Origin of the sequence: Providencia vermicola (genome assembly GCF_010748935.1) — a bacterium.
Classification (GTDB): Bacteria; Pseudomonadota; Gammaproteobacteria; order Enterobacterales; family Enterobacteriaceae; genus Providencia; species Providencia zhejiangensis.
Genome location: NZ_CP048796.1, coordinates 930,072 through 987,742, shown reverse-complemented (window position 1 = coordinate 987,742; position 57,671 = coordinate 930,072). Strand labels below are relative to the sequence as shown.

General features: G+C 35.1%; 39 protein-coding genes, 1 tRNA gene and 1 pseudogene (2 of these 41 cut by a window edge). 17 read left to right on the top strand and 24 right to left on the bottom strand.

What is annotated here, in order from left to right:
• The 9 genes from rsmE to hemW form a co-directional block, all read left to right on the top strand.
• Positions 1–573: the 3' portion of a 16S rRNA (uracil(1498)-N(3))-methyltransferase gene (gene rsmE / locus G3341_RS04195; protein ID WP_154624088.1), read on the top strand. 159 nt of this gene lie to the left of the window's left edge; the window shows 573 of its 732 coding nt (coding positions 160–732); its start codon lies off the left edge, out of view; its stop codon occupies positions 571–573.
• 9 nt (positions 574–582) lie between these two features.
• Positions 583–1,530, top strand: a complete 948-nt coding sequence (gene gshB, locus G3341_RS04190) for a glutathione synthase (RefSeq protein WP_154624087.1) — start codon at positions 583–585, stop codon at positions 1,528–1,530.
• 79 nt (positions 1,531–1,609) lie between these two features.
• Positions 1,610–2,173 (top strand): YqgE/AlgH family protein, encoded by a 564-nt coding sequence (locus G3341_RS04185; RefSeq protein WP_154624086.1) that lies wholly within the window; start codon positions 1,610–1,612, stop codon positions 2,171–2,173.
• Positions 2,173–2,592, top strand: a complete 420-nt coding sequence (gene ruvX, locus G3341_RS04180; protein ID WP_154624085.1) for a Holliday junction resolvase RuvX — start codon at positions 2,173–2,175, stop codon at positions 2,590–2,592. Before G3341_RS04185 ends, ruvX begins: the two co-directional genes overlap by 1 nt.
• Positions 2,593–2,758: 166 nt before the next feature.
• On the top strand, positions 2,759–3,454 hold the full coding sequence (locus G3341_RS04175) for a YggS family pyridoxal phosphate-dependent enzyme (protein WP_154624084.1): 696 nt from the start codon (positions 2,759–2,761) through the stop codon (positions 3,452–3,454).
• A gap of 10 nt (positions 3,455–3,464) precedes the next feature.
• Positions 3,465–4,286, top strand: a complete 822-nt coding sequence (gene proC, locus G3341_RS04170; protein ID WP_154624083.1) for a pyrroline-5-carboxylate reductase — start codon at positions 3,465–3,467, stop codon at positions 4,284–4,286.
• Between the two features lie 18 nt (positions 4,287–4,304).
• On the top strand, positions 4,305–4,889 hold the full coding sequence (locus G3341_RS04165) for a YggT family protein (protein WP_154624082.1): 585 nt from the start codon (positions 4,305–4,307) through the stop codon (positions 4,887–4,889).
• A 16-nt stretch (positions 4,890–4,905) separates the two neighbouring features.
• Positions 4,906–5,499 carry an XTP/dITP diphosphatase gene (locus G3341_RS04160; RefSeq protein WP_154624081.1) on the top strand — a complete coding sequence of 198 codons (594 nt, stop codon included), beginning with the start codon at positions 4,906–4,908 and terminating at the stop codon, positions 5,497–5,499.
• Positions 5,492–6,631, top strand: a complete 1,140-nt coding sequence (gene hemW, locus G3341_RS04155; RefSeq protein ID WP_154624080.1) for a radical SAM family heme chaperone HemW — start codon at positions 5,492–5,494, stop codon at positions 6,629–6,631. Before G3341_RS04160 ends, hemW begins: the two co-directional genes overlap by 8 nt.
• 50 nt (positions 6,632–6,681) lie before the next feature.
• On the opposite strand, the gene G3341_RS04150 is transcribed toward hemW, so the two are convergent.
• The 5 genes from G3341_RS04150 to trmB all read right to left on the bottom strand — a co-directional run bounded on the left by G3341_RS04150 (position 6,682) and on the right by trmB (position 10,691).
• Positions 6,682–7,632: a siderophore ABC transporter substrate-binding protein gene (locus G3341_RS04150; protein ID WP_154624079.1), complete on the bottom strand. Its 951-nt coding sequence runs from the start codon at positions 7,630–7,632 to the stop codon at positions 6,682–6,684.
• A 209-nt stretch (positions 7,633–7,841) separates the two neighbouring features.
• Complete coding sequence (locus G3341_RS04145) at positions 7,842–8,567, bottom strand: DUF2884 family protein (RefSeq protein ID WP_154624078.1); 726 nt, start codon at positions 8,565–8,567, stop codon at positions 7,842–7,844.
• Between the two features lie 37 nt (positions 8,568–8,604).
• Positions 8,605–9,531: a glutaminase B gene (gene glsB, locus G3341_RS04140; protein WP_163860760.1), complete on the bottom strand. Its 927-nt coding sequence runs from the start codon at positions 9,529–9,531 to the stop codon at positions 8,605–8,607.
• Between the two features lie 111 nt (positions 9,532–9,642).
• Positions 9,643–9,972, bottom strand: coding sequence for a YggL family protein (locus G3341_RS04135; protein ID WP_163860759.1), 330 nt, complete (start codon positions 9,970–9,972; stop codon positions 9,643–9,645).
• Positions 9,972–10,691 carry a tRNA (guanosine(46)-N7)-methyltransferase TrmB gene (trmB, locus tag G3341_RS04130; protein ID WP_154624076.1) on the bottom strand — a complete coding sequence of 240 codons (720 nt, stop codon included), beginning with the start codon at positions 10,689–10,691 and terminating at the stop codon, positions 9,972–9,974. The genes G3341_RS04135 and trmB overlap by 1 nt, the downstream gene beginning before the upstream one ends.
• 406 nt (positions 10,692–11,097) lie before the next feature.
• On the opposite strand from trmB, the gene mutY reads away from it, so the two are divergent.
• The 4 genes from mutY to G3341_RS04110 all read left to right on the top strand — a co-directional run bounded on the left by mutY (position 11,098) and on the right by G3341_RS04110 (position 13,824).
• A complete protein-coding gene (mutY, locus tag G3341_RS04125) occupies positions 11,098–12,162 on the top strand; it encodes an A/G-specific adenine glycosylase (RefSeq protein WP_163860758.1) in 1,065 nt (354 codons plus the stop codon).
• Positions 12,162–12,431 carry an oxidative damage protection protein gene (locus G3341_RS04120; RefSeq protein WP_154624074.1) on the top strand — a complete coding sequence of 90 codons (270 nt, stop codon included), beginning with the start codon at positions 12,162–12,164 and terminating at the stop codon, positions 12,429–12,431. The genes mutY and G3341_RS04120 overlap by 1 nt, the downstream gene beginning before the upstream one ends.
• A gap of 54 nt (positions 12,432–12,485) precedes the next feature.
• Positions 12,486–13,559 carry a membrane-bound lytic murein transglycosylase MltC gene (mltC, locus tag G3341_RS04115; protein WP_163860757.1) on the top strand — a complete coding sequence of 358 codons (1,074 nt, stop codon included), beginning with the start codon at positions 12,486–12,488 and terminating at the stop codon, positions 13,557–13,559.
• A gap of 189 nt (positions 13,560–13,748) precedes the next feature.
• Positions 13,749–13,824: transfer RNA gene (locus tag G3341_RS04110), tRNA-Phe, on the top strand.
• Positions 13,825–13,928: 104 nt separating this feature from the next.
• On the opposite strand, the gene G3341_RS04105 is transcribed toward G3341_RS04110, so the two are convergent.
• On the bottom strand, positions 13,929–14,288 hold the full coding sequence (locus tag G3341_RS04105) for a hypothetical protein (RefSeq protein ID WP_163860756.1): 360 nt from the start codon (positions 14,286–14,288) through the stop codon (positions 13,929–13,931).
• Between the two features lie 519 nt (positions 14,289–14,807).
• On the opposite strand from G3341_RS04105, the gene G3341_RS04100 reads away from it, so the two are divergent.
• From G3341_RS04100 to dhbA, 3 genes and pseudogenes are all read left to right on the top strand, one after another.
• Complete coding sequence (locus tag G3341_RS04100) at positions 14,808–15,971, top strand: isochorismate synthase (protein ID WP_244316475.1); 1,164 nt, start codon at positions 14,808–14,810, stop codon at positions 15,969–15,971.
• A gap of 131 nt (positions 15,972–16,102) precedes the next feature.
• A pseudogene (locus tag G3341_RS04095) lies at positions 16,103–16,723 on the top strand (isochorismatase family protein); the annotation flags it as partial.
• A 149-nt stretch (positions 16,724–16,872) separates the two neighbouring features.
• Positions 16,873–17,616, top strand: a complete 744-nt coding sequence (dhbA, locus tag G3341_RS04090) for a 2,3-dihydro-2,3-dihydroxybenzoate dehydrogenase (protein WP_163860755.1) — start codon at positions 16,873–16,875, stop codon at positions 17,614–17,616.
• Positions 17,617–17,822: 206 nt separating this feature from the next.
• Here the strand turns inward: dhbA and G3341_RS04085 are convergent, their stop codons facing one another.
• The 16 genes from G3341_RS04085 to G3341_RS04010 form a co-directional block, all read right to left on the bottom strand.
• Positions 17,823–19,172, bottom strand: coding sequence for an MFS transporter (locus G3341_RS04085; protein WP_163860754.1), 1,350 nt, complete (start codon positions 19,170–19,172; stop codon positions 17,823–17,825).
• Positions 19,173–19,248: 76 nt separating this feature from the next.
• Complete coding sequence (locus tag G3341_RS04080; protein ID WP_163860753.1) at positions 19,249–20,742, bottom strand: aminotransferase class V-fold PLP-dependent enzyme; 1,494 nt, start codon at positions 20,740–20,742, stop codon at positions 19,249–19,251.
• 54 nt (positions 20,743–20,796) lie between these two features.
• Entirely contained in the window at positions 20,797–22,008 is a 1,212-nt protein-coding gene (locus G3341_RS04075) for an MFS transporter (protein ID WP_163860752.1), read from the bottom strand.
• Positions 22,005–23,252, bottom strand: a complete 1,248-nt coding sequence (locus tag G3341_RS04070; protein ID WP_163860751.1) for an MFS transporter — start codon at positions 23,250–23,252, stop codon at positions 22,005–22,007. Before G3341_RS04070 ends, G3341_RS04075 begins: the two co-directional genes overlap by 4 nt.
• Positions 23,253–23,348: 96 nt before the next feature.
• Positions 23,349–25,106 carry an ABC transporter ATP-binding protein gene (locus tag G3341_RS04065; protein WP_163860750.1) on the bottom strand — a complete coding sequence of 586 codons (1,758 nt, stop codon included), beginning with the start codon at positions 25,104–25,106 and terminating at the stop codon, positions 23,349–23,351.
• Positions 25,090–26,850 carry an ABC transporter ATP-binding protein gene (locus G3341_RS04060; protein ID WP_208852757.1) on the bottom strand — a complete coding sequence of 587 codons (1,761 nt, stop codon included), beginning with the start codon at positions 26,848–26,850 and terminating at the stop codon, positions 25,090–25,092. Before G3341_RS04060 ends, G3341_RS04065 begins: the two co-directional genes overlap by 17 nt.
• 64 nt (positions 26,851–26,914) lie before the next feature.
• Positions 26,915–27,688, bottom strand: coding sequence for a thioesterase II family protein (locus G3341_RS04055; RefSeq protein ID WP_154635764.1), 774 nt, complete (start codon positions 27,686–27,688; stop codon positions 26,915–26,917).
• 16 nt (positions 27,689–27,704) lie between these two features.
• Positions 27,705–32,021 (bottom strand): thioester reductase domain-containing protein, encoded by a 4,317-nt coding sequence (locus G3341_RS04050; protein ID WP_163860749.1) that lies wholly within the window; start codon positions 32,019–32,021, stop codon positions 27,705–27,707.
• A 56-nt stretch (positions 32,022–32,077) separates the two neighbouring features.
• Positions 32,078–33,322 (bottom strand): condensation domain-containing protein, encoded by a 1,245-nt coding sequence (locus tag G3341_RS04045; RefSeq protein WP_163860748.1) that lies wholly within the window; start codon positions 33,320–33,322, stop codon positions 32,078–32,080.
• A gap of 55 nt (positions 33,323–33,377) precedes the next feature.
• Positions 33,378–34,970, bottom strand: a complete 1,593-nt coding sequence (locus G3341_RS04040) for a (2,3-dihydroxybenzoyl)adenylate synthase (RefSeq protein WP_163860747.1) — start codon at positions 34,968–34,970, stop codon at positions 33,378–33,380.
• 34 nt (positions 34,971–35,004) lie between these two features.
• Entirely contained in the window at positions 35,005–35,226 is a 222-nt protein-coding gene (locus tag G3341_RS04035) for a phosphopantetheine-binding protein (protein ID WP_154635567.1), read from the bottom strand.
• 44 nt (positions 35,227–35,270) lie between these two features.
• Positions 35,271–38,297, bottom strand: a complete 3,027-nt coding sequence (locus G3341_RS04030) for a type I polyketide synthase (protein WP_163860746.1) — start codon at positions 38,295–38,297, stop codon at positions 35,271–35,273.
• Between the two features lie 85 nt (positions 38,298–38,382).
• Positions 38,383–46,269, bottom strand: coding sequence for a condensation domain-containing protein (locus G3341_RS04025; protein ID WP_163860745.1), 7,887 nt, complete (start codon positions 46,267–46,269; stop codon positions 38,383–38,385).
• A gap of 45 nt (positions 46,270–46,314) precedes the next feature.
• Positions 46,315–50,811, bottom strand: coding sequence for a non-ribosomal peptide synthetase (locus tag G3341_RS04020; protein ID WP_163860744.1), 4,497 nt, complete (start codon positions 50,809–50,811; stop codon positions 46,315–46,317).
• A 98-nt stretch (positions 50,812–50,909) separates the two neighbouring features.
• Positions 50,910–52,931 carry a TonB-dependent receptor gene (locus G3341_RS04015; RefSeq protein ID WP_154622325.1) on the bottom strand — a complete coding sequence of 674 codons (2,022 nt, stop codon included), beginning with the start codon at positions 52,929–52,931 and terminating at the stop codon, positions 50,910–50,912.
• A 771-nt stretch (positions 52,932–53,702) separates the two neighbouring features.
• The gene (locus G3341_RS04010) at positions 53,703–54,422 is read right to left on the bottom strand and encodes a 4'-phosphopantetheinyl transferase family protein (protein ID WP_154635648.1); all 720 of its coding nucleotides are present in this window, start codon (positions 54,420–54,422) and stop codon (positions 53,703–53,705) included.
• Positions 54,423–54,697: 275 nt separating this feature from the next.
• On the opposite strand from G3341_RS04010, the gene ugpQ reads away from it, so the two are divergent.
• On the top strand, positions 54,698–55,438 hold the full coding sequence (gene ugpQ, locus G3341_RS04005; protein ID WP_154623297.1) for a glycerophosphodiester phosphodiesterase: 741 nt from the start codon (positions 54,698–54,700) through the stop codon (positions 55,436–55,438).
• Positions 55,439–55,551: 113 nt separating this feature from the next.
• Here the strand turns inward: ugpQ and G3341_RS04000 are convergent, their stop codons facing one another.
• Together G3341_RS04000 and G3341_RS03995 are read right to left on the bottom strand one after the other, a co-directional pair.
• The gene (locus G3341_RS04000) at positions 55,552–56,238 is read right to left on the bottom strand and encodes a fimbrial protein (RefSeq protein WP_195848161.1); all 687 of its coding nucleotides are present in this window, start codon (positions 56,236–56,238) and stop codon (positions 55,552–55,554) included.
• A 72-nt stretch (positions 56,239–56,310) separates the two neighbouring features.
• A protein-coding gene (locus G3341_RS03995) for a fimbrial protein (RefSeq protein ID WP_230085829.1) crosses the window boundary here: on the bottom strand, positions 56,311–57,671 show its 3' portion. Its footprint extends 247 nt past the window's final position; the window shows 1,361 of its 1,608 coding nt (coding positions 248–1,608); the start codon falls outside the window, past its right edge; it ends in the stop codon at positions 56,311–56,313.

Genomic DNA, 57,671 nt, shown 5'->3' with positions numbered 1-57,671 from the left:
ATAGTAGAAGCCACAAAAAAGAAAGTCTCCGTCGATGTCATCAGCGGTCATCTTGATGACAGAGAGTCTCCATTGGATTTACACCTTGGGCAAGTGATCTCTCGCGGAGAAAAAATGGAATTTACGATTCAAAAATCAGTAGAACTGGGTGTTAATACAATCACGCCTTTATTATCTGAACGTTGCGGTGTTCGACTTGATGCGGAAAGATTTGAAAAAAAATTACAACAATGGCAAAAAATTGCTATTGCCGCCTGTGAGCAATGTGGCCGCAACCGTATACCAGAAATTCGGCCTATTCAGTCACTTGAGACATGGTGCGCTGAAAATGATGGGGCGTTTAAAGTGAATTTGCACCCAAGAGCAACACAAAGCATCAATACATTACCGGCCGAATTAAATAAAGTTCGACTGTTAATCGGCCCTGAAGGTGGGCTGAGTGAAGACGAAATCGCCATGACAGCAAATTATCAATTTACTGATATTTTACTTGGGCCAAGGGTATTAAGAACTGAAACGACTGCGCTCACTGCAATCACTGCACTGCAAGTGCGCCTAGGTGATCTAGGTTAAGGAGAAAAAATGATCAAGCTCGGTATAGTAATGGATCCAATTTCATCCATTAAAATCAAAAAAGATACTAGTTTTGCTATGATGCTGGAAGCTCAACGTCGTGGTTATGAAATCCATTATATGGAGATGAACGACCTCTATCTGTATCAAGGTGAAGCGCGCGCAACAACAAAAACGGTCACGGTCGAAGAAAACCCAAATAATTGGTATCAGTTTACATCTGAGCAAGATATTGCGCTTGGTGATCTAGACGCCATTCTCATGCGTAAGGATCCACCTTTCGACACAGAGTTCATCTACGCCACCTATATTCTTGAAAGAGCAGAACAGGCTGGTGCACTGATCGTCAATAAGCCACAAAGCTTACGTGACTGTAATGAAAAGCTGTTTACTGCGTGGTTCCCAGAGTTAACGCCTGACACGCTTGTGACTCGTAATGCTAAACAATTACGCGAATTCCATCAAAAACACGGCGATGTCATCTTCAAGCCTCTTGATGGTATGGGTGGAGCTTCTATTTTCCGCTTGAAACAAGATGATCCTAACGTTGGCGTGATTATTGAAACGCTCACCGAACATGCGACACGTTATTGCATGGCTCAGAACTACCTCCCCGCGATTAAAGATGGCGATAAACGCGTACTCGTCGTTGATGGAGAACCAGTACCTTACTGTCTCGCCCGTATTCCCGCACAAGGGGAAACACGAGGAAACTTAGCGGCTGGTGGCCGAGGTGAAGCACGCCCATTAAGTGAAAGTGATTGGGCAATCGCCCGTGCTGTTGCACCAACATTGAAAGCAAAAGGCTTATACTTTGTTGGTTTGGATATTATTGGTGACAGACTGACTGAAATTAACGTCACTAGCCCAACCTGTGCGCGCGAAATTGAAGCCGCTTACAATATATCGATTACAGGTATGTTGATGGACGCAATTGAGCGTGATATCAAAAAGTAGCACTCTACTTATAAGAAAAGACCTACAATAGGTCTTTTCTTCAAAATATCGACTAAAAGAGGTTATAAGCCAAATAGTTATGAACTTACAGAACCATTTTTTGATAGCAATGCCAACACTCACCGACCCTTATTTTGAGCAATCCGTTGTTTATGTGTGCGAGCACAACGAAAAGGGTGCGATGGGAATTGTCATTAATAAACCAATTGATGATTTTTCCGTCAGCGCTATGCTCGAAAAATTAGAAATCACCATTTCAACGAGTACTAATGCGAGCAATCTAGCAAAACCGGTGATTGCTGGTGGCCCTGTCGCGGAAGAACATGGTTTTATTCTTCATACACCAATTAAAGGCTTTGCTTCAAGTTTGCACCTCAATGACAATATGATGGTGACAACGTCCAAAGATATTTTAGAAACGCTAGGTAATGATCAGCATCCAATGCAATCACTCGTCGCACTGGGTTATGCCAGTTGGGAGCCAGGCCAACTGGAAAGTGAAATCATGGAAAATAGTTGGCTAACGGTTGAGGCTATCCCTGAATTAGTGTTTGATACCCCCATCAAAGATCGCTGGCAGGCAGCGGCAAATCTGCTAGGGATTAACATTCATACTATTTCTATGCAAGCAGGACACGCATAATGTCGAGCAGAACACTTATCGCCTTTGATTTTGGTACTAAAAGTATCGGTGTCGCCGTAGGGCAAGAAATTACAGGAACAGCTCGTTCGCTCGCCTCACTAAAAGCCAATGATGGACGCCCTGATTGGCAACAAATAGAAAAACTGTTGCAAGAATGGCAACCCCAATTGGTGATTGTTGGCCTGCCTTTAAATATGGATGGTACCGAGCAACTGGTCACCAGCCAAGCACGTAACTTTGCCAATCGTATTCATGGCCGCTTTGGCGTCAAAGTCGAATTGCATGACGAACGCCTTTCTACCGTTGCGGCAAAAGCGGAACTCTTTGAGCGCGGTGGCTACCGAGCACTGAGTAAAGGTAAAGTGGATTCCGCTTCCGCAGTTGTTATCTTAGAAAGTTGGTTTGAACAGCACCTTTAAGATGACCGTTTTCTTTCGAAATGTAATTTTTTTCAATCTATACACGCAAAGGTGCCGTTATCGAGCAATATGCTTTACACTATGGGGATTATGATTATCCACCTAATGTAATTGAACAGAATAATGACCATTCAAAGTAATATCTCTGATGTAATTGAACAGAATAATGACCATTCAAAGTAATATCTCTGATGTAAAAGCTCGCATTGAACGAGCGGCTGCTGAATGCCATCGCTCTTCACAAGACATAACACTGCTTGCTGTCAGTAAAACCAAGCCTTGTGACGCCATTTTGGCGGCAATTGAGGCTGGACAGCGTCAGTTCGGTGAAAATTATGTTCAAGAAGGTGTTGAGAAAATACAATTTTTTGCGGATAGGCAAGATCTTGTGTGGCACTTTATCGGCCCATTACAATCCAATAAGAGCCGCCTCGTTGCTGAACATTTTGACTGGTTCCATACCTTAGATCGGCAGAAAATCGCCCAGCGTCTTAATGATCAACGACCAAGCACTAAAGCACCATTAAATGTATTAATCCAAATTAATATCAGTGATGAAAATAGCAAATCAGGCATAAAACTAGAGCAATTGGCTGATCTGGCGAAGCAAGTTAGCCAAATGCCAAATTTAGTTTTTCGTGGTTTGATGACAATTCCAGCTCCCGAAACCGACTATCAACGCCAATGCGAAGCCTTTCGCAAAATGGAGCAAGCCTATAAACAATTACAAATTCACTACCCTAGCGTTGATACTTTGTCGATGGGAATGACTGATGATATGACCGCCGCTATCCATTGTGGTTCAACCCTTGTTCGAATCGGAACAGCGATTTTTGGTGCCCGTGACTATCACAATGTATAAGGAGAACAGCATGCAACATCGCAAAATTGCCTTTATTGGGGCCGGAAACATGGCCCACGCTATTATTGCGGGACTGGTTAACCATGGCTATCCAGCCTCGATGATCACCGTCTGCTCACCAACACCGACTCGCCGCGATAAGATTGCCGAACAATATGGTGTTATTAGTCATAGTGATAATTTGTCAGCAGTACAACAAGCCGATGTGGTGGTACTCGCAGTCAAACCACAAATGATGGAAGAGGTCTGCCAACCGTTACAAAAAGAGGTTGATTTTAGCCAGAAGCTGGTACTGACCATTGCCGCGGGGATCCCTGCCCATCGTTACTCTGATTATTTAGCTCAGCCATTACAATTGGTGCGCATTATGCCAAATACACCGTCACTGGTTGGTAAAGGTGTGAGTGGTTTGTTTACTGAAAGTCATATTAACGCAGAAGACAAACAATTCGCAGAACAGTTGATGCAGAGTGTTGGCTCAACGATTTGGTGTGAACAAGAGCAAGAAATTAACCGTATTATTGCAATCACAGGTAGCTCACCAGCCTACTTTTTCCTGTTTATGGAATCTATGCAGCAAGAGGCTGAAAAGCTCGGTTATAGTGCAGAACAAGCACGCCAATTAGTTTTAGATGCCGCTGAAGGTGCGATTGCACTCGCCAAATCACAGAATGATACCGCCTTTGCCACTTTGCGTGAGCAAGTCACCTCGAAAGGGGGAACAACCGCAATGGCATTGGCTCAATTTTATGATCAAGGTCTTCCGCAAACGGTAGCAAAAGCCATGCAGAGTGCTATCTCACGAGCAGAAGAAATGGAAAAACTTTTTTAATTAACAGTGGGACGAGACATGCAGACCTTACTTTTTGTCGTAACAACTCTTATTCAACTTTATATTTTTGTTCTGCTGCTACGTGTATGGATGCAGTGGGTACGAGCCGATTATTACAACCCGTTCTCACAGTTTGTGGCAAAGATAACTAAGCCTATTGTTATACCATTGCGTCGTCTTATTCCTGCTATTGGCCCTATCGATACCGCATCTGTTGTGGTTGCATTTATCTTAGCGCTAGTGAGCATCGTTGTCAGTTTATCACTCACAAACACATTGCCAATTCTCGGGATCACCGTCATTCCTATTGGTATTATTTTGTTATTAACCTATGCAGGTAAACTGATCTTTTGGATGATTTTAATCAGAGCCATCATGAGCTGGGTAAGCCAAGGCCGCAACTCTGTTGATTACCTACTGTACCAATTAACAGAGCCTTTAATGGCGCCAATCCGTCGTATCATCCCTGCAATGGGTGGGTTAGATTTCTCTGCAATGATTGTGATGTTTATCTTGATTGCTCTAAATTATCTGCGTTTAGATGTGTCACTCATGATTGACCCAACATTGACGGGTATTCTCTACTCTATCGGTGTGATGTAATAAAGAGTCATTAATAATGCAAAAAGTTGTTTTAGCAACCGGCAATCCGGGAAAAGTGAATGAACTTGCAGACCTACTACGTGATTTTGGTATGGATATTGTTGCCCAAACTTCACTCGGTGTAGAGTCTGTTGAGGAAACAGGGCTAACATTCATTGAAAATGCGCTCTTAAAAGCTCGTCATGCATCTAAACACACAGGGCTTCCAGCGATTGCTGATGATTCAGGTATCTCAGTAGATGCCCTCGGTGGTGCACCTGGCATCTACTCCGCACGCTATGCTGGAGAAGATGCCAGTGATGAACAAAACCTGCATAAATTACTGGATGCCATGAAATCAGTGCCTGATGGCCAACGTCAGGCACAATTTAATTGTGTGTTAGTGTATCTACGCCATGCAGAAGACCCAACGCCACTGGTGTTTCATGGTCGCTGGCAAGGAGTGATTACCCATAAGCCTTGTGGACAAGGGGGTTTTGGCTATGACCCTATTTTTTATGTTCCCGAACTGAATTGTACTTCAGCCGAACTCACTAAAGCTGAAAAACAAGCTGTTTCACACCGAGGTAAAGCGTTAGCAATGCTATTGGATGCACTCAAAAATGCTTAAGCTCCCCCCTCTTAGTCTGTATATCCATATTCCTTGGTGTGTACAAAAGTGCCCATATTGTGATTTTAACTCACATACTCTGAAGGGGGAGATCCCCCAACAAGAGTATGTTGAGCACCTATTACATGATTTAGAAAATGACGCCAAATTAATCGGTGATCGCACCATCAAAACTATTTTTATTGGTGGTGGCACCCCGAGTCTCTTAAGTGCCGAGTCAATGCAATCACTCATGGACGGTGTACGGCAACGCGTTAACCTTTCTCCAGATGCTGAAGTCACGATGGAGGCCAATCCCGGAACCGTAGAGGCGGATCGTTTTTCAGGTTATCAAAAAGCCGGTATCAACCGAATCTCAATAGGCGTACAAAGCTTTGGTAACGATAAACTAATCACACTAGGGCGGATCCATGGTGCCGAAGAAGCTAAGCGAGCAGCTAAGCTCGCAACCCAACTCAATCTACGTAGTTTTAACTTAGATTTAATGCATGGGTTACCTTCACAAACCCGAGATGAAGGGTTATCGGATTTACGCCAAGCGATTGAATTAGCGCCACCTCATCTATCTTGGTATCAATTGACTATCGAACCTAATACACAGTTTGGTTCTCGTCCCCCAACGCTACCGGATGATGATACCTTGTGGGATATTTACTCAGAAGGTCATAAATTATTAATCGCCGCCGGCTATGAACAATATGAAACTTCAGCTTATGCTAAGCCAGGTTTTCAATGTGAACATAACCTTAATTATTGGCGGTTTGGTGATTACCTTGGTATCGGCTGTGGTGCTCATGGTAAAGTTTCATTCTCAGATGGGCGTATCTTGCGCACGATCAAAACCAAGCACCCTCGCGGCTATATGGAAGGACGTTATTTACAAAAATCCTATGACGTTGCTAACCAAGAGAGACCATTTGAATACTTTATGAACCGCTTTCGGTTATTAGAAGCGATGCCTAGATGTGAATTTAGTGAGTATACTGGATTAGCTGAATCTGTAGTAAGAAGCTCAATTGATGAAGCGATTGCTAAAGGTTATATCACCGAAACTGAGCATGAGTGGCAGATGACCGAACACGGTAAATTATTTCTAAATTCATTATTAGAACTTTTTCTTAGTGAAGAATAGCCCCTTTCAGCCAATATAAAAAAACCCACGCATGTCGTGGGTTTCTATCCTTATAATGCCTTGGCAACTTCGTTGACTTGTTCGGTCAAACTCACTAAGCCCCCACCGGATAAATACCACAGATCCGATTTAAGGTAGGTGATCTTACCATTTTTATATGCTTTCGTTTCTTGAATGTTTTGATCTTCAAAAACCGTTTTATCCAGCTTACCCGCCCCAATTGCTTCGCTACGATCCACAATTAAAATCACATCAGGATTTGCTTGTGCTATCGTTTTGGTATCAACAACGCGGCGCTTAGCTTTATCAGCCTCAGCAGGAGCAGGAAGCTCAACACGTTGTGCTTTCACAACATCATAAACAACACTTTGATTATTCGGGATTAGCTTACCATCATTGTGTAGCAGTACTAACACGTTAGATTTCGATTGTTTCGCTTTTTCTTGTGCAGCAGCAATCGACTTATCCAGTTGTGCCAACTGTTCTTCTACCGCTTTTTGATTGCCATAAAGCTCACCAATTAGATTGATATTTGCTTTAACTGAATCAATATAATGCTTGCTATCTGTCCCTAAATTAACTGTTGGTGCAATCTTCGATAACGCTTCATAAGATTTGCCTTGACGGCCTGTAATCACGATAAGATCAGGCTTCAATTCAGCAATTTTATCCAAGTCTGGCTGCTTCATTCCACCTGCATTTTGCATCGTTGTTGGAATACTGCCTTTCACATATTCAGGTGCATTCCCTGTCGGCAAAGCCACCACTTTATCGCCTAATCCTAGCTTTTGCATGGAATCATAGATACCGAAATCGAATAAAACCACTTTCTGTGGCGCTTTATTCACTTCAGTTTCTCCAGACACATGTTTGATATTCACTTTTTCAGTGCCTTGTGCAATGACGGCATTTGGCGTAAAAACTGTCGATTCTGCACTCAGTGCATACGGCGCGGAAAAAGAAAGTAAGGAAACAAGTACAGCAGGAATGAATTTTTTCATATAAACAATACCAGTTAAGTCGCTAAACCAAACTCGCATTCTAGAGTGAGTTGTTAATAAGTCAATTAAATAAGAATCAATTTCATTTTGATTATTATTATTGATAAAAACATCACATTTTTGCAATAAAGATAATAGAAGGCAGCAATGCGATAAAAAACACGGCTACCTAACAATTTAATATGACTTAAAAAACGCCTATTCCGTTTTTACTTAAGCGCATTCATCAAGGCAATTCGTTGTTGTTCCAACGATGTCACTTTGCCGCAAACTTGCTGGCCAAATTGTTGGAAACTATTCTCTTGCTTTTTCCATTCTGCTTCTAAGTCTTGCTGCAAGCCACCTAGGTTTCCAAGCAGTCCTTGTAAGGCCTTACTGCTATCTCCACCTGAGAGTAGCTGTTTACGCCCCATTTCATTAATACTGTCTTGTAATATTCCCCCTAAGCTATCATTCACTAATTGACGCCCTTGAGTTTCAACTTTATTTATTGCGTCATGGTGAAAAGCATAGCCATTTGGGCGAGTTTCGATCACTTGGTTGATCTGCCCATTAAGGTCATTTTCTAATTTTGAGAGGCGCTTACGTACATTACTATCTTCTCCGATAACGCGTATGACCACTTTATCGAGCGTATTTTTTGATACAGACAGTTTCTGTTGGGTTTCCTGTTTAATCCATGGAAGATCATTGCGAACAGCCGTTTGGTAACGAATAGCCTGCTGCCTTTGCTGTTCAGTCAACGTAATGCTTTGACCATTAAGGGTCACATCCCCATTTGGAGTGATTTTCAAATCACCACTGCGTCCGATAACTTGCACATTTTCAGGAGTCATAAAGATATCATCCTTAGGTGTCACTGAACATTTGTAGTCAGCGGCCTGACTGGTTGCACAAGCCAATAATGAGAATGCAATTAAAGTACGGCGTAACATAGTAACTCCTATTCGATCGTTTTATCTTTGGTGATAACTAGAACACTGAACGACCAATTCGTTTTGATAATAATTCTAACGCTGCACACCCCACCAGCGAGTTCCCTGCGGAATCTAGCTCGGGCGCCCATACCGCCACAGAGAACTGATTCGGTACAATGCAGACGATCCCACCGCCAACACCGGATTTTCCTGGCATGCCAATGCGAAAAGCAAACTCACCAGAGCCATCATACATACCACAAGTCATCATTAACGCATTAATTTGCCGTGATTGTAATGGCGTAATAACCGGGTCAACCGAGCAAGCTGAAACCCCTTGCGCAGTCAAATAAGAGAAACAGCGCGCTAGCTCTACACAGTTCATACTGAGAGAACAATAATGAAAGTAAGTTTCGAGAACTGTAAGGACATTATTCTCAAAATTACCAAAGGATTTCATTAAAAAAGCAATTGCGGCATTTCGGCTTGCATGCTCAAGTTCTGAACGCGCAACCTCAAGGTCATAGCTAATATCTGGTTCGCAAGCCAGTTTTCTGACAAACTCCAGCATACGTTGTTTCGGTGCACTTAGCCGTGATTGCAACATATCCGTAATCACGATAGCCCCTGCATTAATAAACGGGTTACGCGGAATACCTTTTTCCATTTCGATTTGGATCAAGGAATTGAAAGGTAAACCCGAGGGCTCTTTCCCAACTCGACTCCAAATTTCATCTTCTTCATAACGCGTCATCGCCAAAGTCAAACTAAGCACTTTGGAAATCGATTGGATCGAAAAACGAGTTTGAGCATCTCCTGCCCTAAAAGTCTCACCTTCTGCGGTGTGCACCGCAATCCCCAATTGATGAGGAGAGACTTTCGCTAATGCAGGAATGTAATCGGCAACTGCACCTTGACCAATCAATGGTCGCACTTGATCTAAAATATCATTCAATAGTTGATTAGAAAACAGACGACTCACTGCGCTTTACTCCAGAAAACAAAGGCATCCATTAAGGATGCCTTTGGTCGTAACAACCGTTAGAGTTCGTAAAACGAGGAAACCAAATAAATTGATTACCTAGTTAAGAACTTATTCCCACCAAACATCAAATAGTTCAGAAACAACGATGTCTTTCATGCCTTTTGATTTCAGCCAATTTTCCACGATTGCACGGTGTTCTTCGGTACACTTACCAATTTTTTGCAAGCAAACAATACCTTCCCAGCTCATATAGCCACTCGCTTCGAATGCTAAGCCATTCGGTTCAATCGCTTCCGCAATCAGTGCATCAACAGCACGATCAACTTCTTCAATTGGAGTGCCTTCTTCAAAACTCCATTTTACGATAAACCCTAACTCTTGGAATTCATCAATACGTAATTTTTTGCGTAAACGACGACTACGTTGTTGCTTAGCCATTATTTTGTCCTCTCAAACATTAAATCCCATACACCGTGCCCTAATCGCTGGCCACGCTTTTCAAATTTTGTTTCTGGTCGTGTTGCTGGACGAGGAACATAATCACCAGATGCTGATAAGTTTTTATACCCTTGCGCATGAGTCATCACTTCCAACATATGCTCTGCATAAGGCTCCCAATCCGTTGCCATATGAAAAACCCCACCTACAGCAAGTTTTGTGCGGATCTTATCAGCAAAAGGCCCCTGAACGATACGACGTTTATTATGTTTCGCCTTGTGCCATGGATCTGGGAAAAATAACTGAACCATCGATAAGCTCTCATCTGGGATCATACGGTCCAAAACTTCAATTGCGTCATGGCACATCACACGCAAATTAGTCACATTCTCTTCTTTTGCTGAAGCAAGACATGCTCCAACCCCCGGCGCATGAACTTCAATTCCAAGAAAGTTTTTTTCAGGGTTTTGTGAAGCCATAGTGACCAAAGAGGCTCCCATCCCAAAACCTATCTCTAACACAACAGGGTTTTGATTATTAAAAACCGCTGCAAGATCTAAAGGCTGTGCGACAAAATCGATACCCATTGCCGCCCATTCACTTTGTAGCGCATCTTCTTGGCGTTGCGTCAAACGCCCTTGGCGACGAACAAAGCTGCGAACGCGGCGCATAACCCGCCCTTCTTCATTATATTCTGGGGAGATGACGTTATTGATCATAATATAAAAATTCTACGAATTAATTGCCTAATCAAGTAAATAAGCGAAACATGACTGTATCTGTCTACTCTCTTCCATGTATCAGTAGCACAACGAATAAAATAGATTGCATACTCTAATTCCCTCAGTCCACTGAGAGGCTAACACCGATATCTCAAAGTGCGCAGATAGCGACACCACTAAGCTAGCTCAACAAGGTAGCCAAACAAAGTCCAACATCCGTGCAGCATAGCGAGTATATATTAAAGAGCAGGGAGTTTATCAAAACTCCACCAAAGTTACAGGTGAAAATTGGATAACTTTACACTCTAGCACACAATAAGCGGTTTACAGTGTGTTCGGTCTATGTTGCAATCCTGAGCATCACTGACTTTTAATAGAACTACCGATAAAAACAATATACTCAATGGAAGCTCAACAATTTTCGTTCGCCGTGCTTAACTGGTATCACAAATATGGACGTAAAACTTTGCCATGGCAAAAAGAAAAGACGTCCTATCATGTCTGGCTTTCCGAAGTCATGCTGCAACAAACCCAAGTAAGTACGGTTATCCCCTATTTTGAAAAGTTTATCAGCCGTTTTCCTGATGTCATCGCGCTCGCAAATGCCCCCCTCGATGAGGTATTACACCTTTGGACGGGTCTTGGTTACTATGCTCGTGCACGAAATTTACATAAAGCCGCAAAAGTGATTGCTGAACGTTTTCATGGTCAATTCCCAACTTCATTTGATGACGTTGTCGCTCTTCCCGGAGTTGGCCGTTCAACAGCAGGCGCTATCTTGTCGCTATCACAACAACAGCACTACCCAATTCTTGATGGTAATGTTAAACGAGTACTTGCTCGTTGCTATGCTATTGAAGGATGGCCGGGAAAAAAAGAAGTGGAAAATCGCCTATGGGAAATCAGCGCTAAAGTCACCCCCAACGAAGGCGTGCAATTCTTTAACCAAGCCATGATGGATTTAGGCGCCATGGTATGTACCCGTAGTAAGCCTAAATGTGAATTATGCCCACTACAGTTAGGCTGCATCGCATACGCCAACCATTCATGGCAAAACTATCCGGGTAAAAAACCGAAACAAAAAATTCCTGAAAAAACGGCTTGGTTCCTCATTCTGCAACACGGAGAACAGGTTTGGTTGGAACAACGTCCACCGTCAGGTATCTGGGGAGGCTTATTTGCTTTCCCGCAATTCGAAACACAGCAACAAATGCATGAATGGCTGGCGCAAACGGGGATCAAACATGACACTCCAGAACAATTAATTGCGTTTCGCCACACTTTCAGCCATTTTCATCTGGATATTATTCCTGTTAAAGTTAATATTCAGGCATTTACTTCAGCCATGGATGAAGGCAAAGGACTTTGGTATAACTTAAATCTCGGTGCAACAATCGGCCTAGCTGCGCCGGTTGAAAGCTTACTTCAACAGCTTGCCGTGCCGCCTGATATTCTGAGGAAACAATAATGAGTAGAACAATTTTTTGTACTTTTTTACAACGTGATGCTGAAGGACAAGATTTTCAGCTATATCCGGGTGAGCTAGGAAAACGTATTTTTAATGAAATTTCCAAAGAAGCTTGGGGTCAATGGATGGCCAAACAAACCATGCTGATCAACGAAAAAAAATTGAATACGATGAACCCTGATGATCGTAAAATGCTGGAACAAGAGATGATAAAGTTCCTATTTGAAGGACACGATATCCATATCGACGGCTATACACCTGAAAAATAATCAATCGGTCTACCTGTTATTCGGTAGACCATTAGCTTGAATACTGTGGAATGTATGAAAAAACTGTTAGCCCTAACACTGCTGGTGCCTCTACTCATCTCCTGCTCCAGCAAGAAAGAATCTGATTTTAATCCTAACTATGTGAAAGACACCAATGGGTTCGATATTCTTATGGGGCAATTTGCCCACAATATCGAAAATATTTGGGGGATCAAAGAAGTTCTTATTGCCGGTCCTAAAGACTATGTGAAATATACAGATGAGTATCGTACTCGGAGCCACATAAACTTTGATGAAGGGACTATCACAGTTGAAACCATTTCCGCCGTAGAGCCTTCAGAACATCTGAAAAAAGCCATCATCACAACCTTATTAATGGGTGATGATCCAAACTCCATTGACCTATACTCAGATATTAACGATATTCCTCACAGTAAAGAGCCGTTCTTATTTGGTCAGGTATTAGATAATACTGGCGAACCCATTCGCTGGGAATGGCGTGCAACTAAATACGCTGATTATCTAATTAATAATAAAATGCAGCGCCGGCAGTCAGGAATGAATGTTGTCTGGTCTGTCACGATGCAACTCGTCCCTAACCACCTTGATAAACGTGCCCATAAATACCTGCCATTTATCAAAAAGGCTTCGGCTAAATATGGTGTCGATGAATCGCTTATTTTAGCCATTATGCAAATCGAATCGAGCTTTAACCCCTATGCAGTCAGCCGTTCTGATGCCTTAGGTCTAATGCAGATTATGCCAAACACGGCAGGAAAAGATGTTTTCCGTTCCCAAGGTAAATCAGGTGTACCAAGCCGTAGTTACCTCTTCGATCCAGAAAAAAATATCGATACCGGTACAGCTTACTTGGCAATTTTACAAAACAGTTATTTAGGCGACATTCAAAATGCAACCTCACGCCGTTATGCTGTCATCACGGCCTATAATGGCGGTGCAGGTAGCGTACTAAGAGTCTTCCATAGCGATAAAAAGACCGCTGCACAAAAAATTAATCAATTGGAACCTGGTGAAGTCTATGAAACGTTGTCAACAAAACACCCAGCAGCCGAATCGCGTAACTATCTAATCAAAGTTAATAAAGCGCAAAAAAATTATCGTCGCTAACCTTGTCATTGTATGAACAGAAAACACTCGTTTAAGCCTAGCGCTTTCGAGTGTTTTTTATTTCATTGTCTTTTTATTATGCTAATTGTTCAATCGTTGGCTAACATGTTGAAAAAAAGCGCATCTGATAGAAAGTTTTTTGAATTCACCTTGACTCCCACAGTGAAATCAGGTTTAATACGCCTCGTTGCCCGGATAGCTCAGTCGGTAGAGCAGGGGATTGAAAATCCCCGTGTCCTTGGTTCGATTCCGAGTCCGGGCACCACTTTCTCTTCTACAGTGGTCTCCTCAAGTCAAGTAAACTCCTTTATATTCACTCAGTTACCTTATACTATCACCTATTGTACTTCAGCAAATTCAACACTAAAGTCAGTGCCTGTTGATGAATTTTTTAGGTTTATCTTGTTCAAAATCATTTAGACTTCCCCATAATGACCCCCAGTAGATACTGACTACCAAGCAAAAGGCAAAGAGTACAAGTTCTTTGATGCGTATGAGCTTTATCTTCTCATCAAACCTAATGCGGCTCATTACTGACATATAAAATACCGTTTCACAGTTGAAGAAAAAATAACTCTCTGATATTTCTCTTGCTGACATTCGCGTTAAACGTGATGAAGCCAGAAAGCGATTAGCTGAAGGTAACGATCCTGCTGAACACAGGAATCCAGCCGTAGCGCTCACTGTAACGCTTAAGAAGCCCTCCAAAAAAGCAAACTCTCTGCTCATTTAAAATAACTCTTCCCCCTCCCCCGCTTTAATACTCATTAAGAATACGTTATCAAACCTAGATAAAACAAAAATTTCAAATATCACTAACTTTAATAGCTCAATATTGGCACTCAGGCATGAGTCATATTTTTTACTTAGTTTCTCTAGATTGTGCAAATGCAGGAGACACCTAATCCACATAACTAACTGTAAAAATTAACATTTATTGCCCTAATGTTATCATCATCCCTCATTAAATATAGAATGCGAATAATATTGATAATTATTACCATTTGTAATAATATGATAGAAATTTAACATAGCTTTACTGAATTACAGACAACACAAATTCCATCCTTTAATGGAAAATATGCTTATTTCTATAGCAATAGCCTAGTGAGCTAATCAATCGAACTCTAATGGTATGTCGACAAAACTAGATAGCTGAAGAGATAAATACTTTTACGCTAATTGTTTTACCAACAAAACAATAAACCAATATTTTCAATAAAAACATGGAGTAGCAGGAGGCTAAATGTGTCTAGTGTGATGTGCCGGTCGTATTCTCATATACCGCTTACCATAAAAAAAGAGGATTTCATTTTTACTTCTCCTCATAAGAGTTTGCTCGCAAAAGGAATATTTGCCAATCTCACGCTACCTGCGGAACAAGGGCATCGTCACAATAGCGAATTCCAACGGCAAATAGAGCAATTGCTTATACAGGCAACTCGGGCGGGTATAAAAAACCCTATTATCGCTGGCGTCATTCCATTCGATAAACGACACGCCAGTGCATTATATATTCCTCAATCATACCAATGGTTCGATAGACATACGCTAGCGCTGCCCAATACTCCGGTTAACGTTATGGGCCAACTTCACCAATATTTAGATCATAATGACTTTTGTTCAATGGTGAAAAAGGCTCTTTGCGCACTTCATGGTGATACACTAGATAAAGTCGTACTCTCACGTTTACTCAATATTGAAAGTATCAAGCCACTCAATGCACTCAGCATCTGGTGCCAGCTCCATAAGCAAAACCCATCCAGCTACAATTTTTATCTGCCACTTTCAGACTGTACTCTGGTGGGGGCCAGTCCCGAATTACTACTACGTAAACAAGGGGATAAACTTTGGTCATGCCCATTAGCTGGTACAGCTAAACGAGGTGAAAACAGCGCTAGCGATAATTTAGCTAAAGAAACGTTACTTACTTCATCCAAAGATCGCTACGAACATGAGTTAGTGACCAAAGCGATTCATCACCAATTATCCGCACATTGCCAAGACCTTACGATCCCTGTCCCCTCTTTAATCAGCACACCAAAGCTGTGGCATCTCGCCACAGAAATCGAGGGACTGGTTAAAGATAAAAATGAAAGTGCCATTTCTCTAGCATGCTTACTACATCCAACTCCTGCATTATGTGGCACTCCCTCGATGATTGCTCGTGATTTGATAACTCAATTGGAACCTTTTGATCGTCAATGGTTTGGAGGGATTATAGGTTGGAGTGATGCTGAAGGTAATGGTGAATGGGTCGTCGTTATTCGCTGTGGAAAAGTTAGCACATACCGAATTGAATTATTTGCAGGTGCAGGAATTGTGCCCGATTCACAGCCAGAAAATGAATGGTGTGAAACCAGCAATAAACTCGGCACTATGCTCAGTGCTCTGAACTATCAACCATGTTGAATCCTATGCGTCAGACATACTTATCATGATTACATGTAAACGTACTCCCTCACAGAAAATACTGCTTAGAAACTTCTGCCGAGTCCTTGTCCATTCCAAGCTAGCCCCACTAAACATGAGAGCCAACAACCATGAGTATTCCTAAAATAGACAACTATCTACTGCCTGAACCACATGAATTACCCATCAATAAAGTAGCATGGCAACTTGAACCACAGCGTGCAGCTTTACTGATCCATGATATGCAGATGTACTTTCTCAACTTTTGGGCAAAAGATAGTCCGACTATTCATACCTTAATTGAGCATATTCGATTATTGCGTGAACGTTGCCATCAATTAGAGATCCCCGTTTTTTACACCGCCCAGCCCAATCAACAAAGTGATATTGACCGTGCTCTACTAAATGATATGTGGGGTCCTGGATTGACTCGCCATCCAGAACAGCAAAAGATCGTCACTGAATTATCACCTACACAGGAAGATACCCTGCTCACCAAATGGCGCTATAGTGCCTTCCAACGCTCTGATTTAGAAGAACGATTACAAGATAAACAGCGAGATCAGCTAATCATTTGTGGTGTATATGCCCATATTGGCTGCCTTATTACAGCGACTGACGCTTTTATGCGTGATATTCAGGCTTTTATGATTGGGGATGCACTAGCGGACTTTAGCCGTGAAGAACATATGATGGCTTTACGTTATACCGCCGGTCGCTCTGGCCGAGTACTCAATACAAAGCAAGCCTTATCTGAGCTTTGCGGTCATCCAGTAGACCAGCAGTAAAGCTTGAACGATTAGCGACAATAACTCACAAAAACAACAAAATCGGCTGATGAGTTAAACACTTTCATGCTGAAAATAGTCATGAATCTCTCTGAATATTAAAGGAAAAAAAAATGATTCTTTTTAATGGCAAGACCGTTTGGGTCACAGGCGCAGGTAGTGGTATTGGTGCCGAAACCGCTCGGCAGTTTCATGAATCAGGAGCAAAAGTCATCGGTTTTGATATATCATTTCCAGCAATAATGCCATTCGAAACTATTACGCTAGATATCAGCGATGCAGACGCAGTCCAGCTCACCTGCTCTGCATTATTAGAAAAGGTCGGGTTAGACATATTGGTCAATTGTGCCGGAACGTTACGACTTGGCCCGACTGAAACCTTCACGCGCCATGACTGGGAACATACGTTTAATGTCAATGTGGGGGCGGCATTTAATTTGTTTCATCTTCTTATTCCCCATTTTAAACGCCAGTGTCGTGGTAATATTGTTTCCGTTGTTTCAAATGCTGCCCATGTACCTCGAGTGAACATGTCTATTTATTGTGCATCTAAAGCGGCAATGCGTAGCCTGTGTCTCAGTGTAGGACTAGAATTAGCGCCGTTTAATGTACGTTCAAACCTTGTTTCCCCTGGCTCCACAAAAACCCCTATGCTAGAAAGCATGCTAAACGATACTGAAGGGTATCAACGATTAATACACGGCCTACCGGAACAATTTAAGCTTGGTATTCCATTAGGGAAAATTGCTCAGCCTAATGATATTGCCAGCGCTATTTTATTTTTAGCATCGGAGCAAGCTAATCATATAACATTACAAGATATTATCATTGATGGCGGGGCAACATTAGGCGCTTAAACATCATGAAAAAAGGTGAATTTAACGCGCTATTTCTGTGCATAGTAGCTAAAAGCCCATTATACACTTAGAGAATTAATGGCCAGCTTTACAGAAACAGCGCCACATTACTTAAGCGATTCTGCCTATTCACAATAATTAAATGTTGCCCCGTAATAAATTCAATATTGTCATTCATCGATGAACCATACAAATAACTACCCCTATTATGTAGCCAATAAATAACGTCTTTTTCTTATTAAGAAGATCATAATAAGCGCTAATGAACATAAAAAAGCGCCAATTGAAAGATAATAAAATAATATTGGGTTCTTGGCATCGGTCATTAACCAAGCGCCAGAATAAGACCCAACTATTGAGCCTAAGCGACCACTTGCCATTGCCCAACTCACCCCTGTTGCTCTAGCATATGCAGGATATACTGTTGCGCAAATTAAATTTAACCTGTTTTGCGCGCCTGCTATTGTAAAGCCAATAAAGAAAATAATTAGCAGTAATCCATAATATTGAAGGGTAAAATCAGCAATGACTAATAATAAGATCATTGCGGTAAAATAAGATAATCCTAGGATAAGAAAAGCCTCCTTTTTATAATCAATCCAAATAGCAAGCAACAAAGCGCCTAAAGTACCGCCAAGAGGTAGCATAGAAGTCATGTAATTAACTTGGCTATAATCATAGACTTCATTAAAAATAACAGGTAACCAATAGGTTAATAAATAAAAAACCAAGAGAGAGAAGAAAAATGCAATCCATAAAAAGACAGTTAAAACGGCTAATTTCCGTCCCAAAATGGTCGATATTGTTTGAGGATTACTAAAAAGTTCAGTATCTGAGTCAGTATTATATAGTTTCAATAAACTAATATTCTTATTTATATTAGATATAATGCTTTCAAGTTGTGCATGTGCTTTTTGTGATTTTTTCTTTACCAGATACTCAAATGATTCAGGTAACACTAAAGCAATAATAGGAATAGAGAGTAATGGTAATATTCCTCCTAAATAGAACAACCAATGCCAACTAAAGTACTGTAGTATCCAGTTAGTCATAACCCCTCCACTGGCGATACCAACAGTAAAACCACTCCAACTTAACGTGCAGAGTAGCATACGGTATCGCTTTGGCGAGTATTCAGAACATAGCGTAATACATATCGGCATTGCTGCGCCAAGACCAATTCCTGTCATTAATCGAAAAAAGACAAGCCAATAAAAATCACTTGATAATCCACATAGAATAGCCCCAAATCCATATAAAAAAGTTGAAATAATCAGTATTTTTTTTCTTCCACATTTGTCCGCTATAGGCCCGAAAATCATACTTCCCAGCATCAGCCCCAAAACACCAGAAACAAATAAATAAGAAAGGTCATTAGAGGAAAGGCCCATTTCTTTTTTTAGCACTGGGGCTAAATAAGCGACTATAGAAATATCAAATCCATCTAACATCACGATAAAAAAACAGATAATAATCACCTTCCACTGAAACACACTCATTTTATTATTATCAATGAATATTCTGATTGAGTTTATTGTTACCGTATTTCCTTTCATAACAAGAAAGTATGCTCCATTAGACATAAAATTAACGTTGACTTATCATATCTTTTCAAGATAACACTCATAGTAATTAGCTTGCTGCCATAAGATAAGACTCTAATTGTTTTGCTATCTCAATTTGATCTTCAAGCATATAAACCATATGTTCTTCATTAACATTAGGATTAAGAATAACGACTCTTAAGAAAACAAGCTCTTGATTATCATGCTGTGAAAATTTCCTAATACTTCTAGAAACAAAACTTGTTCCTTTATTCCGCTGCTCTTTTTGTAACTGATAATTAAAATGATTTATTATTATGTTATCTTCTGGTGTCATCATTTTATTTCTGAAAATCCTCGGTATATATCTATAACTCAATATATTAATTTTAGGATCATTCAATAATTCAAAGCATGGATTTTCCTGTATATGCTTAGCTAAAATTTTAATATTATTTAAAGCCACACTAAAAATTTCATCATATCCATTTTTACCAATTAAATGCAGGCAAGCATGAAGATAAAGCATATTTGCAGGACGTGTGCCTTCTAAAGTAAACCTTCCTTGATCAAGAGACGTGCGACGAACAGCATAGGGCGCGGTATGTACGATATTTTGAGAAAACTGAGGATCCTTAAAAAATAACATTCCTGTTCCAATCGGCATAAACATCTGCTTATGTCCATCAATAGTGACTGAATCCGCTCTCTCAATACCGGATAATAAAGACACATGTTGTTTACTTAAAATAAATGCGCCAGCCCATGCAGCATCTACATGAACATGAATATGATATTTTCTCCCCAATTCAGCAATTTGATGTAATGGGTCTATCGAGCCAAAATCCGTCGTACCGGCGATTGCAACTAATGCAGCGATAGTCATTCCCTCAGCGCGGCATTTTTTAATTTGTTGCTCTAATTCAGTAACCACAATTTGATTTTGGTGATCTACGGGTATGCGATAGAGCTCAACACCTAAAAGTGATGAGGCTTTATCGAAAGAATAATGCATTAATTCTGAGCCTATTACTGCAATTTTATTGACCCCACTCTGTTTTACTTGGCTGACAGCTCCCCACATAGCGGTTAAATTCGCCATAGTGCCACCACTAGTAAAAATACCTGTCGTTTTACTAAAATCCTTGTTTACATCAAAATAAAAATCATCATTAAAATGAAAAATTTCTTGGTGAAGCAACCTAAGTAATTGACGCTCTAATAGTGTTAGCCCCCGACTCGTTTCCATCTTAACCATATTTTGATTTAATGATTGAATAAGCCTACCTATCTGAGGAATAAACCAAGGTAATGGGCTTGTCATATGCCCTAAATAACTTGGATTAGCTAAATGGGAGCACATAGGAATGATAATTTCTTTAATATCTTTGATATAATCATCCATATTTGCTGTGTTTTCTGGAATTTTTAAAGTCGAAAAAAAATTATCAATCTCTTGTTTATTAAAACAACCCACTTCGTCACTTTGAGCTAGAAAATCACTAATACAATAATCTAATGCCTGATTAATATTATAATCACTAGGTTCAAATAAAGATTTAATCGAAAAATTTTCAGTCATTTTTACGCACCAAATTCGTTGTGTTTTATTACGTGTTATAGATTATTAAAATAATCACTTAACAGCTTTAGTTGCTAATAGGGTTGCCAAAAAGGCAATTAAGATAGAACCAATAGTGACAATAGAATATCCCCATGTTTGAGATAGATAAAAACTTAATGAAACCACAATAAAACCAAAAATAAATCCTATGGCTGCTTGCGCATTATAGGCTGTCGCTGGAGCTAAAGCATCAGCAACGTTATCCATAATAATGGTGGATATGGAAATAAAAACAAAGGGTAAGCTTAAATAATAGAGAAAAAATGCCGAGTAAACTAACATAGGACTGTTATATCCCATCGAGATAGGAATAAACGAAAGTAGACAACATGAATGAAGCCCCGTCGAATACACTAAGCTTCTGCGTCTTGTTAATTTTTTTACTACCTTAGAACTCAAGAAAATGGCGATTAGACTAATGATAGAACCAAAAAGTTTCAATAAAATTGCAATTTCAGGTAAAGACCAACCACTATCAATGAGCGCAGGTGACATTAAATTATATGAAGGTAAAATTCCAAATGGTAAGATAATTAAAAAAGCTAACCATCGTTTTTTTCCTTTCCAAATGGTAAATAAGCTTTTCCAATAATCTTTATCAACTCTTTCATTTATATTTTTCTTTCTTTCATATTGATATTCATTAAAAAACCATACTTGAAGCCAAGTGATAGCGAGTATCACCGAAAGAAATAACATGCATCCATTCCAGTCGATATAAGGATATAATAATAAAACCACTCCCCCACCAATAATATTTCCAAACATAGATCCGCCACTTTTGACGCTTGAAATGAGATAGCGATCCTTTGCATCAAAAATATTACAAATCAGCCCTGATAAAGCAAGGTCTTGCGTTGCTGTCATAAATGAAAAGGTAAAAATAACCAATAAAATCAATGAAAATTCATGCAAAGGATCAACAAAAGAAATAATAAATAAGCAAGAAATCATTAAAAATTGTGCAACTAACAGCCAATTACGATAATGGCCCGTGTTTGTTTTTAGATGCTTATCTATAAATGGAGCCCACAAAGCTTTAAATGCAATGGGTAATGACATCAGCGGAATAAGACTTAATTTATCTAATGAAGCCCCATTCTCACGTAATATCAAAATAAGCACTATGGATAAAAAGCTAATACCAATATATTGGGTTGAATATAGACTAAAAAATAAAGCCCAGAATTTTGCAGGAACCTCTTTTATATTGTTATTATTCATTGATGAAAATCCTCATCCTGTTGTAATGAATGATTCATTGAATAAGCATTTTTTAGCCCTATAGAAAGAGGAAGAATACAAATCAAAACCAATATAGCTGAAAAAACAAAAGGATAACCATCACTACTAGGTAAAGAAAGATTCGCTGAATAATAATACATATTCGTTGCACAAAGCGGTCCCAATACAGCCCAAAAACTACTGATAGACGATAAAGCCCCCATTAGCTGTCCTTGCTCCGAATCAGAAACTTGCGAAGAAAAGAGACTTACAATGGAAGAGTTACTTATGCTAGAAAAACTATAGAGAATGATAGCGATATACAAAGCGACTACACTCGTTGAGAATGCAATACTGATTAGCCCTATAATAAATAATAAAAAACCTAATAACGGAATTTTTTGATCGCTTAGAAAAACTCTGACTATTTTGAGTAATACCGTTTGTGCAAATAGTCCGCCTAATCCAATAATCACAAAGGACGTAGCAATTTTCACATCATCCCATTCAAAACGATATTTCGTAAAAAATGGCCATAATGTTGTTGGGAACTGTACAGCAAACATAAAAACAATATTTGCAATAAATAAATAAACTAATCCTTTATACTTAAAAAAGTAGATAATTGACGAGAACGGATTATGGAGTTTAAATGCCCTTCGTTTTTCTATAGGTAACGTTTCTTTTAATAAAAAGATTACACATAATAAGCCAATAAAACTAAGTATACAGGCAACAAAAAAAGGCACTCTTACACCATATTGAACGGCGATCGATGCGATTGCTGGCCCTACAACTATTCCTAGGCTCATGATACCAAAAAGAAAACCATAATTTTGCATTTTACTTCTTTCATCACTCATATCAGCAACACTGGCTAATGAAACGATAATAGAAGAGCCTGCAATACCAGCAATGATCCTCGCTACAAATAATAAATAAAGATTATGACTAATGGCATATAAAAAATAATCTAGAGTAAAAACAACAAAACATACAATTAGCACAGGCTTACGCCCAAACTTATCAGATAACGCTCCCATGATCGGGGCAAAAATAAATTGCATAATACCAAAAGTGGCTAATAACCACCCACCGATAATAGCATTGTCAATGACAGAATCATGAGTAACAGATTCTAGTAGAGAGGGAATAATAGGATATATTAGAAATAAACCAATTTGATCTAAAAAAACAGTTATTAACAAACAAACAAATGACAAAGGTAGCATTTTCTTTTGCATAAATACCTCATAGAGATATAACTAACATTTAAAAATGAATTAAATAATCGATTTAGTTATCTAAATAATTTATTCAATATAATGGAAAGAAATAGATTAAATTTGTTGTAAACTCCAAAACTCGGAATAAATTCTTTTTAATTGTAATAATTCACTATGAGTTCCTTGCTCAGCAACCTGACCATCATCTATTACCAAAATTTGATTAGCAGCAACAATAGTTGAAATACGATGTGCAATAACTAATACGGTTTTCCCTTGCACTAAGCGATTAATAACGTTTTGTACGGCAATTTCATTTTGAGTATCAAGAGCAGCTGTAGGCTCATCTAAAATAAGGATAGGCGCATTTTTTAAGATAGCACGAGCAATAGAAATACGTTGCCTTTCACCACCCGATAGACTTTTACCAAAATCCGTTAATTGCGTATGATACCCATGTTTAAATTTTTGAATAAAATCATGACAATTAGCTTGCTTACAAACTTCGATGATTTCTTCATCTGTGGCTGATATTTTGGCCATTCGAATATTATTCATTATGGTATCTTGAAACAGATAAACGTCTTGAAACACAACTGAAACTAAACTCATCAGTTGTTTTTGAGATAAATCACGAATATCAATGCCACCAATTTTAATACTGCCAGATGTTACATCAGCAAATCGTAAAATAAGTTTGGTAATGGTTGTTTTTCCGCACCCACTTGCGCCAACAAGCGCGGTCAGACCGTTCTCTGGAATACGAAAAGAAATATTTTCAAGAACATTTCTATCAAGACCTTCGTATGAAAAATCAACCTTATCAAATTCGATATCATAACGACTTGGCATTACAGGTGATATTTTCTCTGGTAATGAAGGTGCATTCAGTAGCTCTTGTAACTTTTCATAACCTATAACGAGTGATTCTAGCATTGATGACATTTGTACAAAGAAATTCAAAACATCAGTAGACCTAGCAATCACTAATAACACACAAGCAAGAAGTAAATAGGAAATATGACCAACATTAACGAGATAAGCACCGACAGATATAATCAATATTAATCCTGTTTGAATCGCTATTGTAATGATTAAATTAGGTTTTTCTCCTTTTTTTGTACCAATACGTAAAATATTTGCGACATCTTTTGCAACTTTAATAAATTGATTTAATTTTTCCTCATGTTGTCCCGTCGATTTTAAGACTTCTAGCCCTTGAATAAACTCTACAGCCTCACCTTTTAATTTAGAATTGGCTTCAGCTAAAATACTAAAGCCTCTGCGATACGCTTTTCTACGCCATAAATATAATGGGATTGCCATAGGAAACACTAAAAACATAATCAAGGATAGCTGCCAACTATAAAACAACAGAGCTATCGCTGCAGATAAAGGAATGACAACACCAGTGATTATGATATTCAGTAGCATAAAGGTATATACCGCAGCCTCATTTACGCTTTGCATCAAAACATAATTAATCTCACCAGACCTAAACTGGTTAAGATATTCGATTGAGATATGCCTTAGTTTATCACCTAACTTTTCTCTTAACTCAGTCACTGCAAGTGTTGAGTATCCATCCGCGTCATAACGTTCTGACAGCATCTTAAACGTAAAACTAGCCACCAATAGTATAATGACCAGTGATAAGTGAATACTAACGGATACGCTATCCTTTGCATCTATTGCTTCAAACAAGGGATATAATAAAACTAAAGAAATGCCAAAAAGACATGATGATATCGTGGTATACACCAAGCTTTGAATAAATATTTTTTTCTGTTTCCCCGCGGCGTTGAGTAATCCTACATAGGTTTTAAACAATGATTTTGTCTCTCTTGTACTTTTATTAATATAGTTTTTCATTGTTTACTCCATGATCTGTAGGAATTGACCAATTTTTTGCTTTTTTATATTCATCCCATAAAGCCTGATAATCAGCACAATGCTCTATTAACTCATTATGTTTACCTTGAGCTTTTATCGTTCCTTTCTCTAAAAAAATAATTTGGTCTGCATCGGTCACTGTTGATAGTCGATGAGTCACCATAATGACGGTTTTATTTAATTCAATTAACCTTGAAAACGCCTTCAATAACAAAAATTCGTTTCTTGCGTCTGAAAATGCCGTTGGCTCATCTAAAATGATGATTGGCCTATCCTGTAAGAAGGTTCTTGCAATGGTAATTCTCTGCTTCTGCCCTCCGGATAATAGCTGGCCTCGTTCCCCAACTAGCGTGTCATATTTCTCAGGTAGCCTCATTATAAAATCATGAATTTCAGCTTTTTTGGCTGCTTCAATCACGTCTTCATCAGATATATCATGTAAGCCATAACGAATATTATCGGCAATCGAGCATGAAAATAAAAAATTATCTTGAAACACAAATGAAATTCGAGACATTAATTCCTGATAATGAATATCTTTTATATTAACCCCTCCCAATAAAACCTCACCTTCAGTGGCATCAAAAAATCTAGGTATCATATTGACTAAAGTGGTTTTACCTGAGCCAGAAGCACCAATAAGAACAGTAAAAGATTTCTCAGGGATCCTTAAATTAATATCCGAAAGTGTTTTATCTGTTTCTTCATAAGAAAATCCAACCTGTTTAAGTATAATTTCATTATTTTCTGGAACTATAGGAGCTAACGGAATAGATAATATAGGTAGGTTTTCAACTTCAAAGATACGCTCTATTGAAGCTTTAGATTTTTGAATAATTTGAAATAGCCCCATGATAGGATGAATACTTTCCGCGATACCAACGGCAAGAAGAAGAAAGCAAAAGCTAGTGATAAATGAAACTTGTTCATTATACTGTGCAATTGTTAACCCAATAACAAGAATAAGGCTGATAGGCATGGCAGAAAATAAACTTCTAGCTATTTTTGCGGATAAGCGCATGGATTGTAACCAGTCAAAAATAACGCGACAATAATTTTCCAATGCTTTTTGATATTGAATAAATGAACCTTCACCTGCATCAAAAGTTCTAACGGCACTCATGCCTTGAATATACTCAATAATCCTGCTATTAATTTGAACCGTTGCATTATTATAGTTCTCCTTCATTAGCTTTCCTTTTTTCATAATAAAAGATAATAAGAAAAAAGTTACTAATGTCGTAACAAGAACAATACAGGCAAAAAACCAATTAAAAATAAACAAAACTATTAATGTAAATATCGGTGTAATAAAAGCTTCCGCTTTTAATGGTGGCGCGTCAGCAACAAATGCATGTAACTCTTTAATATCATCGATGAGAACTTTAACTAGATTTCCCCCTCCTATATTTCTTACTGTTTCTATAGGTAGTTGGTTAATTTTATTGACTAGTTTGGTACGTAATATCTCTTCCAGCTCAAATGCTGCATAATGGGATTTATCATGTGCATATATTCTTAATGTATAAAAAATAATACTAATTACAAGTAAGGAGGTTATAGATAAAAAAGGAAAGTTTTTATCTACTGACATTAACTCATATAATACCCATATTAAATTTAGCCATATGCTTAATTTTAACACTTGAGCGATAGAAGCCCAAAAAATAGAAGCAGATATTTTTTTCTTCACAGGAAGAAATATATCATTATAATTCATCATGCTTACCTTATTTCTAGTAAAGAATTGAATCGAAATTAAGTTTATAACTCAATGAATAAAGAAATTAAACTTCAAGAATGTTCTTGAGTCTAGTAACAATCGTATCCAATAACATTTTTCTGACTACTGGCTGATTTAAGTAAAAGTGTCCACCAGGAAATGTATAACTACCTAACCACTCCGTTGTATAAGTTGCCCACTTATTAATAGCGTCATGATTTATAATTTCAGAGTCTCTTTCTCCATAAAATGCCATTACAGGAATGTCAATTGAGATGGGTGGAACATCAGATAATTTATCATTTAGCTGAAAATCATTTCTTAATATTGGCAAGAAAAAATCAAGGATCTCAGGATTATTAATTAACTCTTCAGGTATACCTTCATAAACCGAAATAACCTTTAAAAACTCCTCTTTAGGTAATAAGTGATACCCTTTTGGCCTACGGGATAACATTGAGGTTTCCGGTCTGCCACTTAAAATAATTAACTCTAATGGATTATCATTATTTTGTTTTTGCAATTGCTTAACGACTTGTAAGGCAATAATACTACCGACACTGTGCCCAAATACAGCAATCTTTTTATCACATTTATTGATAATACCATTTGTAATTTCATCAATTATTATTTCAGGGTCATTCACGAGTGCTTCTTTCAGCCGACTACCATGGCCAGGATATTCTACAGGGCAAATATTTAACCAATCAGGTGTTATATCATTCCATTTATTATACATAGCAGCATTGCCACCTGCTGAAGGAAAACAAACAAGATCAATAACAGCATTAGCCTTACTTTTAAAATGATATGGGAAAACAGAACTATTAATCATCATATCTCACTTAATATTTTTAGTTATAAGAACGATTACGTTTCGAAAAACAAATTAAAAACTCAATATATTTATCAAAGACATCATTAGAAATTTCTATTTCTTCTAACTTAATATCATTAATAACATTTCCATTATCCAACTGTGTAAATTTAGAGTTTAAAATGTCATGTATAAACCCAAGAGAGAATGATGCCGCAGATTTAATAACCATACTACTATTAATCTCACTAGCATACTTTTTTAATGTATCCAACCACTCTTCCATTAGAACAGCGTTTAACTCTATTCCCTTTTCTCTTATTTTATTTACTATCTTATTTAATGATATATTTTGTGGATATAAAACATGATAGTTTTTGCCTACCCCTTTAATTTCCTTACTGATCATATTAATCGCTGTTACACAATAGTCTACAGGTATAATATAAGATAAAAATGCATCCGGTAATAATGGGAATTTTTTAATTTCAATTGATGCAGACAAAAGCATAAGTAAAGAGTCATTAGGATTTAATTGACCTGTAGATGAATCTCCCCATACTCTTGGTAGCCTATAAATGTTTATAGGAACACCTTTTTTTCGTGCATTATCCATCATTTTTTCAGAAGCCCACTTACTTCTAATATAGCCATTTTCCGGTAACATATCTTCGGATAGCATTTTAGACTCATGGATAATATCAACTTTCCCAATAATTCCAGCAAGCACTGAAACTGTTGATATATGATGTATAGGCTTTAACTTAATATGTGTAGCAAATTTAATAATATTTAATGAACCATTTACATTTGCACCCGACATTCTAGAATAGGTATTGGCCAAGTTAACATTCGCACCACAATGGATAATACTATCAATTTCCTTAGATAATTTATTATATAATTTGTCTTCTATTCCAAAGTTTGATATTGAAAAATCCCCTAAGACTATCAATATTCGTTTTAGATCATTCTGTGAGAACAAATTATAGTTAATCAGATTATCATGAACTCTACGTGTAGCATTATTAACATCATCGCCTCTAACTAAACAATATATATCAGCGGACGTATTTTCAATAAGCTCCTTAATGAAGTAAACACCGACAAATCCCGTACTACCTGTTAATAATATTTTCTTAGGCGAACTGACATTTTCCATTGGCAATAAATGATTAGTCGCTATCGAATCATCAAGAATACAATCAGAAGTTATGTTCTGCTGATTATTTTTAATATCGCTATTGTTTAGCTCTTCGATCCGCTTCGCGAGTTCACCTATACGGCTATTGTCATATACAAGTTGGAATGGTAGATCCATCTTGAATTTTTTATTTAGCCTTAACATTAATGTGGTAAGAGTTAAAGAATTTCCGCCTATTTCAAAAAAATCATCAAAACTTGAAATGATATCAGTATTAATTCTTAAAGTTTCAGCGATTTCATTAATAACGGCCTCTTCAAATTCTGTTTTTTTACCATCACATAAAGTTTGACGTTTTACTCTAGATGTACAATACATTCCCTTTAATTTAGCACGATCGATCTTTTTATTAATAGTAACTGGCCAATTTTCTATAAGGTGTAATTCACTGGGGATCATATAGCTAGGTAATATAGGCCTAAGAACATGTTTTATTTCTTTTAAGTCTATGTTTTTACCCTCTGAAGAGAGTAAAAACAAATAGAGTTTTGTATTATTTAATACATTTTCTGAAATAATAACAGCATCTTGAAAATTAAAGCTTTTTCTAATAATATTTTCTATCTCTCCAAGCTCAACTCTGAAACCTCTAATTTGAACTTGCTCATCATTTCTTCCCATAAAATACAGCATATTATCACAATCATAGTATGCCAAGTCTCCTGTACAATAACCTCCATATTTAAAATTTCGAGAGGTTAAATCTTGGTTATGTAGATAACCTAAACCAACCCCTTCACCTGTGATTAAAATTTCTCCAACAACCCCCGCAGGTAAAAGATTACCCTCATTATCAATAATTTTAATTTCCGTATTTGGTAAAGGATAACCTAAGGATAATGAATTTTTAGTTTCATGAATTGGGTTGTATGTCGCCATTATAGAGGCTTCAGTAGGGCCATATAGGTTATAGAATGATTTAGAGGGTTCAGTTATCCAATCACTAGCAAAGTTAACAGGGCAAACATCCCCGCCTGTTAATAACATATCTAACTCATTGAGTTCATTTTTATCGAGATGAGTAATAATGATAGGAGGTAAAAATGCAAATTGTATTCTTTTATCATTTATATACTTAACTAGTTGACTTAAGTCCTGTCTTTTTTCTTCAGGGATAATATTTAAACAGCTACAACTAACGACGGATAAAACAAGCTCTAAGATTGATGCATCAAAGTTTATTGATGAAAATTGCATCGTTTGAGCAAACTTCATCTGATTATTCATTATGTTCTTACAGCTTGTAACCAATGATCTCATACCATGATAGGTATTAATTGCCCCTTTAGGGGTTCCTGTAGAACCAGATGTATAGATAATATAGGCAACATCAGAATTATCTAAATCCAATACTTTTTCTCTATTTTCGATAGAACTATCAACCAATTTTAGGTCATTAATAAAAATATATTCAATATTTTCAAATATTCTATCAGTACTATTGGTAGTAATTATTCTTCCTATCTTAGAATCTTTGACTATATATCTTAATCTTTCAGGTGGATAAGATATATCTAAAGGTAAATAGCAACCTCCGCACTCAAAAATAGCAAGCATACTAAGAAATGAATCGATTCCCCTTTCCTGGTAAACGCCTATTACTTCACCTTTTTTAATAGCTAGTTTATACGCTATACTTTTTATCTTCTCTGAAAGAGCCAAATACGTATATGTGTTAAACTCATCAGAAATAGCGTTTTTATAAGGATTTAACTTAGCATTTAAATGTATTTCTTGATTTAAGCTTAGTTGATGAGGAAGATTCTCCCCTTTTAGCTTAGGATATGAATTGGATAAGTCCTGCAATAACTCCCTAATCGTTAGGTTAGGACTTAATATTATAGCTCTCATTAATTTCAAAAATATCGAAACTATATTATCTGCATAGTCATCAGCTAAATAATGACTAAAATAAACTAGCTCCAGTTTATACAAATTACACTTGAACACGATAGGAAAATCAACTCGTGTTGGCTGATCTATAAATTTAAAATCTAAACCTAAAAGATTGCCTTTATTTTGACTGGTATCTTTAAAGTGTTTTTCTACACTCACAATTGTGTCAAACAATTTTTGATCTATTTTATTATTACTTTCTATTCTTCCTACTTTTTCTAAAATCTCATTGATAGGTAAATAAGAATAGCTATAGCTTTCCATTAATTCATTTTGTACATACTTTAAAAAATCAGTTATGTTTTGTCTATCATCTACACCAATAATGATTGGGATACTGTTAATTAGAGGACCAACGATTTCATTTCCTCTCACCAAATCAATAGGTCTTTGAGATACCACACTTCCAAATACAACTTTATCAATGGAACATAATAAACTTAGCAGTATTGACCATGTCGCTGAAACAAAAGAATTTTCAGTTATTCCACATCGCGCACAAAATGCCAATATTCCCTCTGTAACTTCCTCTTCAATATATAATACCTTTTTCCCGAATATTTTTTCATGATTAGTGATAGTTTGAGGCTTCATAGATAGCGGAAATTTTGATACCTGCTCAAGCATTGCGATTTTTTTATCCCAGAATAAATTGGCTTGATTGAAATCTAACTTTCTATACCAATTAATATACTTTTTAAAACTGACAGGTTCCGACAATTCTAGGAAACTTCCATTTGATAGTGCTTGATAGATTTTTGTAAATTCTTTAGTTAGTATTTGGATTGACCATCCATCTATAATAGCATGATGAATTGTTAATATGATATCAAATGTGTTTTCTCCTAATATAAAAACAGTTATTCGCATCAATGGTGGGACTTTAAAATCAAAACCTTTTTTAGCATCATATTCTATATAATCATTGATTATATCCATTTTCTCTGAGTGTGAATATCCCTTTATATCTTTTACATTAACTTTAAAAGAGAATTTATTTAAAATAACTTGATGAATATCTTTCAGTTGTTCCCACAAAAAAGCAGATCTTAAACAATCATGTCTTTCTATTAATAAACGCCATGATTCTTCGAATAAATCTATTTTAAAATTGCCTGTAACTCTTAAATGAGACTGTTCAACATATAATTCCAGATTACTACCGGTGATAGCAGAGTTTATTAATGCTTTTTGCATTTGAGATGGTATAAATATTTCCTGTATATTATCTTGTTTTTTTTCTTTATTAAGCATAATCATAACTCCACTAGGATTTTAAAATTGTGTTATATAGAACAAACCACCATCAATTAACTAGTTATTAGTTTTATTTCTTTATTTATTAACAACATTAAATCATTAATTAAACTTTCTGATATAGCGGAAACTGCAAAATCAAAATCTATCGATAAATTACGCGTATTAGTGAGCTGTATTCTTATATCTAATGCCACTTGAGGTGTTTGCGTTAATCCAGAATGGTAATAAAAACTTGAGTCATATGGTTCGACTTTCCAAGAAAGGGCATTAGTAATAACGATAGGAAATGGTATGCTATTTTTAAATTTACTGCATAACTCTCTAGCAATCTCTATCCCTGAATATGAGACATGATTTAATCCATTCATGGTGTCAGATTGTATATTTTTAGCATTATTGACTAATGAATCATCATTAGTTCTGTAATATAGCGGAATGATTGTTGATAAATTTGATAACTCCTTATTGTAAAGAGAAAAGGAGATAGGTAGACCCACATAAATATCTTCACGTTCACTTAATGTGCATAATGATTTCAAAATTATAGTGTTTATTAAGGAGTTAGGAAAAATAGCATTTTTTTTCGCGTAGCCAGATAACTCATCCCATCTATTTTTTTTAATTACAATATTAGATCTTTTATATCTTGAACTAGGAATTTCTTCTAAATTGGTCTTCCATGGAAAGCTAATTTTACTTATTCCTTCTAACTTTTTTAGCCAATATTCTTTATCGATATCTTTAACTTTAAAAAGGTTATCACAATCTAATAAATTACTGCTAACTTGAGGGGAAACTGACTCTATACCGGTTTTATTTTTTCTATATAAAATTATAATTTCATTTATAATTGAAGATATAGAATAACCATCTAAAATTAACCCATCGAAACTAAATAAAATAACAGTATGATAATCAACATCTAACTTTTTATTTAATTGAATAAACCACACCCCCCAAGGTGATTTATTCGATTCATGTTTATAATGAGAAACCTGCTCTCTGAGTTGTTCTATCTTTGATAATGTCTCTGTCTTTATATCATTTTGATAATCTATTATTTTTAAATTTAGATCTAAATCTGTGCTTTCCTTCTGTGAAAATTTTTTATGGTCAATAACGATTCTTAATGCATTATGCTTTTCTACTACCTCTCTTAAGCAATTTTTAAAAACATCAAGATCCACATCTCCTCGATATTCTCTAAAATCGTGCATAGCAACGCCGCCTAATGGCAAATAATTTTGCCTTCCCAATACATATGCAACTTGCAATTTATTTAATTTTCTTTCCATCTTATTAAGGTCCGTATTGTTATTAATATTATCGTTTCATACCAAAAAACACGGCTTAACGAATAGCTTTTTTATTTATCTTTCCAACTAAGGTATATTCAAATGAGGAAACGACTTCAATTTGATCTGGGAGCTTATTCCATACAACACTTTTATCTAATAAATATCTTCTAATTTGCTGAAGTGTTAATATCTCTTCGCTAAAAGTAATTATATACGCTTTTATTTTTTCACCCAGCAAATAATCTGGAATACCAACAACAGAAACATCTTTAATCGATGGATGGTCTATAAGTAATGACTCAATTTCACTTGGTGAGATTTTCTCCCCCCCTTTATTAATGATTTCTTTTAATCTTCCCGTGACGACAATATTTAAGTTACTATCGAGATATCCTATATCCCCAGTTTTATAGTAGCCATCTTCTGTAAAAGAAATCTTATTAACGCTAGGTAAATTATAATAACTATTTATTGTATAAGGTCCTTGAGTAATAATTTGCCCTATTTCTCCTAATTTTAATTCTTCACCATTCTCATTAACAATTAATATTTTATCATCTTGTGATATTTTTTTACCTTGAGTGTATAGTATTGTTTCTAGGTCATCATCTAATCGTGTATAGTTAACTAATCCTTCCGCCATTCCATACACTTGTTGTAATGTTACATTAAATTTATTGATAAAATCTCTAGCAATTTCTGGTAAAAATTTCGCACCTCCTACTTGTACTATATTCAGGCTAGATAAATCAAACTGATCATAACAACTTGAATTAAGCCAAAGAATAACCAATGATGGCACTAATGATACTTGGTTTATTTTATGTTTTTCTATTAAAGGAAAACAAATCTCAGGAGCCGAAGACTCACTTAAATAAACCGTTGCACCTGCATAAAAAGCACCAAGAAAACCTGGTGAACTCATTGGAAAATTATGAGAAACAGGTAACACCAATAATATTTTTGTTTTTTCATTTAACCCACATATTTTAGCGCTTTCTCTTACTGAATATAAATAATCATCATGTGTACGTGGGATAAGTTTGGGAATATCGGTTGTCCCTCCAGATAATAATAGAAATGCTACTGATTCAGGACTAACGTCGTTATAATCTAATATACCATTGTTTTTTTCTCTCATTAATTTTGAAATTAAAGATGAGTCAATGACTTCTGCATATTTTAGGCTATTACATTTATTCATGAAATGAATATGGGAGCATTCATTTGACTTTCCATTTGAATATTTAATATATCCTATAGCATTACTCGTATTAATTATATTTTCAACTTCATATTCTCCATACCCATTCAGACAAAAAATTGGTCTGGCTCCTGCATAAAAAATGCCAAAAACGATAATAAAGTACTCTAATACATTAGGTGATTGTACTAAAATAAAATCATCTTTACGTATCCCTTTCCTTATTAAATAGCTACCAAATATAGATGAGTATTTAAATAGCTCCGCATATGTTAACTCTCTATCATTGTCAACAAGTGCAATATTATTTTCATATTTCCGAGTACAATTTTTTAAAAAGTCGATTAACGTTTCACCTAACCAATATCCTCTCTTCCTATACCTTTCTATCCTTGATTGGCTATACGAAACAAATGGTAGGTCATCTATTATAGTATTCATATATTAGCCTTCATCTTAATAAGCTATTTAAATATTAGTTATGATTTTCAATTATTTTTAACCAATCATTAATGGTAGGACTACTAACAAACTCGGCATATTCAAATTTTTTCTTAGTTAATTCAGTCAACTTTCCTAGTATAAACATCAACGCTAAAGAATTGAGGCCAAACTCTATTAAGTTAGAGTCATTTTTTACTTCATCTACATTGATATCTAATAATTCTTTTAAGTAATTGCGGATAATATTTTCCATTATTTACCTTATATAAAATAGAATATTCATACTATAAAACAGCATCAGTCTAAATTTAGCTGCTTAAATATATTTGACATATCATCAGCATCAATAACATCTTTTATATCTTTATCCTGCTCCTGTTCTTTTTCATTTTTTTCTTTACTTAAATAAATATGCTCAACTAAATCTTTTATGTTAGAGTAAGATAATATGTCTGATAAGTTTACTATTACACCATGATTTTTATACTCTCGTGTTATTTCTAATGCTTGGAGGGAATCGCCTCCTAATAAGAAAAAATCATCTTGTTTAGTAATGTCATTATTTATAATGACTTTTCTCCAGATCATTAGCGATAGTTCTTCGAGCTCATCCCTTGATTTTATTAATTTTGATTTATTATTACTCGAATTGGCGGGCTGCGGTTCTATTTCTGTATTATCAGGAACAATCCAATAACTTTTAGAATCTAAATTAGCGACAGGTAGCTCTACGACATAACTCTTTGGAATGAAATCCGAAAAATTCACATTGCCCCCCAATGACCATATTTCCCCAAGGGCATTTAAAATATTTTTTTGCTCAACACCATGGCCCCTATTCGATACTGAAACAGTATAAATATCTTTGTTATTCATCAATGAAATAGCCGTTAAAGTGTTCTTAGCTGATAAATCAATAAATATAGGAGCACATTCCCTCTCTAATATATGTTGTGTTAAGCTATTGATACCATCTGAAAAATGAACAGTTTCTCTTAAATGTTTTATCCAATATTCACTATTAGTTAATGTATTCTTTGTTAGTATTTCACCTGTCAAATTTGATACTACAGGAATAGTCATTTTCTTGAAGTTCACTTGTAATAAATATTCTTTCCACTTATCGATAATGTTATTCATTAATTTGCTATGAAAGCCTTTTTTGACATCTAACGGTTTACTTTTTATTTCAAGCTCATTCAAATAGCTTATCGCCATATTAATATCATCAGCTTTACCTGAGATCACAAATTGTGTTGGACTATTAATAGCTGCAATATCTAACTTATTTTTGATTTCTTCTGGGAAGATATGAAAGATTTCATGATTAGAAAATATGACCAGCATCATTCCTTCGGGGGTGTCATTCATTAATAACGCCCTAGTGGCAATACATTTGACAGCATCATCCTCATTAAAGGCTCCCGCAATATACGCAGCTGATAGCTCACCTAAACTGTGCCCCATCAGATAATCAGGAGTTATCTCATAAGATTGCAGAACCTGACTTAAACTTGTTGAAATAATAAACAGTGCTGGCTGAGCCCATTTAGTTTGAATACTTTTCTCCAAAGCTTCATCTCTTATATCCTCGCTTGGAAATAGGATCTTACGAATATCTTCCCCCAAATAAGGTTCAAACTTCTGGCTAAGCGTATCAACATTATTCCTAAATAATTCATTCTCCTCATATAATGTTGTGTATACATCAACAAAATCAGTGCCTTGTCCAGGAAACAAAAATACAACCTTATTTTTTTCAAGCGCTTTTCTATGGTATGTCATTTCAGGGGCATAATGAGTCGCTTGTATTGAGTCTGTGACTGCATATGTTCGATAAGCATATTCATGTCGGCATAGCCCTAATGTATACGCTATTGCATTGAGCTCACTATCATTATACCTCTTAAAAGAGTTTATCGTTTTGTTGACGTATTCCCTTAATGCGCTTTCACTACGGTCTGACCATAACAGCAATTTATGTTTGCATTTTGTCTTAGATATAACTAACTCATTTGGAAGGTAATCCTTTGGTGCTGAAGCTAAAATAGCATGTGCATTCGTTCCCCCAAAACCAAAAGAGCTAACTCCTCCATATAAAATTTCTTTTTCTGCTTTAAACTGGTAATTATTATCACAAATAAAGAATGGGGTATTGGCTATATCCAGCTGAGGATTAGCTTTAGTATAATTTATAGTCGCCGGTAATATTCTATTTTTTATCGCTAAAGCCGCTTTAATTATCCCCGTAACCCCACTTGTTGTATCCGTATGCCCTACATTTGATTTTATGGAGCCTAAAGCACAATACTGCCTTTTCGTTGTAGCAAAAGCCGTACTTAACGCTTTAACCTCAATAGGGTCACCAAGATATGTTCCTGTGCCATGCGCTTCAATAAAATCAATATCATCTGGGTTAACTTTAGCGGCTTTAAAAGCAGCTTTGATCACCTCGGATTGTCCATGTATGCTTGGAGCTGCTATATTCAAGCTATCGTTGCCATTATTATTTATCGCACTTCCTTTAATAACCGCATAAATATTAAATCCATGTGCGATAGCATCCGATAAACGGCATAAGGTAATCACCCCAACGCCATCGGTAAATATTGTGCCATCTGCCTTTTCATCAAAGACTTTGCATTGACCATCAGAAGATACAGCTCCACCGGGTGTAAATAGATACCCCGTCTTGCTCACCGTGGGGAGCGATGCTCCCCCGGCAAGTGCAAAATCGATTTCTCCCCTTCTTAAATAGCCACACGCTTCATGTATTGCGACTAAAGAGCTAGAACATGCAGACTGAATTGTGATAGCAGGACCAGTTAGGTTTAATTTGTAAGCGACCCTAGAAGATATAAAATCTTTTTCGTTTGCCAACAAAATTTGCATTTTATCTCGACTCAGAAACTCGTTAGACTTAAAGATATTCAGAATTAAATATGTATTGATCGTGCTTGTAGCAAAGACGCCCGTTTTAAATCCTGACTCTGTAGGATGTGGCAGCCCAGCTAAATCTAATGCTTCTAAACAGCACGTCATAAATAAGCGCTGCTGTGGATCTGTTAACATTGCTTCTAATCTATTCATTTTGAATAAGTCAGCATCAAACATGTCTTTTTCATGTAGCATTCCACATTTTGCGACGTAACTTATATCGTGGCATACATCAGCATGTTCTGATTTCTCTAACTCTTCGATAGCGATATCAGATATAGTAGTGCCACCATTAAGTAGAAGCTCCCACAGCTCAGGAACCTTAATATTATTTGGGTATCTCCCTGCCATTGAAACTATCGCAATATCATTGCTGCTATATTTCATCTTTTTTCCTCAATAATTATTACGCATAAACGATTCATTGCATTATCATTTAAATTAATCATGTATTAACTTAAACAATATTTATTTATTCATCATTTTCAGCTATTAATTGGATAATATGCGTTGAAAGTTTACGGAGAGTTGAAAACTGTAATATATCAACTAAGCTAATATTGATATTAAGAGTGTTATTTATAGAGCGATGAAGTCTTGTTAGATCGATTGAGGTTAGCCCCAACTCAAAGAAATTATCATTAAAGTTAACATCATCTATAGATAGAATAGACTTTATTAAACTAGCCAAAGTATTGTCGATACTTCTCTCTTCATTAACTGAAGGACTAATGGCTACCTCTTCTAAACTAGATCTATTACTTATGCCAATTAAAAAATCTTTATTTTGATCTTTAATTGACATTAATACATTAATTCCCTCTGTTTTATCAACTAACTGTAGACCTATTTCATGTAAAAGGTCTCTATCTTGTCCTTTCCCCATTCCTATCCCTTCCCAAGCACTCCAACCAATCCATGACATAGAATAACCATTATTTCTTTTATCTTGGGCATACCCTAATAACTCGCTATTAGCAGCAATATAAGGTCCTAGCATTGGAGAACTTTTGAATACCGCCACTGAGCCAAAAAGTTTAAACTGTATATTTTTACAAGACGTGGGATACAAAATAGACATTGTTTTGCGTAGATTTTCTATTGCAAATACCTTAGGTATTCTTGCTTTATTAAGCTTTTCTACAGAAATCTCTTTTAAAAAAGAAGGTTCAAAAATACCGGCTAAGTGATATACATATTTAGGTGGCTTTTTATGTAAAAAAGATTTAAATGTTACTATTAAACTTTTCAAATCACTACAATCTGTTTTAATCCAAGTTAATTTATCTCTATTCTTAATTACGTACTCAGGTTCATCACTTCTGCCGATAAGGATTATATTCTTATACAGAGGCATTATCTTTTTTATAATTAACTGAGCAATAGCGCCACCTGCGCCTGTGATTACCACATAATCATCAGGTTCAGTATTTTTTATATTTGATATGTTTTTGATATTCCCAATATTAATATCAGTTAACTTTTCTAACTGATATTGATGACTTTGCTTATACCAACCAGAATCTAAGTTTTTAGGAAAAATTAAATCTAATGAAGATTTTTTTTGTATTACAATATTATGTTTTAGTGAACTCTCAGACGATATACTCGTTAATAAACCGTAGATTAACCCTGCCATTTGCTCGTTATCAGTAACACAACATAGAGTGATATCTTTTAGTGTATTTTCATTAATAATTAAATCAATAAATTCAAGTAAGTCACCTTCATTTTCACATATAGTTCTTCCAAATATAATACCGTTATAACTATTCGTTTCTAATGATTTTTGCAATTCACTCAAAGGTATATTCTTAATATTTTTATGTGTATCAATAGCATCACCTACCGATAACCATTTCATATTTTGTAGATTTTCTGTATGCTCAGTGACAACCCAATCTAAATTAATTAGATTTAGCCTATCAGAATTAGATTGAGTAATTGCTGTTAGCTCGCCATCAACACATTTTTGAGCCATTTTGGCTCTTTGAATCTTTCCACTTGTTGTTTTCAGAAAGAAACACTTCTGAAGAGGTATAATTTTGTTGATATATAATCCTATACTCTTAAATAATAACTGTGAGATTTCAGTATTAATGATATCTACTGCCACTCGGCCATTAGGAACATAACAGACAACTATCTCTTCTTGATCATCTTTTTTTATGCTAAATGCTGCAATATAAGTACTTTCAATTCCTTTTATTTGTTCCAACTGTTCTTCAATCTCATGGCAAAAATAATTTTTACCATTAGCTATTAACATTTCTTTTGTTCGCCCAACAAGATACAAATTACCGTTTGCAATAAAGCCATTATCACCGCTATCAAACCAACCATCTTCAGTAAATACAGAGTTGTTTAAATCTTTCTGCTTATAATAACCATTCGTCACATTTGGGCCTCTGATTTGGTAATGGCCTACCTGAAATTCCTCTAATACACTATTTGTATCATCAACAATTCTTATTTCTACACCCGGAATGACCTTTCCCAAAGATGTAAATAAGCTTGAGCCAGCCTGAATACTATTCTGCTCATTAAAATTGAGACAGTTAATTGATATTTCAGGATCATCTTCATGTCCATACGTAATACATGTACAACTTTCAGCCATCCCGAAGCTTGGAGTTAACACACCTGAATTTAATCCCAATGGCTTAAGCAATTGACTAAAACTTTTCAGTGTTAGCCCAGAAACCATTTCCCCCCCAGTGACTAGCTCCTTCAAACTAGAAAGATCAATAGATAAATTAGAATCAAAAGATTTATTCATCTCATTTATAACGAGCTTATATGCAAAATTCGGTGCCCAGCTATGAGTCACTTGATATTTTGATATCAATTCTAACCATAACAATGGTTTCTCTAGGATTAGTGGCGTTGAGATATGGATTTGGTTGCTACCAACGCAAACGGCTCTCATATGATATAACCAAAGAGGACCGATATGATCCATTGGTAGCCAGTTTAATAAAATATTCTTCTCATTGTAGTCACGAGCATGGCCACTTAAAAATACGTATGAAGCTAACGCTTCATGACGTTGATTAATCGCTTTAGATTTTCCGGTGCTCCCAGACGTCAGTTGATAGAATGCTGTATCTTCAGGTAATGGTTCTATTAATTTAAAATCTTTATTCTGAGCAGATAACTGAATATTTAAAAATTTAATCTTCTTATGTCTTTGGCATAGCGTTGTCATTTCACTCACCAATTCACCATTAGTGACTATCGGCGAGTAATCAAATAGTCTACAAGCATCTATTAATTTATAGCAATTATCATCACTTTCAAAATCAAGTGGTTTAGCAACCGTGATAGGAATAATTCTAGCTAATATAGCTCCCCACAATAAGCAAAAATATTCATTATATTTTTCAGGTATTAAAATAATAACATCACCACTTTTAAGTCCTGAATTATTTAGTTTTTTAGCAAACTGAACACTTTTTTCATATAATTCATTGTACGATATAAAAGTCGTGCCGTAGTCATCAATAATAGTAATTCCATTTGTTGAGTGATTTTTAGCCGTTAATTTGAGAAATTCCGGTAATGTTTTAGGAAAGCATTTAGGTATATCAATATCCCCTGTCTTTTGATATGCTGCATTTCTTTTATTTAATTTAATATCTATCAATTTTTCATTTTTAGAAATGCTATTCAGTAACATTAACAACATATCAATTAGCTTAACGACTTCATATTCTTTAAAAAATGAATCATTATATTCGACAAGAATATCTAAAGTGCGACTATCTATCTGAGCTGTTTGTAAAACCAATTCAAACTTAGCTTCACTTTCACCTAAATAAGCTTCAACATGAGTATCAACACCTTGTATATCTAAATCCCTATAATCTATATTTTGGTGAACACACATAACTTGCATTAAAGAAGATATTCCATCTCCCATTTTTCTTGTGCTTGCACTATTCACAATTTCATCAAAAGGTAGATCTTGATACTTTAATAAGTTTCTTCTTTCAGAGACTAAAGATAATAATATCTCATTAAATCCTAGATTCGGATCTATATCAATTTTAACTGGAATAGTATTAGCTAAAAAACCAAGAATATTTTCGCTTTCTGAATGTAGGTGTCGCCCAGCGGAAACCGTACCAATAAAATAATGATTAACGTTTTTCCAGACTGCCAGTACACAAGCAAAAGTCGTCAGTATAATATCATAAGGATCAATATTTAAATTTTTATAATTCGAATCTATTATTTCATTAATATTTAATGAACAACGTCTTCTAACTACTTTAGAGATATTACGGTCACTACTTATATCTTTATTAAAAAGCTTGCCGCCTTTATCATTCTGAAGGTAATTTTTCCAGAATTTTTTTAAAGTTGATTTTCGACTATCCTCGCCAATCCTATTATTTAACCAATTAGCATAATCAACATGACGGTAAGGTAATGATTTTAAGATTTTTCCATTATATAACTCACTTAGCTCCTTAAACAAAATAGCGATAGACCATCCATCTGCTATAATATGGTGCATACAAATGACAATTGCACTTTTTTCCTGTTTAGTGTCTATTAACGTGACTCGCATTAATGGTGATTGTGATAAATCAAAAGGGATATGATGCTGTTCATACAGTTCATCTTTTATTGCCTGCTCAAAATCACGCTGTCCTACAACTTTATAAATAGGAAAAATATATCCAGAGTCATTAACGAAAACTTTAAATTCACTAATACCTTTATCATCAACAACTTCAATAAAACGACTTCTCAACGCATCGTGCCTATTAATTAGCTCATTTAATGAGAAAGTCAATTTTGATAAATCAACATGACCTATCATAGTTAATGAAAAAGTCATATTATAGCTAATAGATTTAGGTTCTATACTTTGCAAGTAGAATAGCCTTTGCTGATTAAATGATAAGTCATATAGATTATTTTCAGAGTGAATCTTATCGATATTGACACTATCCTTTTCGCTTTCAGATATTAAGCTTGCTATCCCTTTTATTGTCGGAAAATCAAATATATCTGATAAATTTATATCTATACTGAATTTTGTTCTAACAATACTTAACAATCTACTTGCTAATAATGAATGACCGCCTAATCTAAAAAAGTTCTGATCTATACTTATTCTGCCATCAAATCCTAATAGCGATTTCCATATCTGCTCTAATTCTTGTTCTATTAGAGTTTCAGGAATAATATCTTTTGCTGTTAACTCATTTTTGTAACGTGAATCTTGTAATATTGTAGTACATGCTATTTTATCTATCTTGCCGCCTAGTAAAGTGGGAATTTTATTTATTGATACCATTAAACTAGGAATATGTGTTTTTGGTAGTTTTTTATTTAATTGAGCGTAAACATATTCTTTATCCCGTCCATCTGATAATTCCAGTAAAACAGCTAATATTTTTTCATCGTTAGAATCTGTTACTATTGAAGATAAACATTGCCTAACACCATCACATGATAATAGAACACGATCAATTTCTTTCAAATCAATCAAAATACCACGAACTTTCTTCCTATCATCTTTGCGGCCTATAACAACGAGTTCATTTTTACTATTCAAATATGCGTAATCCCCCGTTTTATACCATAACTCATCATTGTTATAAAAAAAATTATCTCTTTGTTTAGCATTAGCTTTTAAGTATCCGTCACATAAAATACTGCCTGTTACCCACAATTCTCCAACTAACCCTTTAGCTATAGGCTTTTCTTTTTTATTAACAATCATAGCTTTACTATTAAAAACAAGCTTACCTGCCGGAATAATTTCATTTTTTTCATTCTCAATAACATTATAGCAGGTTAAATCGGCACTCATTTCTGAAGAACCGTATATATTAAAAACCTTAGCTTTAGGAATGTATTTTTTAATTTTATTTACAACATTTAAGCTAAGTACTTCACCACTAGAAATAAGTTTCCTTATTGCCATTATATAAATATTGTTTTCTTGCAGTACTCTATACATTTCCAAAATAACTGACGGCGTTAATGTAATATTATTAATGTTATTCTTAATGATATAAGCAATTAAATCTTCTGGGTGTCTTCTTATATCATCATTAGCAATATATAGAATTCTCCCCAAGACTAAAGGCAAAAAGAGTTCAGCATAAAAATCAACGAAACTAACCGATGTTTTCAATAAAAACTTATCATCATCATAAAATGGGTTAAGTTCATTAAACCAATATATTCTATTAAGCAAACCATATCGTTTGTTTAATAATAATTTAGCGTTACCTGAAGAGCCTGATGTATGTATCATATATGTAACCAATGTTTCTTTAATATTAAAGGCTTCTTCTGCATTTCTATTACAATTTGAAAGCAACTCATTGATTAATAAGCAAGGCGTATCATTATTAATATCGTCTAATAAATCACTGTTGGTAATAATAAATTTACACTCAGATTCATCTAATATACTTTCAATTCTCTCCGACGATTCATTAATATCTAATAAAAATATAATACCACCACATTTTAATATCGATAAACAACTGATGACCAAATCTATCCCATAAGGTAAAAGTACACCAATGATAGGAGAAGGCGTAGATTTCAATTCATTTAAACCTCTCGCAATACAATTACTTTTCTCCTCAAGGTAAGCGTAACTATACTCGATATCACCATCAACAATAGCTATCTTGTTGGGGCTTTTACTTGCATTATCTCTAATTAACTGAGTTAATGGATAGTTATTAAATTCATAGGCAGAACTATGTAATTCAGAATATTCATATGAGCTAGGAAAAAGTGCTAACTCATTTAAAGTAGTGTCACTGTGTTGCTCTATAAAATTAATTAAAATATGATTTATACTCTCTAAGAGTATTTTTGAAAATCGTTTATTAACTTTATTAACCTGTATATTTAATTCACACTGAAAGCCTCCAGATTTTAAGTTGGGCCTTACCCAAAACTCGATATCTGTTCTATTCGTTTCAAGCTCTTCAAGTTGATGGTTACAAGACTCAATTGATAAGTATTCATTTTCATATTTACCTTCAAAAATAGAATTATTATAAATAAAAGTAAACTCAAATAGTGAGTGTTCACCTTTTTTTCTGTCAGGATTCATTTTTTTCACTATTGATTCAAATGGAATATGTTGTCTGATAAAGTCCTGTGTTATTTGTTCATGAGTTGCTATTAACGCATTAGAGATAGTGTGTTCTTCATTATAATCAAATCTTAATAATAAAGGATTTACAAAGTTACCAATGACACTGTTAAATTCAGCTAAATGACGATTAGAAACATAGGTACCAAAAGCGATATCACCTGTTGTTTTAAATTCATTTAAAACAATCTGCAATGCGACTACAAATACTGTATATAATGTTGTGTTATGCTTTCTAGCTAACACGTTTAATTCACTCACTTGCTCAGCCGTTAAGTCAAAAAATAGTGATGAATTATCTTTTTCAGTTGATGATGTTATATATTTATATGGTAACTCCATTGGCCTAAAGCTATCTAGTCTTAACTGCCAGTAAGTTAATCCATCCTCTAAGTAAGATTGATATTCATCACTATTTTCCCAGATAGCATAGTCTAAATAATCTAACTTTAGATCTTCTAATTGATTTCCTTGATAAATCTCAATTAATTCTTTTAATAAAATATCATATGAAACACCATCAAATATCATATGATGGCTTGTTATAAACATATAATAAAGTTCTTCAGAATACTTTATTATTGATACAAAAAATAGAGGACCAGATTTTATGTCTATGACTTTATTTTGTTCTTTGAATTTTATTTCACTGAACTTTTCTTCTTTTTCATTATTGCTAAGTTCGGAAACATCAATAACGCTTATTTTTATCTCATTCTCTTTCAGTACGATACCTGGATAGCCATTAGTATCGCTAATAGATGAGTTTATTACTCTATGCCTTTTAATTATTTCTTTAAAGCTATAGTTCAATCTAGTGATGTCTACTCTTCCTAAAACTCTAAACACTAATGGAATATTAAAATGTTTATTTTCTTTCTCTGAATCTAATTCCATTTGGTACCAAATACCTCTTTGTGATGAGCTTAATGGTATTACAGAATCTTTATTGAATATTTGCTTATGACATTCGGGTATAATTGTTTTTATCTGTGAATCTATATAATTAGCCATTTCATGCAATAATGGATACTGTAATAACTCACTAATTCCAACATCAACACCAAATCTCTCTTTTATGAGAATGCTTAATCTGATGAGTGAAATTGAATCACCACCGCTGGCAAAAAAGTTGTTTTCTCTATCATTATTCGCTACCTCTAATTCTTCCCACAATTCTGATATTATTTTTTCTGTTTTAGTATATAAGTATGACATCCGTTTATCCCCTTTATGGAGTAACACAATTTGATGAGTTAATATTTATTTAATCCACACAGTAGTACTATCAGGATTTACAAGTAGCTTTTGGATATTTAATACATAGGTAGCTAATAATTTTTTTGCTTCATGGGAGGTTGATTTTGTTTTATCGTAATTTAACATTACAGTAAGTTCATTGCTTTTACCCTGCCAACACGACATTTCATAAATTAATCTTACTTCATTACTCACGATATTTATTTTTTCCATTTTAGCATCACCAAAAAACAGTTCGTCACTATAATTTGGTTGCATGATAAAGCATGCTTGACAGAAATCATTGAATCCATTTCTTCTTCCTATCCCCCCTAATGTTTTTATAATCTTAGAAAGTGATGGCATTGGATACTTAATGACATCTGAATAGTCTTCTTGTACTTTTTTAACCATATCATTAAGGGATATTCTTGAGACTCCACTCACTTTAAATATAGGATTATGTATAAAAAGTCCTAACATAGACTCTGTATCCGGATGGTCCCTTCCCGAATCAGAAATGCCTACAAAGAAATTTTCTTTTTGGTATATGCTAGCAAGAGTTAATTGAAAGATACTAAATAACACAATAAATGGAGTCGTATTTTTCTGGTGGCAAAACTTATTTAATAACTCAGAAATATCTTTGGGTATTGTTGATTCCTCTATCATTGACTCAGGTTTATCCTGATTGTTCACCTCAATTAAGTGCACACCATCCTTAATGACACCTTCCCAATATTTAATATTTTCATTCTCTTCTTTTAATAGCTTATTTTTCTTCCAATAAACGTAATCAACATAATTTATATCAAGCTTTATCACTTTGTTAATATTATTGTAGACATTTTCAAGTTGATTAAAAAACAGTTTTACAGACCATCCATCAAAAATAATATGATGGAAATTAAAAAGATAAATTTGTTTTCCATTAGATAAAGGAATCAGGTGTACTCGCCAAGCATATTCATTAAACAAATCGAATTCACTATTTTCAATTTCTCGAATTTTACTTATTAAAGATGATTCATCAATAACCTTCTCATAATAAATTGGTAAAGGTTTGTTTTTATCAACATATTGGCTCAATCCCTTAGACGTTAGAGAAAAGAGTAGTGAAAGCGCAATATGATGACTTCTTAAGTATTCTAACGCATTTTTAAGTTTATTTTCTTCTAGTTTTTTATTAGATTTTAACCCAAAAACAATTCTGAACTTGATTTTTCCCGATGACAATTTTTCTGCCAACCATATGTCTTCTTGGTTGGGAAGTAATGGATATTCACTTAAATCTATATGTGCTATTTTATTTTTATCATTCGTTTTGCTTTGCAATTCTTTGATTAAATGAATTTGTTCATCTATTTTTAGGTTCATTAATAATTTAGCGAAAGGTATTTGGACAGAGAAGTGATTAAATATTTCTGTTGAAAGACTTATTAATAATAACGAATCTCCACCAAGTGAAAAGAAACTATCATTTTTATTTTCTATTTTTTTATTTAACAATCCTTCCCAAATCTCACAGAGCATGACTTCTTGTTTTGTTTTCATGCTTTCATCTTTATTTTTTAACTTCCCCTTCGCTGACTTTAAATAATCTTCGGTGATGAGAGTTAACTTTTGATAATCTACTTTTTGATTCTTAGTTAACGGCAACTCATACAACTGAATCCATAATGAAGGTAACATACTTACTGGCAATACTTCTTTGCTACGTTGATATAGTTCATTATCATTGATTTTCGGGATATTAGGACGCAATACTAATGCCGCCGTCAAACTTCCTTTATATAAATAGACAATAGCTCGGCTAACTTCGATAAACTCTTCTAGTTTTTTCTGTACTTCACCACATTCAACTCTGACTCCTTTTATTTTTACCTGCCCATCCTTTCTTCCTATAAATTCTATTCTGCCATCAGGATGATATAGCCCGAGGTCACCGGTATTGTATAGTCGTTCTTTCGTTATTGGGTGAATAATAAACTTTTCTGCTGTACGTTTGGGATCATTCATGTAGCCTTGTGCCAATGACACTCCTCCACAATACATTTCACCGATAACCCAATCAGGAACTTCTATCAATTGCTCATTTAATATATAATACGAACAGTTTTGAATTGGATATCCGTATGGTACACTTAACCAGCTCTCTTCATCTTTAATTCTGTTTGTGATATTCCACATAGTTGTTTCTGTAGGACCACCTACACTATATGCAATAACATTAGTTGAGCAATATTTCTCTATTCTTTTTAGAATATTAGTCGGTATCCAATCCCCGCCCATTATAATATTTTTTATGCTATCTAATGTATATCCTTTAAATTCACACCAGGTAAATAGCATATCAATAATCGCGGGAACGGAAACAATATAGTTAACGTTATATTTTTTTATAATATTAGACCACTCTTCAGGGTCTTTTCTTTTATTTTCTTTAGGTAGTATTAGTACACCTTTTTGTATAAAAGTTGCCAATGTATCAAATACTGACATATCGTGATGTAATGCTGATACCCCTAATACGATCGGCCTTTCAGAAAAATTTATTAGTTTTTTTATAGAGTAATCAATAGCATTATTAACGCCTTTATTATTTACCATTACCCCTTTGGGCACACCTGTAGTACCAGATGTATACATGATATAAATAAGATCTTCTTCTGATACAGAATAGCCCGGTAGTGTTTCTGCCAATGGTATATACTCACTTTCAATAACCATTTTATTTTTTTCGATATTGAAAGTTTTTATATTTATACTCTGACTTATTAAGTTTTCTGTTTCATTATTTATAATAATGAGGTCTGGTTTTGCATCTTCTAAGATATCAAAAACTCGACTTTTAGGCTGCTCAAGATCTAATGGTAGATATGTACACCCTGAAGCTAATATTCCCCAAACACAAATTATCTGCTCGCAACTTTTTGGTAATAATATTGCAATTATCTTTTTACTATTTTTGTTCTGATTAATCAGTTTACTTAAATATCCACCTAATACACATACTTGTTTGTACATTTCTTGGTAGGTGATTTTTTTTGTTTCACAAATAAGTGCATCCTCATCTTGACGTGATGAGCTTTCCATCATTGCTGAAAATTGTCTAAAAATAGAATTACTTGAATAGCCTACTCTATTATTATTTATTTCATATCTTTTTTCTTTTTGTTTAATCGGGAGACCGACAACATTTTCTTTATGGATATATTCTTCATAAGTATCACTAATAATAGCGGTGACTAGATTAATAAATATTTCGAATATGCTCTCTATGCAATTATCTGCATAATGATTTTTATCGTAATCCCATTTAATGGTCAATGCATCTTGATAAAACTCATGCCGACAGTCTAACTTTACATTTGGTGTATGTGATATATCATATTTTAAATCACCAAATAACTTGTATTTAATATCATCTCTTAATTTATCTAGCCCATGACTCAATGTAAATACGACGGGATATATGTTGATAGATGACTGATTATTTCTTTGTGATATATGTCTTAATATTTTATTACTCGACACTTGGGAAAAATTTAAGTCATCAATATACTGTTTATGTATATAATTAACTCTATCTTTAAAGGCTGTTCCTGTAGGAAGGTCTAGATTTAATATTAGATATGATGAGAACTCTCCAGCTATATCATTTATTTCTTTATTATAAAATGGCCGTGAAAATGTGGGAATATTTATACAAAATTTATTTGAGTCATTCCAATAATTAATGACTTCACAAAAAATACTTAGTAACAAAATGTCTATATTGGTATTAAGCTCGCGTGCTCTTTTTTTTAGAATATCGACATCTTTATTACTAAGTTTTTTTTCTAATTGTGAAAAGTTATTAATTTGACCTTTATTATTTTGAATGGTTTTGATAGGTAAGTTAGGTGGGGAACTTGTGTGACCTAGGCGGCTATACCAGTAATCTAAAATCTCGTTATCAACAACATCTTCTTTTTTAGAATAAAAGTCTTGTAGATAACTTTTATAGTTATAGCTAATATTAGCCATATTCTCTTCTGAAAAATAAAACCTAGCCAAATCTGAAAGTATAATATTCACACTGTAAGCATCTATAGCCCACATATTTAAATGCAGTATGAATTTTGTGAACTCATCATCCTCAATTAAATAAATATTATACTGTGGGCCTTCACAACAATTAAATTTCTTATGTGAAACTTCATTTCTTAATGATATATAATAATTTATTTTCTCATCCTTTTTTAAATCTCTAATATCAATATAGTGAATTTCTTTAGGGTATTTTATTATTGTTTGCTGTCCATTATTTAGTGCTACAGCACTAAGCATGTCATGCCTTTCTAACACCTTGTCCCATGACTGCTTAAATTTTTCTAAATTCAATTCTGTTAGATTATACTCACAATAGTATTGGATTCTTGAATTATTCTTTTGTGTATAATCAGTTATACTCATCCAATATGCTGTTTGCATATCAGACATAGGAAAGGTATCCCTAGAATCTGAACGGTAATCCATCTATATTAACCTTATAGAGTTGACAGTAATGTGTGATTTATGAAAATAAGAATTTATTTTATGGTGTGATTTTAAATCACACCATTTTTCTTAATGAGTTAGAATTTTAATTCAGCCGTAATACCTACGACTCGCGGCTGTTGATATGTTGTATATCCACCTGTAATAACTTTCACTTTTTTATCTGAATCAAAAGTATTATCAGCGTAAAGTGCTACTCTTCCATATTTAAAATTATAAGCTAAATATGCATTAGCCTGTGAATAGGCATTAATTTTTGACTCTTTACTATTTGATACAGAGGAATAATAATCGCCTGTGTAATTTACGTTAGCCCCCACCTCAAATCCCCTTGGTAGTTCATAACTCCCCCCTAAATTTAATGTATAACTTGGTGAGCGACTTAATTTATTATTTTCATAACTTTCATTTTCTTTATATTCTTTGATCTTAGTTTTGAGTAACCCAAGACCTGCGTATAAATTTAGTTCATCCGTAGCTAACCAATTAATATTTAGTTCTGCTCCATATGTTATCGCTTTATTCGCATTATCAACGACCGTATTGCCTGAAATATTATAGTATGGCACTTGTAAGTCTTTATAATCATTATAGAATATATTGGTATTGACACTAAGGCGCTTATCGTCAGAGATCCATCTATGGTAGAGCTCGTAGTTCCATACATATTCAGCATCATATTCATATGTTGCAAATGGAGGTTGAAATGAAATGCCGGCTCCCCCAGGATTATATCCCCTTGCAACCTTAGCCCCGACACGTTGATCATTACTGATTAAATATGCAACATCAAATTTTGGTAAGAAGATATTTTCTTTATCTTTGTAGTTCACGGCAAAAAGACTTCCCCCAGTTCGTGAGTGTTCTTCTTGCTCATAACGTGTAGATATGTTTACTTCAATATTTTGTACTGGCTCAAATGTTAGCTCACCATAAACTGCCTTTGTCGTCGTCTTATCTTTATATGAATTTGGAACCACGAGTAATACTCGCTCATCCTGAGGCGCATTAAAATAAAATAGCCCAAGCAGCCCTCTATAGCTTCCATTATCAAATTTTAATATCGGCTCAATTTGTGTTTCATGGCCTTCAACCCTTGCAGGTCCCCCTGTGGGTAGTGAATAACGGTCCTGAATATAATTTGTATAAATTGCTTTATTTTCAAATTTCCAGTTATCGTTTATTTGGTATCCCATATCCCAAATGTTTGTAGCCGATCTAATTTGGAATACAGCACGGTATGTATCCGCTACCGTATTAGATTTAAATTCGCCTTGCGGTGCCCGAGAGTCAATATGGGAAAAAGTGTAAGAAGTGTAGAAATCAGGTAATGCTGAAGGTAACCATACCAATTTAGCTCGAGTCGTTGTCGCTTCGAATTTACTCGAATCACCAGCAGGATAGTAATCAGCCAATTTTTCATATGATTTTCTCTCTTGCCTATCAACACTTAGACGGAATAATAACTCTTCATCAACAACAGGCCCAGAGACCATGGCAGCATATTGTCGACGATGCTGATTTCCATAATCTACTTTTACCGCACTTTCATATTCATTTATCGGATCTTTACTTTGCATCACTATTGCACCTGCAATAGCATTACGCCCATGAGCATAACTTTGAGGACCGCGATACACTTCCACTTGCTTCATGTCCCATAAAGATTTGGTACCAAAAGCCAATTCATTGTAGTTTGAAGTCCGTCCATCAATTTGGACATTTATACGTGGTCTTGCACCAGTAAAAAACGCCATCGCGCCAGGAGATACTGAGCCATCGATACCTCTAATGGTTGGTAATTCATTACCTAACCCCGTATCAATTATATTTGGTGTCTGTTTAAGTATTTGTGTTAGCGAATATAAATCGGGACGTTTCTCTAATTCTTTAGCTGTGATGATATTAATACTAGCACCGGTCTCAACAGCTCTACGATTAAACCTTTCACCTATTACAACTATTTCATCAGAATTTTCTAGGTTATCCGTATTTTCTGTATTGTTTTTTTTATCTATCTCATTCGCGACACTCAATGAGCTAGAACAACAAATGAGAAGTAAGCTAAGAGAGCTTAATTTAAATTTAACTTTATTCATTTTTAATAGACACCTAATATGTAGTTGATAAATTATATAGTAAATTCAAAATGCTATATTATAGTTATATATAAAAACTCACCTGCAAAGGCTATCTTTATATTTTAAGACTTAATTAAATAATAGAGTTTAAATATATATATAAGCGGAACAAGTAAATACATCTAACAGATTAATATTAATGATTTGACATATCCTTGCGTATAACGCGCTAAATTTTTTATTTTTATGTTCCATCATATCCATATAAACATGATGAAACTATTATTATTGTTAATGAAATGTTACAACGAAAAACCTAGCTACCGCCCAAAATAATCCAATAGTCCCCTCATTAAAATCAGCACTTTTATTAATGTTTTTGCAAATGATAATGATAATCACATTCATTTCTTTTAGCATGCTTGTAAACTTATGTCAAATTAGCAATAAGTGCGTATTACCTTTAAGCACCATCATTGCAACTAGTTGATTTATAAGTTTAATTTAGATTGAGGATTTGACGGGGATTTGTTTAGGAATTATCTTAGAGTGAAAAAAATCAGATCTAGATCTGATAAAATAAAAGTGGTGTAGATAAGAACATAAAATATACTTTATGTTTGTGTGGGATTTCTTAAGCGTTAATTTTAAATGTTTATCTATTCTTAGGCAGGAAAATTTTCGTTAAAGAAACAGTTTATCAACAAAAATAATAAACCTTATTAATTACAGCTATTAGGTTATCATAGGCTCGAATTATCTCTTTCATTTATCTTTTTATTACTCTAGCTACTCTACCATTTTGATATTATTCGATGTAAAAACATGATTATCGATAACTCTATATTGAATATTTATTTCATCTCCCACATTCCATCTCTTAGCAAGCTTTTTTGTTAAAACAAATTTCAAATTGTCATGGGTCAATTCAATCAACATGGCTGTATTAAAATCAAAAACCTCCCTAACGTCTTTATAAAGAGATTTAAATATTGACTCTTTTGCAGAAAAAATTAATGTAACAAATAATTCCTTTGGAAATTTTATTTTTCTATAGATATCGAATTCATGAGCGACCAAAACTTGATGCTCAATTTCTTTACATAAATCAGAACTTATAACTTTTTCACAATCAATACCAATATTGGTATGTGTAGACTCACTCGCTATACAGGCAGCTGCTATCGATTCTGTATGGGTAATTGAACCAATGATCCCATTTGGCCAACAAGGACTTCTATCAGGATTGCTAATAATTTCGTAATGCTCTTCCGTTTTATACTGCTTTAATGCCATTTTTGCACAGATCCGCCCTGCTAAATACTCACACCTGCGTTTAGGAACCATATTATTGAAGGCTAATGGCAATGCGACTTGATGAAAAGTAAAATCTGTTTCATCAATGTCGGTTATCTCGAAACTTATCTGCCTACAGTACACATGCTCATTTGGCAAAAGGAAATCAGAGGGCAATAATGAATACTTGAAGTGACTTGATAGTAAATGCATCTAATTTTCCAACTTAGACAAATATAAATGAGCACTTAAAATAACGCGACACGCGGATGATGGCAACGACCTTATTTTTAGCTATTTTTAACCAAAATATACTCATTCGCCTTTGAATACACTCGCAAAAAGATGCACTATTCATCTGTGCTTTTCATGAATATCATATATCGAGTCTAAAAGATTGTTCGTTAGTTAATAAACTAAACGTTATGATTATACTTACCTGAAAAGCAATTCTCTTTTTCACCTTTAATAGCCGATGGACAAAATATATGAAATCTTGGCCCTATCCTAAAATTGTCGCTCACCGTGGTGGTGGTATGCTAGCACCAGAGAATACCCTTGCAGCTATTGATGTTGGTGCTAGTTTCGGTCATACAATGATTGAATTTGATGCAAAACTATCTCAAGACAAACAAATATTTTTACTCCATGATGATACGCTTGAACGTACAAGCAATGGCCAAGGTATCGCGGGTGAGTTAGATTGGGAACAACTGTCAAAAATTGATGCAGGAAGTTGGTTTGGTCAAATATTTGCAGGTGAGCCATTACCATTACTCTCTCAGGTTGCAGCACGTTGCCAGCAATATGGAATGATGGCAAATATCGAAATAAAACCAACCGAAAATTTAGAATCAGAAACAGGAAGAGTTGTTGCACTAGCCGCACGTCAATTATGGCAAAAACAAACAGCGCCTTTACTTTCCTCTTTTTCCATTGAAGCATTAGAAGCCGCTCAGCAAGCAGCACCTGAACTACCAAGAGGATTGTTATTAGATGAATGGCGAGAAGATTGGCAAGCGCTAATAACACACCTTGATTGTCTATCAATCCATTTAAATCACGAATTACTCGATGAAAAACGCATTAAGCAACTAAAAGACTTTGGATTATATATTTTAGTATATACGGTTAACTCTCCTGTTCGTGCCTCTCAGCTTTTAGCATGGGGTGTCGATGCTATCTGTACAGACGCGATTGATATCATTACTCCCAATTTTGGCGCCTAGTTATCGAACAAATGAAAGTGAGTGAGTATGAACGCCATGTATTATTTGTTTTAATATATGGCGATCTCCAAACTAACTTTCCCATAAATTGCAATGTTTGGGTGAGTTTAATATTAATCACAATTGCCTATTGGATAATATTTATCAAAAGCAACAATGTATTTATGGCTTTTCTTTTTTAATCTTGCGTCCCGATACGCCTGTTGGGGTAACAAGTAGAGTACATAAGGAATATCATCTTCATTAGATTCACAATTATCATGTAAAATGACTCTAAAATAGGTATTACCCGTATTTTTTAACACACCTTCATTTTGCCTAAAGTCATATTTGAAATTAGGATTTTTAGGCCTTACTACTAGATAGGTTTCTAAGCTTATCGTTGGATAGAATAATGGCTGCTTTTTTTGTGCCCCAGAATTTTTTACTTCAAATGGCGTTTCACTGATAATAATTTTGTAATAACGTTCTTGGTCATCTTCTTTTCCACGATAAAATATTTTAAAAAACTCCCGTTCTCCCGGTAGTAAAATTTTCTTTAAGGGTGTAAAAATAATCTCTCCATTACTGATTTCTTCTCCAACTTCATCGTTCCCTGGTTTATCAATCTTATATGCACTAAAGCTATATAAGTTAGTTGTTTTTGTATCATTAACATATGACTTCGACAAAAACGTCTCACCTGATTCTATAGAGGAAATATCAGCATCAATGTATAGCCCATAAGCCTGCTTATAGAATAAGAGTAACGCCATAAAAAATAGGCTGCCCAATAAAGAATGACCATTGTTTTTTAGCATATCATTGACCACACTAAATTAAAGTCAGTGTATTTATTCAAACATAAGAGATAACACGATTCTCGAACAGTACTATTGAATATCTGGACCTGTCCAAATGGCTTTCACGACTACCGTTCCGCTAGCAGACACTGTTCCGAGCCAATCAATACCATCTAATGTAAAAAATGAGTTGGAATCATTCATGGGAAACGATAGATCTAAATGAGTTCTATAAAAAGAGCCTAAATCTTGATTAGGTTTATCCCATGGCGTTTCTTCCCAAAATGCATTTTTCAGTGATATTTCATTACTATCGCAATTTGCTCGATAAGAAGACTGTGAGCCATTTTCATTTTTAAATGATAAATAAGCAGAAAAAGGCACTTTGAATTTGTCATCATCCGAAGAGAAAAGGCAATATGTTCGTCCTTTTAAGGTTATCGTTGGACCATCGACTTTTGCTGTAATTGAATCCGCCTGTCTTGGGCCACTTGTCGTCACAATGTAATTAAATTCAATAGGAGGTTCATCATTTCCAACCTTTCCTGTTTTAGACTGCTTCGGGTTAAAATCTGTTGGTATAATGCTAATTCCATAATCTCTAGGTTTAATAATTAGCATATTGGAAGGTGTAAATTCATAATAGCCTGATTCAGGTACCGCAGTATTTGTAAATGAAAAGGTAAAAAACTCTTGGCTATTAGTAAAATCAATACCTCTAGATATTAGTAATTTCAAAAAAGTGTTCGATAAAAAAATAGATACATGCTTATTACTATTTTGAAAATAATAGTTTGCTTGATATGTTGTATTATAATTATACCACCGATTTGTCCCATCATCAGGGCCTATCAGAATACTGTTTGCGGCTGGTGTAAACGGTATTAGTGTTGAATTTATTTTTAAACTCAGACGAATATTATTAAATATATCGCCTTTTGTTTCATGATCTATAACTTGGCAAATAATCCCATTTTGATTACCAATAATACCTATACGGCAAAATTGAGAACCAAGACCAATGCTTGGGTTACCATTACTATCAATAAAAATTTCTTGTAACGCCCCCGTTGACGTTAATTTGATATGACCTGATTTCGTAATATTAAATTCATGAGAAGCAATAATGTTCCCCCCAACACTTCGACAAGACTCCCCCTTACTTGGATCGTAATCTGTCGTGGTCATACAAGCTCGATAACTGTATGTCTCTGCTGAACCAACAGGTAATGTGAGAAAATATTGATATGCAGAATCACTGAATATGCCTCGAGCATAATTGGACTGGCCATTCGTATTACTCTGTACGATTTTATACGCGCCATCTTTACCAAGATACTGAGCTGGCCAATACCCGCTATTATCATTGCAATAACCCCGCATACATCGGTTTCCCGTAAAAGGTCTATCTATTTGCGAGTTTTCTAACCAAATATCAATATTACGATTCG

Excerpts from the sequence above, each read along its gene's own strand:
- G3341_RS04160 (WP_154624081.1), top strand. The coding sequence starts at position 4,906 with ATGCAAAAAGTTGTTTTAGCAACCGGCAATCCGGGAAAAGTGAATGAA.
- G3341_RS04070 (WP_163860751.1), bottom strand. The coding sequence starts at position 23,252 with ATGCAAAAGAAAATGCTACCTTTGTCATTTGTTTGTTTGTTAATAACT.
- gshB (WP_154624087.1), top strand. The coding sequence starts at position 583 with ATGATCAAGCTCGGTATAGTAATGGATCCAATTTCATCCATTAAAATC.
- ruvX (WP_154624085.1), top strand. The coding sequence starts at position 2,173 with ATGTCGAGCAGAACACTTATCGCCTTTGATTTTGGTACTAAAAGTATC.
- G3341_RS04165 (WP_154624082.1), top strand. The coding sequence starts at position 4,305 with ATGCAGACCTTACTTTTTGTCGTAACAACTCTTATTCAACTTTATATT.
- G3341_RS04185 (WP_154624086.1), top strand. The coding sequence starts at position 1,610 with ATGAACTTACAGAACCATTTTTTGATAGCAATGCCAACACTCACCGAC.
- G3341_RS04040 (WP_163860747.1), bottom strand. The coding sequence starts at position 34,970 with ATGAATACTATAATAGATGACCTACCATTTGTTTCGTATAGCCAATCA.
- mltC (WP_163860757.1), top strand. The coding sequence starts at position 12,486 with ATGAAAAAACTGTTAGCCCTAACACTGCTGGTGCCTCTACTCATCTCC.
- G3341_RS04000 (WP_195848161.1), bottom strand. The coding sequence starts at position 56,238 with ATGCTAAAAAACAATGGTCATTCTTTATTGGGCAGCCTATTTTTTATG.
- trmB (WP_154624076.1), bottom strand. The coding sequence starts at position 10,691 with ATGATCAATAACGTCATCTCCCCAGAATATAATGAAGAAGGGCGGGTT.
- G3341_RS04080 (WP_163860753.1), bottom strand. The coding sequence starts at position 20,742 with ATGACTGAAAATTTTTCGATTAAATCTTTATTTGAACCTAGTGATTAT.
- G3341_RS04105 (WP_163860756.1), bottom strand. The coding sequence starts at position 14,288 with ATGAGCAGAGAGTTTGCTTTTTTGGAGGGCTTCTTAAGCGTTACAGTG.
- G3341_RS04030 (WP_163860746.1), bottom strand. The coding sequence starts at position 38,297 with ATGAAATATAGCAGCAATGATATTGCGATAGTTTCAATGGCAGGGAGA.
- G3341_RS04175 (WP_154624084.1), top strand. The coding sequence starts at position 2,759 with ATGACCATTCAAAGTAATATCTCTGATGTAAAAGCTCGCATTGAACGA.
- G3341_RS04085 (WP_163860754.1), bottom strand. The coding sequence starts at position 19,172 with ATGAAAGGAAATACGGTAACAATAAACTCAATCAGAATATTCATTGAT.
- G3341_RS04145 (WP_154624078.1), bottom strand. The coding sequence starts at position 8,567 with ATGTTACGCCGTACTTTAATTGCATTCTCATTATTGGCTTGTGCAACC.
- G3341_RS04135 (WP_163860759.1), bottom strand. The coding sequence starts at position 9,972 with ATGGCTAAGCAACAACGTAGTCGTCGTTTACGCAAAAAATTACGTATT.
- G3341_RS04020 (WP_163860744.1), bottom strand. The coding sequence starts at position 50,811 with ATGGATTACCGTTCAGATTCTAGGGATACCTTTCCTATGTCTGATATG.
- G3341_RS04035 (WP_154635567.1), bottom strand. The coding sequence starts at position 35,226 with ATGGAAAATATTATCCGCAATTACTTAAAAGAATTATTAGATATCAAT.
- dhbA (WP_163860755.1), top strand. The coding sequence starts at position 16,873 with ATGATTCTTTTTAATGGCAAGACCGTTTGGGTCACAGGCGCAGGTAGT.
- ugpQ (WP_154623297.1), top strand. The coding sequence starts at position 54,698 with ATGAAATCTTGGCCCTATCCTAAAATTGTCGCTCACCGTGGTGGTGGT.
- G3341_RS04060 (WP_208852757.1), bottom strand. The coding sequence starts at position 26,850 with ATGATGAATTATAATGATATATTTCTTCCTGTGAAGAAAAAAATATCT.
- G3341_RS04150 (WP_154624079.1), bottom strand. The coding sequence starts at position 7,632 with ATGAAAAAATTCATTCCTGCTGTACTTGTTTCCTTACTTTCTTTTTCC.
- G3341_RS04075 (WP_163860752.1), bottom strand. The coding sequence starts at position 22,008 with ATGAATAATAACAATATAAAAGAGGTTCCTGCAAAATTCTGGGCTTTA.
- G3341_RS04010 (WP_154635648.1), bottom strand. The coding sequence starts at position 54,422 with ATGCATTTACTATCAAGTCACTTCAAGTATTCATTATTGCCCTCTGAT.
- mutY (WP_163860758.1), top strand. The coding sequence starts at position 11,098 with ATGGAAGCTCAACAATTTTCGTTCGCCGTGCTTAACTGGTATCACAAA.
- G3341_RS04065 (WP_163860750.1), bottom strand. The coding sequence starts at position 25,106 with ATGAAAAACTATATTAATAAAAGTACAAGAGAGACAAAATCATTGTTT.
- hemW (WP_154624080.1), top strand. The coding sequence starts at position 5,492 with ATGCTTAAGCTCCCCCCTCTTAGTCTGTATATCCATATTCCTTGGTGT.
- G3341_RS04120 (WP_154624074.1), top strand. The coding sequence starts at position 12,162 with ATGAGTAGAACAATTTTTTGTACTTTTTTACAACGTGATGCTGAAGGA.
- G3341_RS04050 (WP_163860749.1), bottom strand. The coding sequence starts at position 32,021 with ATGCTTAATAAAGAAAAAAAACAAGATAATATACAGGAAATATTTATA.
- proC (WP_154624083.1), top strand. The coding sequence starts at position 3,465 with ATGCAACATCGCAAAATTGCCTTTATTGGGGCCGGAAACATGGCCCAC.
- G3341_RS04025 (WP_163860745.1), bottom strand. The coding sequence starts at position 46,269 with ATGTCATACTTATATACTAAAACAGAAAAAATAATATCAGAATTGTGG.
- G3341_RS04045 (WP_163860748.1), bottom strand. The coding sequence starts at position 33,322 with ATGGAAAGAAAATTAAATAAATTGCAAGTTGCATATGTATTGGGAAGG.
- G3341_RS04055 (WP_154635764.1), bottom strand. The coding sequence starts at position 27,688 with ATGATGATTAATAGTTCTGTTTTCCCATATCATTTTAAAAGTAAGGCT.
- G3341_RS04015 (WP_154622325.1), bottom strand. The coding sequence starts at position 52,931 with ATGAATAAAGTTAAATTTAAATTAAGCTCTCTTAGCTTACTTCTCATT.